The organism is Pinibacter soli (assembly GCF_029961145.1).
Taxonomy (GTDB): domain Bacteria; phylum Bacteroidota; class Bacteroidia; order Chitinophagales; family Chitinophagaceae; genus Pinibacter; species Pinibacter soli.
The window spans coordinates 2,607,231-2,664,901 of sequence record NZ_JASBRG010000007.1 but is presented as its reverse complement, the minus strand read 5'-3'; the positions used below and the strand labels follow the sequence as shown (position 1 = coordinate 2,664,901).

Sequence of the window (57,671 nt, the reverse complement as noted above, 5' to 3'; positions counted from 1 at the left end):
CAAACCTCACTTGTAATTGACCAGCTGATTAAAGAACTCACGACAGAGTACAACATCACCACCGTGATTAACACCCACGACATGAACAGTGTGATGGAAATAGGTGATAATATCATTTACATGTACCAGGGTCATAAGGAGTGGGAAGGAAATAACAAAGAAATAATCTTCAATAAAAACGAGAAACTCAACTCCTTCATTTTTGCCTCTGAGTTCCTTAAGGATGCCAAGGACATGCGTATGCTCGAGGTAAAAGGCAAGATAGACAACGACCGCAACATGGACGAGCTGTTGAATAGTGATGAGGACGTGCTGAACTCCTAAGCAATTAATAATTAATAATTAAGAATTAATACGGCTGCCTGCCTGACAAAAGCGAAGTTGCAAAAGTGGTTAAAAAATTGAGGGTGGTATTCACTATTGAATGCTGCCCTCTTAATTATTAATTATTAATTATTAATTCAAATTCCCGCCTGTTTGCCTTACTTTTGCCCAACTTAAAAAAAAGCGTATGAGCGTTTTAGTCAACAAAAGTTCTAAAATTTTGGTTCAGGGCTTTACAGGAACAGAAGGAACGTTCCATGCCACCCAAATGATCGAATACGGTACCAATGTAGTAGGTGGCGTTACGCCAAACAAAGGCGGTACCTCTCACCTTGACCGTCCGGTTTTTAACACAGTAGCAGACGCCGTAAAAGCAACCGGCGCTAATGTTTCCATCATATTTGTACCGCCGGCATTCGCTGCAGACGCTATCATGGAAGCAGCAGAAGCTGGTATTGAACTGGTAGTTTGTATCACAGAAGGTATTCCGGTTCAGGACATGGTAAAGGCTAAAAACTATTTGCAAGGCAAAAAAACAAGATTGATCGGGCCAAACTGTCCCGGTGTAATCACTGCCGGTGAGTGTAAAGTTGGTATCATGCCGGGCTTTGTATTCAAAACTGGTAAAATCGGTATCGTATCTAAATCAGGTACCTTAACATATGAAGCCGCTGACCAGGTTGCAAAAGCTGGTTTGGGCATTTCTACAGCTATTGGTATTGGTGGTGACCCAATCATCGGTACTCCAACTAAAGAAGCGGTAGAATTATTGATGAACGATCCTGAAACAGAAGGTATCGTTATGATTGGTGAAATTGGTGGTAGCATGGAAGCTGAAGCAGCAAAATGGATCAAAGAAAACGGTACTAAGCCAGTTGTAGGTTTCATTGCCGGTCAAACAGCGCCTCCGGGCCGCCGTATGGGCCACGCAGGTGCGATCATTGGCGGTGCAGATGATACAGCTGCTGCAAAAATGAAGATCATGGCTGACTGCGGTATACACGTAGTACAAAGCCCTGCTGACATTGGTAAAAAAATGGCAGAAGTAATCAAAAAGTAAGAAGCAGACTTTAGATAAAAAAAAGAGAGCGCAAAATTTGCGCTCTCTTTTTTTTTATTAGTGGAAAATTGAAAGTTGAAAGTTGAAAATGCTTTCTGTGAAGCTGCCAGTATTTTAGATTGAGAAATAGAATTTTCAACCTTCTGCCTTTTAGCCCCAGAGGGGGCGACATGTTCGTAGAAAAGACATCGTCCACATTTCAATACCAGCTCCGTAGGAGCGATATGTCAAATTACGTGTCGCTCCTACGGAGCTGGTATTAGAACCGTGCATTGTCAGATTTCTCTACGAACGTTTTGCTCCTACGGAGCCGGAACTTTCCGGGTTTTGCATGCACCATTTTCTGCTGCCTTTAAAATCGAATAGCATATACGTTGCATTTGTTTTTGTCTGATGTACCTGAGCGTCAGTCATCCAATTATTTGCAAAAAAGCCCGGACAAACTGTCTGGGCTTTTACGATTACAAGTTGTAATCATAGGGAGTTTTTTTATTTATGGTGACCATGTCCGTGATGATGGTGGTGTTTTCCCGGCTGTTTGTGGCTCTTACCTTCATTTTTATGGAAAGGCCTGTCACTTGATTTTGTTGCTGCTGAATTATGCGCAGGATAGTTTGCGGCATATTTTTTAGAATTGTTCTGAGCTTGTGTAGTGGCAACTGTAAGAAGCAATCCTGCTGCTATCAGTAAGGGGAATTTGGTATTCATAATTTGATCATTTTATATATAAGACGGTTAATGGGAAATTATGTTTAAAATACAACCGTTAGCGGATTGTTAAAGCAACAAAATGGTCCCGCAGCATGTCAAGGCATTTGTGTAATCCTATTATTAATTGCATCTTCATTACAACATTGATAACTTGAATAAATTTTCCAAGCGAATGACTAATAAAATCCTTCTATGGCCGGCGGTGTTGCTACTTGTTTTTTTATACCCTATGATCACGAAAGCACAAACGCCAAAAACCAACTATGACGTGTTATGGAAAAAAGTGGATTCACTTTACTCGAAAAAAGGCTTAACAAGGTCTGCCCTCGATGAGGTAAATAAAATATATGCGCTGGCAAAAAAAGAAAACCTGCAGCCGCAGGTCATAAAAGCGCTGACATACAAATCGGCGCTGGAACAAAACCTCAACGAAGATGGCAATATTAAGAGCATGCAATTTTGGGAAAAAGAAATTGCACAAACAAATGTTCCGGCAACAAAGGCTTTACTAAACAGCATGGCCGCAGACAAATACAATCGCTACTTTCAAAACAACCGGTGGAAATTTTACAACAGGACAAAAACTGTAGATTTTAAGAAAGACGATCCTTCCACCTGGACACTTGAAGACCTGCAGAAAAAAACATCTGATTTATACCTCGCTTCCATAAAAGAGGAAAAGCTATTACAGCAAACAAAACTGGACGTATATGATCCGATACTGGTAAAAGGCAATGTTCGTTATCTGCGTCCCACATTGTATGATCTGCTTGCCAACCGTGCGCTGGAGTTTTTCAAAACAGATGAACGCTATGTTACAAAACCGGCCTACAATTTCGAAATAACACAAGCGGCAGCCTTTGATCCTGCAGCAGATTTTATTCATCGAAAATTTGAAACAAAAGATACGGCTTCGCTTCATTACAAAGCGCTACTCATTTATCAGAAATTAATTGCCTTTCACATTGATGATCAGAAACCAGATGCTTTAATTGATGTGGATTTGCAAAGAATTCAGTTTGTAAAGCAATATTCAATCGCAGAAAAAACCGACCAGTTTTACTACAATTCGAGCAATCATGTGGCGCATCAATACGAGAGCTATCCTGCTGCGGCACAAGCCTGGTATTTGGTGGCACAGTGGCACGCGAATAAAGCTGCCGGATATGCGCCAACAGGTGATACAACAAATAGATACGAATACATAAAGACGAAAGAAATTTGTGAAAAAATTGCACAACAACAAGAATCAAGCGAAGGAAAAGCGAATTGTGCCAATTTATTGCAGCAAATTCAGCATCCTCAATTTAATCTTAACACAGAAAAAGTAAACATACCGGGGCAATCATTTAGAACATTGGTTACTTATAAAAATATTACACAACTAACCTTCCGGATAGTGCAGCTGAGCGAAAATTTGAAGGCCCAGTTAAAACAACGCTATGATGATAGTTACTGGCGGCAGGTAACAGTCGCCAAAGCATTCAGGACCTGGTCACAAAATTTGCCTGACACAAAAGATTATCAATCACACAAAGTAGAAATAAAAGTAGATGCCTTACCGGTTGGGGATTATTTGATCGTCGCCAGTGCGGACGGGAAATTTTCACTGGATAAAAATCCACTGGCTGTACAATATTTCCATGTATCCAATATAAGTTATGTAAACAACGATAACGAATATTTTGTACTCCATCGTGAAACAGGAAAGCCACTTCAGAATGCGCAGGTACAGGTTTGGGAGAATTATTACGACTATAATTCAAGAGGCTATGTGAACAAGAAAGGCGAATTATTGAATACTGATAGCAAAGGTTATTTTAAACTGAAAGACGATACATCAAAGGTCAATAAAAGCAGGCGTTTTGAGATAAATTACAAAGAAGATCATTTGTTTCTGGATGAGGCAACTTATTCTTTTAACCGTTATGAAAACGAAAAAGATGAAGATAGTGCAGTTTATGAAAGAGATCAGGCAAAGGTTTTCTTATTTACCGACAGATCAATATATCGCCCGGGGCAAACTGTTTACTTCAAAGGAATAGCAATCACCAAGGATTTTAAAACCCGTAAGCCAAAGATAGTTTCCGGAGTACAATCGAAATTAGCGCTGTACAATGCAAATGGTGAGCAGATTGATTCGTTGGTGCTCACTACTAACGAGTTTGGTTCATACTCAGGAAAGTTTGTGTTGCCGTCAAGTGGATTGAACGGGATCTTTAGATTGGAAAGCGATGACATTGAAGGAAACGTCTCATTTTCTGTAGAAGAATATAAACGGCCTAAGTTTTCCGTAGAGTATAATAAGCTTACGAATGCCTATCGCGTAAATGATAGCGTTACTGTAAAAGGAAATGCAAAAGCATATGCGGGCAATAACATTGACGGCGCCAAGGTAAAATACCATGTAACCCGTGCTGCAAGATTTATTTATCCGTGGTTGTATTCCTTCAAAGGGGGCTATCCTGTAAGTAGCGGTCCGATGGAAATAGCCAATGGTGAGGTAATTACAAGCAATGACGGAAGTTTCATTATCCGCTTCAAAGCAATACCGGATGAACATGTTAGTAAATCGTTGGAGCCGGTATTTGATTACGCAGTAGTTGCCGATGTGACGGACATAAACGGAGAGACAAGAAGCGGTGAAATAATTGTATCTGCCGGATACAAGGCAATACAATTGCAAATTGATCTTGCGCAAAACGAAACGTTGGCAATTGATAGCTTGAAAAAGATATCCGTAACTGCAAAGAACTTTAATAACAGGGAGACAAGTGCGCAAGTGCAGTTGAAGCTGTATAAATTACAACAGCCCGATAGGTTGATCAGGGAAAGATACTGGAGTGAGCCTGATCAGTTTGTAATGACATACAATGAGTATGTTAAACTATTTCCTAATGATGAATACAGCAACGAAGGTAACAAGGATACATGGAGTAAGGGCACGGCCATTGCTCAGGTAAATGACAGTGCGAATCATGATATATCTATAGGACAAAATGCACTGACGGCTGGTTGGTATATGATTGAAGCGGTAGCCAAAGATAAATACGGCGATTCCGTAAAAGATGTAAAGTATGTTTTGCTGCATGACAATAAAAGCAAGCAGCTGCCGGCGAAAACTTATCTCACGACATCAACCGATAAAACAATAGTAGAACCCGGGGAGGAAGCGATAGTTACAATTGGTACTGCGGCCAATGATGTTACATTGATACAACAAACAAATAAAACTGCAATAAAGGAAAAGGGGGCTTTTCAATACAATGTCCTTACACTTAATAATGAAAAAAAATACATAGTTGTAAGCCCAACAGAAGAAGATAGAGGCGGCATTGGCATGATCTATTTTATGGTAAAAAATAACCGTTTTTATACCAGTAATAATAGCATACTCGTGCCATGGAGAAACAAGGAATTGAGCATAACATATGAAACCTGGCGCGATAAACTGCAACCTGGCAGTGAAGAAAAATGGAGCATTAAAATAACAGGTAATAAAAAGGAAAAAGTAGCAGCAGAAGTGTTGGCCGGCATGTACGATGCATCGCTGGATCAGTTTAAGCCTCACGCTTGGGAAAAGCCGGGAGTGTGGCCGTTTAATAGTTTGTACGCCAATTGGAATAGCAGAGTCAACTTTCTTTCCATTCAATCACAGGAAAAATATTTGTACAGCGATGGAAATTTTTCTTTCGAAAAAAATTATGACGTGTTAATTACACCGTATTATATAAACGTTGAATCAAAGCTGGCGCCACCGGGTGTTATGCTACAAGGAAGGGTTGCAGGGGTTGATGTAAAAGCTAATAATGAAGTGGTTGTAATAGGATATGGTACGCAGAAAAAGAAAGATGTGACCGGAGCAGCTTTGTCTTATGTCGCAGTAAATGAAGTAGCCATCCAGGATACTACGGCTCCAAATCAGCAAGAACAAATGGCTAGTGTACAACTCCGCAAAAACTTCAACGAAACAGCCTTCTTCTTCCCCGACTTGAAAACAGACGCTGAAGGTAACATCCGCTTTAGTTTCACCATGCCGGAAGCATTAACCAAATGGAAATTCCAGGCATTGGCACATACAAAGGATCTTTCGTTCGGCTACTCAACTGTAGATGTGGTAACACAAAAAGAGTTGATGATCCAGCCAAACGCACCAAGATTTTTACGTGAGGGAGATAAAATAGAGCTCAGTGCAAAAGTGGTGAACATGAGCGATAAAGAAATGACGGGAACAGTACAGCTAGAATTGCTGAATGCATCCACGATGCAGCCTGTAGATGGTTGGTTCCAAAACATTCAGCCACTGCAATACTTTACGGTAAGTGCCGGGCAAAGCGCTCCCATGAAGTTTAGCGTAAGCATTCCTTATGGTTACAACAATGCAGTAGTGTATCGTTTCAAAGCCATTTCCGGAAATTTAAGAGATGGAGAAGAAATGGCATTGCCGGTTGTGGCAAACAGCATGTTGGTTACAGAAAGCATGCCGTTGAATTTGCGCAATACCAACTCCAAATCATTCACGTTCGAAAAACTATTGCAATCAGGAAAAAGCGAAACATTGCAACAACATGCTTTGACGGTTGAATACACATCCAATCCGGCGTGGTATGCAGTGCAGTCTCTGCCTTACTTAACTGATTTTCCATACGAGTGTGCAGAGCAAACATTCAACCGTTACTATGCAAATGCATTGGCAGGAATGATTGCAAATAAAGCGCCCAAGCTGAAAGCAATTGTAGAAAAATGGAACGCGACAGATTCATCTGCTTTGCTGAGCAATCTGCAGAAAAATGAAGAACTGAAATCTGTATTGCTGGAAGAAACGCCATGGGTATTGGAAGCTAAGAACGAAGCGCAGCAAAAGAAAAACATCGCATTGTTGTTTGACATGGTTCGCATGAACGCAGGCTTGCAAACAACCTACGAAAAGCTGAAACAATTGCAAAGTGAAAACGGAGGATTCGTTTGGTTCAAAGGCGGACCTGATGACAGATACATCACGCAATACATCGCCAGCAGCATCGGCCATTTGAAAAAGCTGGGAGCGTTGCAACAAACAAAACAAGATTGGAACGGGATTTCAAAAAATGCAGTTGCCTATCTTGACAAAAGAATAGCCGACGATTACAATGAGCTTGTAAAAAGGAAAGTTGATTTGAAGAAAAACAACCTCAGCTATATCGCGATACAATATTTGTACATGCGCAGCTTCTACAATGATATCGCCATTCCCGGCTCTGCCATGAACGCGATTAGCTATTACAGAAAACAGGCACAGCAATATTGGTTACAGCAAGGTGTCTATGCAAAAGGGATGATTGCTCTTGCGCTGAACCGAACAGGTGACAAAGCGAACGCCGCGGCAATCATTAAATCTTTACAACAAAATGCGATTGTAAATGAAGAACAGGGCATGTATTGGAAAGATGTTAGATCCGGTTATTTCTGGTACGAGGCTCCGGTTGAAACGCAATCGTTAATGATCGAAGCATTTGCTGAAATTTCAGGCGATACTAAAACAGTAAACGATCTTAAAACATGGTTGCTGAAAAACAAACAAACCAATAACTGGAAAACAACAAAAGCAACAGCCGACGCATGTTACGCGTTGTTGCTACAAGGCGGCGACTGGTTAAGTGAAACACCTGCGGTTAAAATCAAATTGGGCGACAAAACCATCAGCAGTACAGATAGTAAATCTGAAGCTGGAACAGGATATTTCAAAACCACTATCGATGGCGCGTTTGTAAAACCAGAAATGGGAAATATTACGGTGAGTGTTTCTGGTAATGCCAATAATACATCATCGTGGGGAAGCGTGTACTGGCAATATTTTGAGAGACTGGAAAATATTACATCATCTGCGACGCCGCTTAAGCTGACGAAGAAATTGTTTGTTGAAAAGAATAGCGATCGCGGACCTGTACTACAACCTGTAAATGAAAACGATGTGTTGAAAGTGGGAGATAAAATCAAAGTGCGCATCGAGCTTCGTGCTGATCGTGACATGGAATATGTGCATATGAAAGATATGCGTGCAAGCTGCATGGAACCTGTAAATGTGATCAGCACGTACAAATGGCAGGACGGTTTGGGCTATTACGAAAGCACCAAGGATGCAAGCGCCAACTTTTTCTTCTCTTACATAAGAAAAGGCACGTACGTTTTCGAATACCCACTGTTTGTAACGCACGAAGGGAATTTCAGCAACGGTGTTACAACCATTCAATGCATGTATGCACCTGAGTTTACGAGCCACAGTGATGGTGTGCGTGTAAACGTGGAGTGACATTTCACGCAAAGAAGCAAAGAAGAAAAACAAGGACGCAAAGGGTTATAGGGAGTCCGGCACTTTAAATAAGTGTCGGACTTTTTTTTTGTTTACGATTAGTCAAGAGGACTTTGCGTCCTTTGCGTTTCCTCCGCGCCTTTGCGTGAAACCTGCGCACTTGTGCGAAACATTATCGAAATCATAAAAGCATCCTCGCCTTTCATCTTATCTTCGCCACATGCAAATAGATTTTATCATTGTTGGCCAAGGCATTTGCGGAACATTTTTGAGTTGGGAAATGCAAAAGGCGAATTTGTCATTTGTTGTAATTGATGAAGACAAACCTTTTACTGCGACAAAAGTTGCTTCCGGCGTAATAAATCCCGTTACCGGGAGACGCATTGTAAAAACATGGATGATCGAAGATCTGATGCCGTTTGCATGGAATGCGTATACTTCTATCGGCAGCGATTTAAATATCGATTGCATTGATCAAAAGAATATTATCGATTTTTTTCCAACGCCACAAATGAAGCTGGCCTTTGAAGGAAGGTTCGAAAAAGATCAGCAGTTCCTTTCCCTTCCAAAAGACGAAAACGATTGGCGCGATAAAATAAACTACGAATTTGGGTACGGCATTATCGACCCCTGCTATTGGATAGATCTGCAATTGCTTTTGCAGGCACAGCGAAAAAATCTCATCAGCAAAAATCAACTGATCACTGACCACTTCGACATTACTCAATTACAGGTTGAAGACAATAAAATTATCTACAAGGAGATAACGGCCTCTGGTATTATCTTTTGCGATGGGGCAAACGGGTTCAGCAATCCCTATTTTAAAAACCTGCCTTACGGTGCAAATAAAGGAGAGGCATTGTTGGTTGAAATAAAAGATATGCCGTCTGCAAATATTCTCAAAAGAGGCTACAGCCTTGTGCCGTGGAAAGAGAATATCTTTTGGCTCGGTTCAACTTATCTGTGGGAATTTGAAAATGCAGATCCTTCTCCCGGCTTTTATCAGTTTGCCAAAAACTGGCTCACACAAACAGTGAAACTACCTTTTGAAGTGCTGGACCACATGGCTGCCATACGTCCGGCAACTTTGGAACGCAGGCCATTTGTAGGATTTCATCCGCAGCACAAAAACATCGGTATACTAAACGGCATGGGTACGAAAGGCTGTTCGTTGTCACCTTTTTTTGCGAAGCAGTTAGTAGAAAATATTATTGAAGCAAAACCTGTAATGCCGGAAGCATCGGTAGAGAGATTTGCGAAAGTGCTTGCGAGATAGCGAGACGTAAATGGTGAATCGACGGTCGTGAATTTGGTCTCCCCTTGTTTAGGGTAACCTTTTAAATGCAGGCAAAATTTAGCTGCAGTAAAAAGACTTCATTGCAACTTTCACGATTCCTCATTCCCACTATCTTTGCTCTCCTTACGCAAACCAACTACTCTCCATGAGCAATGAACCCATGTATTCCATTCCTGAAAAATTCAGGAAAATAGAAAACCTTCACATCGTTTTTTGGCTGATTAAAGACATGAGCTGGGCAATGCTTTGGAAGCCGCTCGGCATCTTCATGATACTTCCTACTGTTTCGGTAGCCTTATTAATAACCTGGCAAACAAGACATTTAAAAGCAGAGCTTTATCACAACCTTGCGGTTACTTTTTGGATATTCGCCAACTGCTATTGGATGGCCACAGAATTTTTGAACAGAGATGAGCTGCGTTATTACACGATCATTCCATTTGGCATTGGACTGGTGTTCATTGCCATTTATTATCTGTTCATTTTGCCTAAGGAAAAAAAGGCCGCGAAGCTCGAAGCATAGACAGAACGCAGATTTTTATGATCGTGATGATTATTAAGATATAGATAAAAAAGAACAACGAAAATGATTGCAACAAACACACACAAAATGTGAGTTGCATGTATAATAGATAAACAGTCTTAAATCTTAATTTCAAAAAACTTAAAGAAAAATCTTAACCAATCTTCACAATCATAAAAATCTGCGTCCCCTTCTCTACGCTAAATACTTGTTATAATACTGGCCCATGATAACGCTGTTGGGATCCTGGTTCAAAACCTTTACCATAGCATTATAGAGATCAGGAAGTTCGTTCAGCATACGCATCGGGCTCTCAAAGAAAGTTTCTACACTCACAGCCCAAAATTCATGATAGTTGGTAGCTGCGTAATCTCCCAGCAAAGTCTTTCTTCCTTTTTGCATTTCCTGGAAAACAGGTCTCGCTACTTTGGAGAAATTCTTGAACTCTTTCTTGAAAATTTTATCTTCTTCTGTACGGGTAATAAAATTTACATAGGCCAACGCGTGCGCCATTTCATGCAAGCCTACATTGCTGTTGTCTTGTGCGTTGTGAAGGCCATGCAGGAAATCATCCCATGATAAATAAATGCCTGTGCTATCCACGTGCCCCATGAAAGGCAATGAATAATAACCATAGTGATAGTCATGCTGTAGCACATAAATATCGTGGAAATAGTTAAGTGAAAATTTTTGCAGGCCAAGTGTGAGTTGTGTTGCCACTGCGCTGATAAGTATAGGCATGTCCTCACGTTTGTCTATGCCAACGTAGTGAAATTTTTTTGACCGTCTGAACAGGTAAGTTCTAAAAAGCATCTTGTGTTGCTCGTCGGAGCTAAGCCTGTTGAAGTAAGGAATGTTTTGCGAAATGATTGTCCGGTAGTAAGCTTCGTGTTGTGCGAAACCTTTTTTTCGATGATAAAATATAAACTTCTCGTAGCGGGATTGTACAGCGCCAAAGAAGAGTATGATTAATAACACCGTACCTAAAATGTACAAGATTTCCATAAGGGTTATGTTTTCTTTTGCGAATGGTGAATGGAAGCAAACGGTTCAACACAGCGAGTGGATTAAAAGCTTTGAACGGTTTTTACGCTAGGAGATGTGTAATAGAAAATTTAGTAACGGGAAGGAAATTGGATTTGATGTTACCAAAATAAAAACTTTTTTTCATTTTTAAAAGCACCCGGCCGGGTTCCTGCAGTAAGAAATTTAAAAATAGTAAAAGTACTATGCGTTGATTAGCAGGAATTAGGAGGAGGAATTAGAAATTAAGAATTAAGAATTAAGAATTAAGAATTCTTCCTGTGATACACCTGAGAATATTATATGCCGTCTTGAATATCAGGTCGGCAATGGGAAATTGAAAACTGCAGCAGATAATTCATTGCCGTTGACTTCAGTCAACGGATAAAATTCTAAACATGACAGGATGAATAAATGGAAGATGAAAAACATAGAGAAAGGTGAAGAGGTTCGCAACCTTGTATCTGACTTGTCCTTTCAGGTCTGCCATGGCAGAATAACGAATGGCGCACCGGGGCAATTCTTAATTGTTTCCAAATACAATTCACCCCTTCATGCGCAACTTCTATGCGGCTGTTTCCTCAGTTAACACTTCTTCCACCTGCTGCACAGCAAAAAACTTACTTTTTTTACACTCGATTTGAGCCTTTGTACTAATAAGTTGATCAAACAATTTGTTCGGTCACACCTTTTGATAACGCGTTTTCATAATCCATGCGAACACATTCCCTTATGCAGAAGTACTTGTAATCTTTTAGAAAAATAAACAACAATAAGAACCTAAAAACCTTTGTTATGACACAGTTCACAAAAAAAGCCGCAATCGTTATGCTGTCTGTAGCGGCAATGACAGGATGTAAAAAAGATGATAGCAAAACGAGTAACAAATCCAAAACAGAATTGCTAACTACTGGCAGTTGGAAACAAACCAGCATTTATTTTAGCCCGGCAGTAGATTGGGATGGAGATGGACACAAAGAAAATGAAGTGATTAATCTTTATTCACCATGCGACAGAGATGACTTAATGACTTTTAAAACAAATGGAACCGTTGTAAATGATGAAGGCGCTTCGAAATGTGACCCTTCTGATCCGCAAGTGATAGAAACAACTCACTGGAAGTTTGCAGACAATGAAACAAAAATAGTGATTGGCGATCCGGGAGTTGAAGAATCTGCTCAATTGCTTGAACTTACTTCAAGTGTGCTGAAAGTAAAAGTCACTATGGAAGAAGGAGGCGTTACTTATACTGAAACGCTTACGTTTGGACACTGAGAGTGAATTGAAAATTAAAAATCGAAAGTTGAAAATGAGGCGCCTTGGGGCGTAAACAAAATCCCTGTTAAATACAGAAAGGTCGAACACTTAAATAGTTGTCCGATCTTTCTGCGTTTTCAATTTTCAACTCTCAACTACATTTCGTATCTTCTACGGAGTATTTTCCCACTGAATAGCAACCAGCCTGCTTTTTTCTTCGTCGCTGATTTTTTGGTATAGCCCCTCCAATCATCTATGCAAAACCGCTATTGTATTATTTGTATTCATTTTAATAACAATGGAAACCTAAAAACCTGTATTATGAAACAGTTTACAAAGAATGCTGCGCTGCTTATTTTGGCTGCAGCCGTAATTGCCGGATGCCAGAAAGATGACAGCAGTAATAACGGAGGAGCAAGCAAAACCCAACTGCTAACTTCCGGCAATTGGAAATTAACAAGCGACTACTTTGATCCTGCCATTGATTACGACGGAGATGGTCGTGTTGAGAACGAAGTTTTTAATTTTTACAGTGCATGTGATAAAGACGATCTTTTAATATTCAAAACTGATGGTGGTCTTACTCTCGATGAAGGCACTACAAAATGCAGTCCAACCGACCCGCAGGTGATACAAACTACAAACTGGAAATTCTCAAACAATGAATCTGTGATACTTGTAGGTGCAACAGGTTCTGAGCAATCTGCCCAGCTGCTCGTGCTTAATGCAACTACATTGAAAATAAAAGTGCAGTTTACCGAACTGGGTGTTAGCTATGCGGAGACGCTGACTTATACGCACTAAAAAGTTTATTTCTCAGTAAGTTATTGGTTGTCGGGCTTTGGCTGTTACCAATAACTTTCAGGAAAAAATATTTTTTTGTTTACCAGGCGCATTTTTTTACGACTATCAATAACACCACCTTATCCTGTTTAGTTTACCGCTGCAACCATCTCCAACCTCCCATGCAAGCCGCTCTCAATAGCCTTTTGACAGCAACAATACAAACCTAAAACCTCCGTTATGAGACAGTTTTCAAAGAAAGCTGCAATGGTCATTTTAGCAGTAGCAGTTATTGCGGGATGCAGAAAAACAAATGGCAACAATAGTAATGCCACCAAAACACAAATGCTGACGTCCGGTAGTTGGAAAATAACGAGCGATTATGTCGATCCCCCGATAGATACTGATAGAGATGGCCACCCCGATTATGAGCTGATAAATTCAATGGATGCATGTCACAGAGATGACCTTTTCATCTTTAAAGCTGATGGTACCTACATTCATGACGAGGGTGCTTCAAAATGCGACCCCCTGGCACCTCAGATCGAAGAAGAATCAAACTGGATGTTTTCCACCGATGAATCTCTGATACTGATCGGAGACCCTGGCTCTATGTGGCCGGCTCACGTGGTTGAGCTTACTTCAACGGTGTTTAAAATGAAATACGTTGATACAATCGGTAGTGTTATTTATACTGAAGTGTTAACTTTTAAACATTAGCCTGGCAACCAACTATTGAACGCCAAAAAAAATTCCCATCTCCAACCTCCCGTGCAAGGCCGTTTCTGTATTCATGGTTTATTGAATTCTTTTCTAAACAATATCACAAACCTAAAACCTGTATTATGACACAGTTTACAACGAAAGCTGCGTTGGTAATTTTAACCGCAGCTTTAATTGCAGGATGCAACAAGGATGATGGTAAGAACAATGGCGGCGCCGATAAAACACAATTAATAACCGCGGGTAGATGGAAACTTACAAGCGAATATTTTGAAGTTGCAATAGATATCGATGGAGACGGCAAAACGGAAAATGAAGCGATAAATGCGCTTCCGAAATGTTTTACAGACAACCTTTTGATATTTAAAGCGGACAACACCGTGACGAGGGATGAAGGTCCAACAAAATGTTACCCCAACGACCCACAAATTATTGAAGAAACCAAATGGAAGTTTGCGGATAATGAAACCAAGATAATGATTGGTGATCCAGGATACGAAGACGTTGGTCAATTGGCAGAACTCAGTGCGACTGTCTTAAAAATAAAACTCGGCGCTTCGGGCGGGGGCATAACATTGACATTCGGACATTAGCGTTGAGAAGAAATAGGTTGAAAATTGAAAATGATTTATTCAGAAACTTTGATCTTGCACCTGTTTATAAAACGAAACGCCGAACACCAACCATAATGTTCGACCACTTTCAATTTCAATTACTCCAAGTCCGGTCTTCGTTCGGTAGTCCGCGCAACAGCTTGTTCGTAGCGCCATTGTTCAATTTTTTTTGGATCGCCGCTAAGTAATATCGACGGTACTTCCCAGCCGCGGAAGTTAGCGGGACGTGTGTATACAGGAGGAGCCAATAAATTGTCCTGGAAGGAATCAGTAAGTGCAGAAGTTTCGTCGTTTAATACGCCCGGTATAATACGGCCGATGGCGTCAATTACAACAGCAGCAGCAAGTTCTCCACCGCTGAGGACGTAGTCGCCAATGGAAATTTCAAGCGTAACAAAATGCTGACGAATGCGTTCGTCAATACCTTTATAATGTCCGCAGATGACCAAAAGATTTTCGTAAAGAGATAAACGATTGGCAATCTGTTGATCAAAGCGTTTGCCATCCGGTGTCATGTAGATGATTTCATCATACTTTCTTTCGCTTTGTAAATGCTCGATCGCTTTTGCCAAAGGCTCACACATCATTACCATGCCGGCACCACCACCATATTGATAATCATCCACCTGTCCGTACTCATTCACGGCCCATTGCCTTAACTGGTGCACATGCACTTCCAGCAAACCCTTTGTTTGTGCACGTTTCATGATAGAATGAGAAAAAGGACTTTCCAATAATTCCGGCAATACAGAGATAATGTCGATTCGCATAATGCAAAGATAGCGGCGCAGCCGCTAATAATTTGAAAATGTGCTGATTTGAAAATTTGAAAATTGGGGTCGCCTCCAGTTTGATGTTAATCACAATTTCGAAAAACCAAGAGCAGTTGATCATGCTGCACAGAAAGCATTTTCAAATTTTTAAATTTCCACATTTTCAAATTAGCACATTACCATATTTTCAAATTTGCGAAAATTGCTTTCAATTTTCACGCGTTCGCCCTATCTTGTTCACACTTACCAAATCGCAGACCCAATGCTTTTTTTGCAGATACTCTTCTGGATATGTTTATTTATTGTGTTTTACGCTTATGTGGGTTATGGATTTCTAATCGCTTTCCTGGTTGCCATAAAGAAGTTGTTTACCCGCAAAAATCTAACTGAGCAAAACTTTCAGCCAACTGTTTCACTGATTATTGCTGCATACAACGAAGAAGATTTTATTTTACACAAACTACAGAATACCAAAGAACTCGATTATCCGGCAGATAAATTACAAGTCGTTTTTATTACTGATGGTTCAACTGATAAAACACCGCAACTGGTAAAAGCAAACAGCAACTTCGAACTATTACACTCTCCCGAAAGAAAAGGAAAAGCCTTTGCCATGAACAGGGCCGTGCAATACGCAAAAGCTGATATCCTTGTATTTAGCGATGCAAATACGTTGTTGAATAAAGAATGTGTATCAGAACTTGTTAAGCATTTCGCTTCACCTAAAGTAGGCGGCGTGGCAGGCGAGAAAAAAATAATCAAGCAAATCGACGATAAAGCTTCCGCAGCGGGAGAGGGCCTTTACTGGAAATATGAATCAGCGCTTAAACGTTTGGACTCAAGCCTTAGCACCATTGTAGGTGCGGCTGGGGAACTTTTTTCTGTGCGTCGGGAATTGTATGAACCCGTGCAGGAGGGGACGATCATAGAAGATTTTGTATTGTCGCTGCGCATTTGCATGAAAGGTTATTTATTTAAGTATGAACCCAAAGCCTTCGCCATTGAAACAGCTTCTTCATCAATGAAAGAAGAGCAGAAAAGAAAAGTGCGTATTTGTGCAGGAGGTTTTCAGGCCATGCAAATGCTGAAAGATCTGCTGAACATATTTAAGTACAGGCTGCTTTCTTTTCAATACATTTCTCACCGCGTATTGCGCTGGGCAGTTTGTCCGTTGTGTTTGGTCATTATGTTCTTTGCCAACCTGTTGATCGTATTTTTATCTCCATTATTGTTATACAAGGGGATTATGGTTGCGCAGATCGTGTTTTACACACTTGCCTTCATCGGCTGGCAATTTGCGAACAGAAATATTAAGATTAAAAGTTTATACGTTCCTTACTACTTCGTGTTCATGAATGCCGCGGCGTTCATGGGTTTCAACCGTTTCCTTAAAGGCAATCAAACCGTTATCTGGGAGAAAGCGGGAAGACAAAAACTGGCGTGAGAAAGCACGCAGATGACACTGATTTAACTGATTTGCATAGATTTTTTTAACCGCAGAGTGCTAAGGTTGAGCAAAGAAAGCGAAGGTTTGTTAAGCAGGATTTAGTTTGCTTATGTTCAATCAGGAAAGAAAAGTCAAAGGGATGTCTTCGTTGTATTTGCGTTTTTGCGTATTACCATTTATTATTCTGCCGACTTCTTTGCGTATTCTTTGCGGTAAAATTCATGCTACAGCAGTGAGTTAATTCAATGGACGAAATTCAAAATCTGCGTAAATCAGCGTGATCTGCGTGCTCACTCCTGTATTCCAAGAATAGCCTTCGCCAACTCAATCATCCTTGGCTCCCCCGTGTATTTTCCTTTTTCATCAGATAGTTTTACCGTCGGTTCCCACTCCATGTTTTCGGGTTTGGCTTCAATTAGTTTCATTACAATATTCATTGGTTTAACACCAACATCGTTCGTAAGATTGGTACCGATGCCAAAGGAAACGCCAATTTTGTTTTTGCAGTACTCCGCAATCACGGCGACTTTTTCGTAATTCAATGAATCGGAGAAAATGATCGTTTTGTAAAGCGGGTTGATTCCAAGGCCTTTGTAATGAGCAATCGTTTTTTCGGCAAACTCGATAGGATCGCCGCTATCGTGGCGCACGCCATCAAAAAGTTTGGAGAATTTTTTATCAAACTGTGCAAAGAAAACATCCGTTGTATAAGTGTCGCTAAGCGCAATGCCCAAGTCGCCGCGATAAACGTCCACCCAATGCTCCAGACTCATTGTATTCGCCATTTTAAAGCCATACCGGGCTGCATGAAACATAAACCATTCATGTGCATGGGTTCCGATAGGCCTGGTGTTGTGAAGCATTGCAAAGTGTACATTGCTCGTGCCCACAAAGCTTTTTCCTCCAAACCGGCTGAGAGATTCAATTACCTTTTGCTGCACGTGGTAAGAGTATCTGCGGCGGGTGCCAAAGTCTGCCACAGTAACACCCAGATCATTGTATTTTTCAAACTTATCTTTATTAATGGCAACAATCTCATCATCTGAAACAGGAGGCTGGTCGATCAGGCGATAGTACCATTCGCTAATTAAAAAAAGCAATGGCACTTCCCAAAGAATGGTGCGGTACCAATACCCGCTCACGCTAACACTTAAATCCGCGCCGGATTGTTCTATAGTTACCTCAGAAGGATCGTAACGATAACCCTGCAAAAAGTCAAGATAAGTAGGATCAAGATATGGACAGTTTTTTCGCAGGAATTCCTTCTCTTCATTCGACAAACGCAAGCCCGACATTGAGTCCACAGTGCGGCGCAGATTTTCAGCAAATCCTTCTGGAAACGCATGCCCGCCTCGATTTATAAATTGATAACGGGCCTGCGCACCCGGGAAAAGTTTTACCACCGCATACTGCATGGTAAACTTGTAAAAATCATTGTCGAGTATAGATAACAGTGAGACACTATTGTTCGTAATCATAATTTAATAAGGTTAAGATAGCCAGGGTGCGGTGACATTCACAATAAAACAGGGCTAAGGTAATTGGGTAAACTTTGAAAACCGGAGCTTAAAAATAATAAATGGAACAAAGGAATTGCGCAATGACTATATTCAATTTGCACATTGAAAATCGCAATTCATCAGGCAAAAACATATTATATAATATTTTATTATTATATAACAATGGGTTAGGAGGGGTGTGTTTGCAATTCCATAATATAAAAATTAACCGTTATGCATTTGGTTTATTGATTTTTGTTGCTATTTTTATCAAACAATTCAGTTGATCAATATCAACTTTTCTAACTGATCGTATATTCAACCCTCCGAAAATCAGGTGTTACAATATTGCGATTGTCTTCCCAAATATCCTGCGATAAATGCCTGATTAATTCAATCATTCATTCTAAGTAAGTAAGTTCTTCCAAAACCTATTCTCGTTTTTTATTCATCAATCCAAATACCCTGATGTGAGCCTATACGAACTCCATTGCTGCCTCATGAAAAATTGAGTTTTTTCAAACTTAATTATTCAACAATGAAAAGAACAATTTTAGCGGTTGATGGAAGCAAAGCGATCAGGTTCCTCCTACAAAATGTGTTTGAAAGAAAATACAAAGTTGTAACCGCATCCGACGCTGCTTCTGCTATGTACTGGTTATCCAGAAATGAACTACCTGATGCGATCATTGCTGATCCACAATTACCTGATACAGAAAATTGGGAATTGCTGGAGCATTTAAAAAGTAGTGGTCTTTATAGCGAGATACCTTTAATTGTATTATCCTCTTTGAATAAAGCCGTAATTGCTGCCAAATGTGATGAGCTGGGCGTGGCACAACATTTTTCACAACCATTCAATCCAGTTGATCTGGTGAATTGTGTAGACAAAATGTTTACCGGGATTATTAAGTCGACGACTAAGCTCAAAGCAGTTTAAGTTCAACACAGAAACATCATTAAATTATTAAACTCTTACCTGTATGGAACTTGCAATTTTACCAAGCATTTCAGCACCGGCATTAGAAACAACATTTATTAAACCTGCAACCGTAGAACCAGCAGCTTCAATAAGTTTAGATTCATTGCCTCCCAAAGAGTTTTTTTACCTCGGTAAAAAAACTGCAAAGATCGACAGGATGATTACTCTGTTCGAAGGTGGTTACGCAGCAGAGACTGTTGACAATGCAATTTCCATTCTTACAAGGATCATTACAAAAGGTGGAAACCTGCCAGGAGTCTTTATTGCAGACGGTTCAAACAACCTTGCAGCAATAAACAAACTTGCCAACTTTGTTGGTGGTCATGAGATTCTTGCAAATGTGCCTTTGGTTCTCGAATCTTCCGACATCGACGAAGAGCAAATGACGCAATACAAAAACTGCAGGTTCATTGATGACATCATCTCAATTGATGATGTTGCGGAAAAATTTACACAACGTGTTGTTTTTCTGAGAAAAATCAAAAACAAAAAACACCACGCTACTTTTCAAAAAAGCATTCAAACAAAAACTCCTAAAAAAGTTGATTACAATTATATTTTGAAAAGGAGTTTGGATATTTCAGTAGCAGCAACATCACTTGTATTATTAAGTCCGATTTTTTTGTTGATCTCAATTGCGATCAAACTTGAATCTCGCGGACCTGTGTTCTACATATCTAAAAGAGCAGGCAGGGGTTACAGGATCTTCAACTTTTACAAATTCCGCACAATGGAATTGAACGCGGATAAGAAAGTTAATGAACTTAAAGGGCTCAATCAATATAATGTGTCAGACACCGGCGGCCCTGTATTTTTCAAAGTAAGCAACGATCCGCGTATTTCTAAATTCGGATCATTTCTGAGAAACTCAAGCCTTGATGAATTGCCACAACTTATAAATGTGTTGATTGGCGATATGTCACTTGTGGGAAACAGGCCTTTGCCATTGTATGAAGCTGCAACGCTTACAACAGATGAGTGGGCTCCGCGTTTTCTTGCTCCTGCCGGCATGACTGGTTTGTGGCAAATTAAGAAAAGGGGACATGGAGATATGTCTGCTGAAGAGCGGATTAGTCTTGACATTTGCTATGCAGATAAACATAGTTTCATGTACGATTTGTGGATCATGGCAAACACACCGACAGCGGTGTTCCAAAAGTCGAACGTTTGATGATCGATAGTCGTAAATGGTGAATGGTCAATCGTGAATGTTAGAACCTTCGGGTGTTTTATTCACGATTGACCATTCACCATTCACGATATACTAAAACTATAACAGCTTACAATTTCACTTGTGCAAAAAGAACCTCTTGTTTCCATAATAACGCTAAACTATAACACGTTAGCGGTAACCTGTGAGTTCCTGGAATCCACACGCCACCTGACTTATAGTAACTACGAAATTCTGGTGTGCGACATGGGCTCTAAGGAAGATCCCACAGAAGTTATAATCTCAAAGAATTATCCCAACACAAGAGTTTTGGCAAACAAACAAAACCTCGGTTTTGCCGGCGGTAACAACTGGGGCATGTCCTATGCCAAAGGCGATTTTATTTTCATTGTAAATAATGATACTGAGTTGCCGCCCAATCTTCTTGAACTATTATTGGAGCCATTTCGCAAAGACGCAACGATTGGTTTTGTGTGTCCTAAAATAAAATTTTATTTCGCTCCTAATGTTATACAGTATGCGGGATTCAATCCAATGAATCCGTATACGGGCCGCACTACAGAAGTGGGCAACAAAGAAGAAGATCGCGGACAATACGACGTTTCCGGTTATACCAATGGCGCCCACGGTTGTGCAATGATGGTAAAAAGGGAAGTAGCGGAAAAAGTAGGTAAGTTCCCCGAAAAGTTCTTCCTTTATTACGAAGAATGGGACTGGTCGGCCCGGATACTGAAGGCCGGCTACAAAATATGGTACAATGCGGAAGCGGTAGTATATCACAAAGAATCGATGAGTGTGGGAAAACAAAATCCGATGAAGGTTTACTATCACACACGCAACCGTATTTTGTATATGAGGCGCAATGCTAATAAATTTCAGCTTTTGTCCTTCTATATGTTTTTTATGTTTTTAACCGTGCCGAAATCATTGCTCGGGTATATTAAAAACAGGCAGTTCGAACATTTGAAATTCTTTTTAAAAGGCATAGCCTGGAATTTTTATTCTTCCAGCTATTCACCTATTTGAGTGGAGTTTTAAATAATAAGTTTTAAGTTATAAGTACGACTCAAAACTTACTACTTACAACTTATAACTTACAACTAACAACCAAATGCTACAAACAATACTTAATATAATCTTCGCAGTATTCTTCCTCTACCTCACCGCAAGTACCTTGTACTTGCTCATGTTGTCAATTGCGGCAAGGTTCCGCAAAAAAGTGAATTATGGCGTAGTGGAAGAAAAGAAAAAGATCGCAGTGTTTATACCATCTTACAAAGAAGATGGAATTATTGTGGATACAGCATTACAAGCCAGCAGACATTTTTATCCGTCAGATAAGTTTACCGTTATTGTTATTGCAGATAAATTACAACCGGAAACTGTTGCCAAACTAAAAGCCATTCCCGTTGAAGTTGTAGAAGTTGCATTTGATGTGAGCATGAAATCAAAATCGCTGAATACTGCGCTCAATAAATTTGCGAACAAAGGTTTCGATATAGGAATGATATTGGATGCAGACAATGTGATGGGAACTGATTGCCTTGAGAAAGTAAATGCTGCATTTCACAAAGGCTATGAAGTGGTGCAGTGCCATCGTACTGCAAAGAATCAGCAAACGCCGGTTGCGTTGCTGGATGCGATCAGCGAAGAGATCAACAATCATATTTTCCGCCAGGGTCAAAGAGCGATGGGGCTTCCGTCTTCATTGATCGGATCGGGAATTGCTTTTGATTATTCCCTGCTTCACTACATTTTTAATTTACCTGAAATACAAAATAATCCCGGGGAAGACAGAGAGATTGATGTGCAGCTGGTGATTAAAAAAATGGATGTTGAATATATTGAAGATGCTTACGTATATGATGAAAAAGTTGCCAGTGCTGCAGTTTTCGAAAGGCAACGTGTTAGATGGCTCGAGGCACAGGTAACACATATCAAAGGTTTTTTGCAGCCAAAACTTACTTCACAAAGAAGTAGCCGGATTTTTCTGCATAAATTTTTTCAGTGCTTTTTGTTGCCGCGATTGCTGTACATAGCGTTGTTCGGCTGCATGCTGACGTTATTACTGGTGCAATATCTTTTTTCAGCATCTTTCATTTATCCATCTGCGGAAATTTGGATTGTACTTACAGTTTTGTATTTTGCTACACTATTGCTATCAGTACCAGGTCGTTTTTACACAATGACCACCTTTAAAGCTATATTACACATTCCTTTATTGGCTGTATCAATGATTAAAGCGATGTTGAAAATCAAAACCAACAGACGCTATTTCATACATACTCCAAAGACCTTTTCCTCAAAGTAAGTTTAAGTAATGAGTCATGAGTTTTGAGTTTTAAGTCATAAGTGGGGACTTTATGAAACTAACACTTAGAACTTAAAACCTACAACTTATAACTTGTCCAAAATTTCAGGCTCGCCGAGTCTTTTGGCATTATTTTTAGTGCTAGATAAGATTTTTGCCTTCCAATGAGAGAATTGTAGAATAAACCTGTTCCTCTGTTTCATACCGTAGTACCTCCGAAAACAAAACTGACAAACTCCAATTGCCTTTGGTGTTCCAATTTTATTATGCTTAAAACTCCTTAACATGAGGTCGATTCTGCTCATCGTCTTGATGACTGCCTATTCTTTTTTTGCAGGTGCGCAAACGCTTACGTCACATAACATAACGTCGGCGGGGCACCCAAATATTGGATTTTATGACTTTAAACCGGCGGACTACACAACCAATCCGGCGCAAAAATTTCCGCTTATTATTCCACTGCACGGGCTGGGAGAAAAGGGAGATGGTACCACGCAGTTGAATCTTGTATTTACATCAGGCATTGGTTACCAGGTAAAAAATGGTGCCAGCATGCGTTTTAATTATCCCAACGGAGTAAAGGGCTCTTTCCTGGTATTGCTTCCGCAGCTGAGTTCCTCATATGGCGACTGGCAACCTTTCTATATAGATGAAATGATAAAGTGGGCAAAGGCAAATCTTAACGTTGATACCAATAAGGTTTATATAACCGGCTACAGTCTTGGCGGCGGCGGTACATGGGTGTATCCCGCTTCTTCAGTGCTGGCCGCATCGCAGGTCACGGCAGTGATCCCGGTGTCCGGTACAGGGTTGTCGCAAGGTAATGCATGTAATATCGCGCAGGGAGGAACCGCTGTGTGGGCGATACACACCACCGATGATAACCAGGTGTCTGTCTACAGCACGATGGGAGTGGTGAATGCAGTTTTAGGCTGCGGACCCAAAAATCCTGTGTTTGGCTGGTATCCCGTGGGTAACCACCAGATATACGACGGAAAGATCTATCCCGATACTGCAAACAGATATTCATACCCCACGATCTATCAGTACATGCTGGGCATGAATAAAAAGAACACGCCGCAAACTAATTTGTCACCGGTCGCAAATGTGGGCGCCACGGATACGACAGTGGTTGTGAACTCCAGCATGATGTTTTACCAAAAGAGAATAACTGCTGAGCTTTCAACCGATCCCAATGATGTGATCTTTCATTACAACTGGCAGATTACTTCAAATAATTTATCCAAAGTATGGCCCTTTGGTGGTTACCAGCAGGTGGACACTTCCACAGCATGGCCGGCACACGACCTCGACTATAAAAACTGGAGCTGGCCGTGGCAGGATCTTGAGTTTCATGCGTTGGGCGATTATACCTTCAAACTAACGGTTACGGATACATACGGAGCCACGAGCACGCAAACAAAGACAATTCATATTACCAACAACGGACAAAATACTGCGCCGGTCGTAAATCTTGGACCTGATCTGACACTGGCTTCCGGAGTGACCACCGCATCTTTCACGGGAACCCAGGTCTTCGACTGGGAGGCTCAGGCGATGACTTACAAAGTAACACAGGAAGCCGGTCCGGTTAACGCAACGCTGAGTGCCAACAACTGGTACCAGTTTAATGTGAGCGGTCTGACTGCTCCGGGAACTTACACTTTCAAAGTGGCTGCAACAGATGCGGGTGGGGCAACAGGTGTTGACTATGTAAATGTGGTAGTGCCGGGCGGAGCAAACAATCCGCCGGTGGCGAAAATTTCTGCGCCAAGCAGTGTCATATTACCCGTTGCCAGTGTAACACTTGATGGCAGCGGATCTACAGACAGCGACGGATCTATCAGCGCCTATCTGTGGTCACAAACCGCAGGACCAAATACTGCTAACATTGTTACGCCTTCTGCAAAAACAACTGTGATTAATGGTTTGGTTGCAGGCACCTATACTTTCCAGTTGAAGGTCACAGATAACCTTGGTGCAGCAGGTTTTACATCAGCGACCGTAACAGTTAGCGCCGGAGCAAATGTGCCACCAACGGCCAAAATAACTGGTCCAACTTCCATTACTTTACCAACAAATTCGGTAACATTTGATGGCAGTACTTCTACAGATAGCGATGGAAGTATCGCGACATATAACTGGTATGAAGGTTACGGTCCAAACTCTGCAACTATTGCGACGCCAACAGCCAAGTCAACTACTGTCAGCGGCTTGGTCGCAGGTACATACCAGTTCATATTGGCGGTTACAGACAATCAATCGGCGAGAGACACCGAATTTGTTATCCTAACTGTTAACCCCGCTGTTTCAAACAACAAGCCTCCTGTTGCAAATGCAGGAAATGATTTCACAACATCAAATAGTTACGCATATTTAAGTGCAGGTGGGTCTTACGATCCTGACGGCAGCATTGCCGGTTATAACTGGACGCAAGTCAGCGGACCAAATACAGCAACAATTTTGTCTGGCAATTCTATGTTCCCAACAGTGCAGGGATTGGTTTCCGGTTCGTATGTTTTCAGAGTAACTGTAACAGATAATCAAGGTGCAACTGCATCTGATGATGTACAGTTAACGGTGGGTGGAAACAAGCCGCCGGTTGCCAATGCGGGTGCTGACTTCACGGTAAATGCAGCGACCACTGCGAGCCTGAGTGCAAGCGGATCATCCGATCCTGATGGTACCATTGCGTCTTACAGCTGGACACAAGTAAGCGGTCCAAATACGGCAACTATAGCTTCTGCTAATACTGTTTCACCAACAGCACAAGGTTTGATAGTAGGTGTGTACGTTTTCAGAGTGACAGTAACTGATAATCTTGGCGCAAGTGCAACAGACGATGTTCAAGTGACCGTTGCGAATAATTCAAACAACAAAGCACCGATAGCCAACGCAGGCAACGATTTCTCAACAACAAGTTCTTACGCATATTTGAGCGCAGGCGGATCTTACGATCCCGATGGCAGCATCGCCGGCTACAACTGGATACAGGTGAGTGGACCAAATACCGCCCAGATATTGTCCGGCAATACCATGTTCCCGACCGTACAGGGATTGGTTAATGGTAATTATGTGTTCAGGGTAACTGTAACGGATAATATGGGCGCAACCGCATCTGACGATGTACAACTAACAGTAGGTAGCGGTACCAACAAACCTCCTGTAGCTAATGCGGGTGCTGACTTTACCGTGAACGCTACGACTACCGCTAGCCTGAGTGCAAGTGGTTCATCTGACCCTGACGGTAGCATTGCGTCTTACAGCTGGACGCAGGTGAGCGGACCAAACACCGCAACCATCGCTTCAGCGAATACAGTATCGCCAACAGCTCAGGGTTTAATTGTAGGTGTGTATGTGTTCAGAGTAACTGTAACAGATAACTTGGGCGCAACAGCTACAGACGATGTCCAGGTGACTGTTACCAATAATTCGAATAACAAACCTCCGGTTGCCAATGCAGGTAATGATTTCAGCACTTCAAATAATTACGCTTATTTAAGTGCCGGCGCGTCATACGATCCTGATGGAAGCATCGCCGCATTCCAGTGGGCGCAAGTGAGCGGACCAAATGCCGCTACCATTTTGTCTGGCAATACTATGTTCCCAACTGTTCAGGGCCTGGTTTCAGGTACTTATGTGTTCCGCGTAACAGTAACGGACAATTTAGGAGCAATTGATACAGATCATGTTTCAATGACTGTTACAAACCTTGTTGCCGGTGCAATGATCACGCAATCTGTTGTAACAGCCAGAGACTCAGTAGCTGTGCAAATAAGCATTTATCCGAATCCTGCTACAACGCAGATTACTGTGTCAAGTACAAACAACTTTGCAGGTAACTATAAAGTTATCGTGTACGATGCGGTAGGTAAAATAGAAGCTCAATACAGCTTTGTAAAACCTGCAGCAGGCTTGGTAAAACAACAATTGGATATTTCAAGATTGGCTGTTGGCTTGCATTACGTAGAAACAATTTACGAAGGCAATCAGCATTCAACAATTCAGAAATTTATGAAACAATAGAAGATAATGGTTGTTAGTTATTAGTTGATAGTTTAGAAGGAAAGATTGTTTAATTTGCCTAACAACTAACAACTCAACTTAATTCCGATACGCTTAGAATGGAACAACATTTTAAGCGTATTTGTTTTTTTGGTAACCTTATCAACGACCTTAAAATCTGTTTATGAAGTCAGCTCTATTTACTTTAGTACTTATCGTAACCTTTAGTGTTGCCCATTCGCAACTCGTTTCTCATTATATCCCCAAGACGGCGGATCCTAAGGACGTTACGCCAGGAATAGGGTTTTATTCCTATACGCCGCCGGACTACAACACGAATCCTTCTACTAAATTTCCCCTCATTATTGCATTGGGCGGTAACGGAGAAAAAGGAAATGGTACAACTCAACTCGGTAATGTGTTGATATCCGGTATTGGTTACCAGATTAATACCAATCATGCCACCATGCAATTCAGCTATCCCAATGGAGTGCATGGATCCTTTGTAGTATTACTTCCACAGCTTGATCTTGGGTATCTGGACTGGGTGCCGAATTATGTGGGCAAAATGGTGGCATGGGCTAAAGGCAATTTAAACATCGATCCCAACAGAATTTTTGTGACAGGTTATAGCCTCGGCGGAGGCGGAGCAATTATATACGCTTCTCAAAATGTGGATTCGGCAAGAAACCTGGCCGGAATAATTCCAATATCTGGATCGGGCATACCTCCTTACATGGAGCCGTTGGATACCTGCAATATCGGCGCGGGAAGAACCGCAGTATGGGCCATTCACACAAGCGATGATGACCAGATACCCACTTCCGTTACCCGTAATATTGTAAATGGAATCAACACCTGTAGTCCTTTGCCATTGGATCCTGTAGTTGGTTACTACCCAATAGGGAACCACCAGATATACGACCAGAAGATTTATCCGGATACGGCAAATAAATATTTGTATCCGAATGTTTACCAATGGATGCTTGGTGTAAACAGGCAGAACACGTACCAAAATAATCTGCCGCCCGTGGCAAATGTTGGATCAACAGACACAACGGTGGTGGTTAATTCCGGTATGAGATTTTTCCCAAAGACCATTACCGGGGTGCTCTCAACTGATCCGAATGACCTGGTGACGAGTTATAAGTGGCAGATAATTTCAGATAATAGAGATAACGTTTGGCCGCTCAACGGGTATCAGAAAGTAGATACATTTACAACACAGCGAATGGATCTCGATTACAGGAACTGGACATGGCCGTGGCAGGATCTGGAATTTCATGCACTGGGAACTTATGTATTCAGATTAACAGTTACTGATATGTTCGGGGCTACTTCTTTCGTAGATAAAAACATCCACATAACTGATAATGGCGTAAATGTTGCGCCATATATATCCCTTCCGGCCAACATCAACATACCTGCAAACGCACCAGGGAACACTGTCATTAATGTCGCTGCAACGGTGTTTGATTGGGAAGGCCTTGATCATTATTCATTCACACAGATTTCCGGACCGGCAACCGCAACTATTGCCCAAAATAACTGGTATCAATCGGATCTAACGGGATTTACTGCGCCGGGTTCATATGTCTTTGAGGTTACGGCGTTCGACGCGGGAGGGCTTTCAAGCAAAGCCAGCATAACGATTACCAAAATACAACCGTTGCCTGTTACTTATTTGTATTTCAATGGTACAAACAGCGACGGGAAAAATATCCTTAAATGGGCAACCAGCAAAGAGCTTAACAACGATCATTTTGATGTGTTAAAGAGCGATGACGGAATTGATTTCTCGCCTGTTGTCACCATTCCCGCATCTACGGCAGCTACAGAAACAAGGCAATATTCATTTACCGATATCAATCCATTTCCCGGTAATAACTACTACAGGCTTGCCCAGTACGATATAGATGGAACGAAGAAACTGTCTGATATCATAAACATCAGGAATGCAGGGAATACAGCGATAGCCACATATCCAAATCCAATAAAGGATCAATTGTATTTCACTGTAAAAAGCAGCGATATTAAAGGTATTGTAAAAGCACGTGTATTGGATGCCTCCGGAAAAGTGGTGAAGCAAATGAGCTTTGACAAAACAGGCAGCATTTCCAATCAATCCATTCAACTGCCCGGTTTGCAACCAGGTATTTATGTACTGGAGTTGAGCCAGGATAATGGCTGGCAATCGGTTCACAGATTTGTGAAATAACCATTGATATAAGTAAGATTAAACGCCTGCAACATTAAATGCTGCAGGCGTTTTGCTTTAAAAAAACAATTGTTTTTGGAAACTATTTTCCCACTTTATAAACAATATCCCGCAACACGATGTTCTTATCTCTTCACCCCATGGATAGACTTGAAAAGTAATCTGCAAAAATACCGGTTGTTTTCAACCGGCGCCTTTTCAGTCTTGCAGTTCTTAACGATACTTTATTTATCTGACCCCATAAATACCATTGGCTTTGGCAAAGCATCTGCTGGTAGCAAACTAATTTTTTCATAAAAAATTAAATGGACTGTTATGAAAAGAGTGCTATTACTTTTAACCTTGTTCTCGTCCTTTTTATCCTTCGGGCAGTTAACCCAACAGCATTTAACTGCCGCAAATGGAACCGCCATCGGCTTTTATAGGTTCCTTCCTGCAGGCTATGACCCCGCAAAAAAGTATCCGCTCATTGTGTTCCTGCACGGTGCAGGAGAAGTGGGAAATGGCACCAGTGATTTGGGCAAAGTATTGAATCAGGGCATTCCGCGACTGCTCAGAGCGGGAGCAACCATGACCTTTACAGTAAACGGTGTAACGAGCAGCTTTATAGTGCTGGCTCCCCAACTGGCTTCCAATTATGGTAACTGGCAGGATTTCTATACAGACGAAATGATGAAGTATGCCAAGAATAATTTAAGTGTTGACGTTAACCGGATATATCTTACCGGTCTTAGCCTCGGTGGCGGAGGAACCTGGCGATGGTCCAGTAGTGATACTACCCATGCGGCACAATTGGCTGGTATCGGACCTATCTGCGGAACTGGTGAAACTCAACAGTATTTTTGCTGGGTAGCATACGACAGAGTGGCCTGCTGGGCATTTCACAATATGGACGATGGTACGGTGTCCGTAGGTAATACACAATACGCTCAAATGACGCTTGATAACTGCGACCCTAATCATAACGAGCCGCGTCAGTTCACTTATTATCCAAATGGCGGCCATAATGCGTGGGACAAAGGGTATGACACCGGCCATGGCATTCAGAACCCTAACCTTTATGAATGGTTCCTGATGCACCCGAAACAAGGAGCCGAACCACAGCTTCCTGTTGCTGAGGCTGGACCGGATGTTATTCTGAATTATCCTAGAAATTCAACCGTGCTCGATGGCCGCGCATCTTATGATCCTAATGGTGGAACAATTGTTTCATACAGGTGGAGCGCACAGGAAAAGGCACTAAGAGGAGCCATTGAGAATCCTAACAGTGCAGTAACAGTGTACAGCAATCTTACACCGGGACTACACGTTGCAACCTTAGAAGTTACCAACGACAAGGGGCTAAAAGGTTACGATGTTGTAAATATTAGTGTTAAAGGAGACCCTGCACTGGATTCTCCTCCGGTTGCGGTTGCAGAAGCTGATACAACCATTAATGCGCCAAGCGATAGCATTCACCTTAACGGCCAAAAATCATACGATCCTGATAATTTTGTAATTAGTAATTTCCTTTGGCAAAAAGCTTCAGGATCTACCGGCGATGACATCAAAACTCCGGAACTGTATAAGACAACCGTTACGGGCCTCAAACCAGGAACCTATTATTACACTTTGAAGGTAACCGACGTTGCCGGCAAAACAGATATGGACTCAGTACAAGTTATTGTAAATCCACCTCCATCAAATAACAAACCGCCGATTGCAAACGCTGGTAACGACTTTACCACCTCGGATAATTTTGCGTACCTGAGTGCAGGCGCATCATACGACCCTGATGGTAAGATCACCACCTTTTTGTGGTCACAGGTGTCAGGACCAAATACAGCTACTATTCTTGCAGGCAACTCAATGTTCCCGACTGTGCAGAACCTTGTATCAGGAACATATAAGTTCCGCGTGCTGGTAACAGATAATTACGGCGCAACAGATGATGATACAGTCGCTTTGCAAATGCTCGGTGCAAATAGGCCTCCTGTTGCAAATGCAGGTTTAGATCAGACAGTAATAATACCTGCCAACACAGCCGACCTCGACGGTAGCGCCTCCAGCGATCCTGATGGCTCCATTACTATCTATGCATGGACAAAGGTAAGTGGACCTTCAGGCGGTAATATAAGTTCACCGGACAAGGCTAAAACAAAGGTGACCAATCTTGTTGAAGGCACTTACGTATTCCAGTTGATGGTTACCGATAACCAGGGCGCTACAAATACGGCTCAAACGAAAGTAGTAGTGGGTTCTGGAAACAACAAACCGCCTGTTGCAAATGCGGGCAATGACTTTAGTACCAACGATAATTTTGTTTACCTGAGCGCAGGCGCTTCCTACGATCCTGACGGAACAATAGCCGGCTTCCAGTGGTCACAGGTGAGCGGGCCTAACACACCAACTGTTCTTTCCGGCAATACCATGTTCCCAACAGTGCAAGGTCTTGTAGCAGGAACATATGTGTACAAAGTTGTGGTAACAGACGATATGGGCGCAACGGCAAACGACCAGGTTTCATTTACAGTAAACGCCAATAGGGACCCTGTAGCCGTTATTCCGTCTCAAATTATAATTACAATTCCGAATGGCAGATTTGACCTTAACGCCTCACAATCATTCGATCCTGACGGTTCTATCGTATCATTCCATTGGACCGCTACAAAACCAGAACTTGTGAGTTTATCGGCATTTGACAGGGATAAGATCACATTAATAGGCGTGAAAACCGGAGAACTGGATTTGACACTGGTTGTAACTGATAACAGAGGCGGTACAGGCAGTGCAACTGTACACGTGATACTTACAACAGATCAGCTGCCTGTGGCTAAAGCAGGATTTGATTTTGTTACTTCCAACACGTGGGCATACCTGAGTGGCGCAGGTTCTTACGATCTTGATGGTCATATCGTTTCATTCAATTGGATGCAAGCGATCGGACCAAATGTTGCAACTATCAGCGGCGGCAATACTATGTTCCCAACTGTTTCCAACCTTGTACCGGGTATTTACAGATTCAATTTGGTCGTTACAGATGATGCAGGATTCTCATCCAGCGACTATGTTACAGTTACAGCAATACCATCTGTTACTGAAACAGTTATTCCTAATGCGCTGATAGCGGGAACACTTAGAAATGATATCTCTGCAAACGCGGAATCTGCATTGTTGTATCCGAATCCTGTTCAGGGAGCGGCGAAGCTCTCATTGAACAATAGGCTTACCGGTAAAGTGCAAATAGCAATATTTGACGCCACCGGAAAAGTGCAAATGACAGCGAACTCCGACAAACGCACCTCAGACTTCCAGCAACAACTGGATGTTTCCAAACTGCCTCGTGGAGTTTACTACATGCAGATAATGGTGGATGGCAAATCAGCCGGCGCCGTTAAGAAGTTCATTAAACTATAATTGAAGAATTTAATCACTGATAAAGAAAGGGCCGCAAGGCCCTTTTTGCATTTTATCCCCTGCATGTCGCTGACCCTGTTGCTTTTGCGCATATTCGTGGGAGATATATGCTAACGATCGTTAGTTGATGGGCCGAAAAAATTTTACACAACGATCTACCGCTGGAAGCACAGAGATCGCACGTTCTTTACCGTTATGTATTGAAATTTTGCTTAGTTATATATTACAAATATATTTTATTAGATTTTCACAAATTGGTTAGACCCGAATCATATTAATTATAATCTAAATTGGTTCTTGTGCTTTGGTGGTTAGGTGAAGAGAACTAATTTCGCATTCCGAAAAAGATAAATTTCTATTTTTTACCTAATAAGTAAAAAATGATTTTTTTTTGGTATAACGTGAAACCTTTGCCAATCGCAATACTTGTCAGATGGACACCCATTGATGTGCAATTTATTTTTTCGGAGGCCTGAATCAGCTTAATATTAAAAAAATAATTTGACTAACAGGCTCATTTGCAATGGTCTGAAAAGATGCGATGAAGAAAACTGAAATGGGATGGATTTTGGGGTGTAATTAGATATTTTAAAATCTCGTTATACGTTTCGAAAAGCGGAGTCAGAATCTTATGCAGGTATGCACTGCTGGTTGGGGAAGAATCGCATCAACATTGAGATGCGGCTAAATTTCAAATAACATAAAAAACTTATACCGTTATTCTCATTTCATCCATTTTGGTATAGATATTGCTCTTAGAAAACTCCGTGAAACGGAACAATGAATGTTCGACATCATAAGGAAAGAATTTGAGGTTAAGGTACACCGTTAGATATTCAATTGTTGAAACGCATTTTGAAAAGTGGTAAATGCGAGACTCACTCACGTACTGGATTTCTGTTACCCCTACCGAAAGCTTATTCAATTCTTATTTTATGTGAAAGCAGGACGGATGCTACTATTCATCCATGTAAAGTTTTGTATGTACAAAATTGCATGTGGAGTGAAACAGGAGAGGTATGCCCTGTAGTTTAGAAAGTAAATGAAAAATCTGAAAAAAATCTGATTGCAAATGAGATCCTTTTTACTCGGTTTGTTAGTACTGATTAGTGCTTCCTCCTTCGCACAACAAGTTGCGAGATCAATGACGTCCTCCGCTGGTTTATTTGTTGGGTTCTATGACTTTAGGCCACCGGGCTACAATGCATCGAACACTGCCAAAAAATATCCTCTTATTATTTTTCTTCACGGTATTGGTGAACGCGGTAATGGTACAACCGATCTTCCCAATGTATGTGCAAATGGTATACCACGCGATATCTACTGGGGTTCTACAATGACTTTTACAGTTAACGGAACTACAGAAAGTTTTCTCGTGTTGTCTCCACAACTGGATACAAAATATGGAGGCTGGGTTAACGGCTATGTAGATGCGATGCTGGAATATGCAAAGGCAAATCTTAACTACGATCCTGACCGTGTGTATCTTACCGGTTTAAGCGCCGGCGGTGGCGGTACTTGGGATTATGTATCCAGCAAGGCAGGTAATGCAGGCATCTTCGCTGCAATCGCGCCTGTGTGCGGTTCCAGCTATACTGCTTCGGGTATGTGCTACATCGCGCAGGCTCATTTACCTGTATGGGCCTTCCACGCAGTGGATGATGGTACAGTGTCTGTAACCATGACGCAAAATGCAGTCGCACTTATTAATAGTTGTACACCCGCTCCAAATCCTGCACCTATTGTAACTTACTATCCTGCGGGTCTTGGCGGACACGGCATCTGGTATATGAGCTACGATGAAACGCACACATATGCCAATCCAAATCTTTACGAATGGTTCTTATCAAAAAGAAGAAGTACAAATGGTAATGGTGTAAACCAGGCGCCTGTGGTGCAATTGCCAAATGACATTTCTCTTGTACTACCAACAAACTCTACAACCCTCGACGCAAGTAAGTCTTACGATTTCGATGGTACGGTATCTTCATACAGATGGACTCAGGTTTCTGGTCCCGGCACTGCTACAATTTCATCGCCTTCCTCTGCAACCACATCAGTTAGCAATCTCGTAGAAGGAACATATGTGTTCCAGGTAACAATCACAGACGATAAAGGCGCAACCTCAACAGGTCAGTTAAGAGTATTGGAGCAATCAACATACGGTGCAGACATTGCGCCGGTATGTAAAGCCGGAGATGACTTTACGTCTACAAACAGTACTGTATATCTTAGTGGTGCCGGTTCTTATGATCCTGATGGCAGCATTGCATCTTATCAGTGGTCACAAATTGCTGGACCTGTAACAGCAACTATTAAAGATGGAACGACTGCGTTTCCAACTATTAGTAACTTGATTACAGGAAACTACAAATTCAGATTGGTTGTAACAGACAATTTTGGCAAGCCTTCTGATGATACAGTTGCATTCAGCATTTCAACAAATGCTATTGTAAACTTACAGCCCACTGCAAGCATTAGCGGAACAACCAACATTACTTTGCCAACAAACTCTACAACGCTTGATGGTAGTGGCTCTTACGACCCCGATGGCTCTATTGGCAGCTATCAGTGGTCACAGGTTTCTGGTCCTAACACGGCAACAATTAGCGCAGCTGCGGCAAAATCAACTGCAGTAAGCGGACTCGTGGCAGGTACTTACAGCTTCCAGCTGAAAGTAACAGATAACCTTGGCTCAACAGGAACAACTACAGTATCAGTCGTCGTAAACGCAGCCGTTGGAAACAACAAACCGCCAATAGCAAATGCCGGTGCGGATTTCACAACACAATATAAAGACTACGCATACCTGAGCGGTGGTGCATCATACGACCCTGATGGAAGTATTGCAACATGGGCATGGACGCAAGTAAGCGGACCTAATACAGCTGGGATTCTTGGTGGAAATACAATGTTCCCAACGATCAACAACATGGTAGCCGGTACTTATACATTCAGATTAACAGTAACAGATAATCTTGGTGCAAGCGCTTCCGCTAATGTGAATGTATCGCTTGGTTCAAACGGTAAACCTCCAGTTGCCAATGCAGGTAATGATTTCAGCACAACTAACAACTATGCATACCTAAGCGGCGGTGCATCGTACGATCCCGATGGAAGCATCACGGGATGGGCATGGTCACAGGTTGGCGGACCAAACAACGCAACCATACTTGCCGCAAACGGAATGTTCCCAACAGTACAAAACCTGATTTCAGGATCGTATACCTTCCGCGTAACAGTAACGGATAACAGTGGCCTTTCTGCTTCAGACGATGTAGTGTTAACTGTAGGAGCAAAAGTTGCGGGCGTAGCAGGTGGTGTTAGTACAATGGCATTGAGCACTGATGTGAACGCAGGAAGCACGAAAGTGAATGATCTTGCAAAAGAGCCAAGCATTTATCCAAACCCTGCAACAAACCAGATCACCGTTACATTCACAAACGATTTTGTTGGCAACTACAAATTCGTAGTGTATGATGTAAAAGGAAAAATCGTAACTCAATATAACTATTCTAAGCAGGCTGGTCAGGTAAAACAACAACTTGATATTTCCCAACTGCCTGCAGGAATGTATTATTTGGAAACTATTTATGAAGGAAATCAAAAGGCAGTTAGCAAGAAGTTTGTGAAACTGTAGTACTAATTTGAAAATTTGAAGATTTGAAGATTTGAGAATTGTTTCTGTGTGGCTCTCAAAGTAGAATTCAATTACTTCTAATATTTGAGAGTTGTCAATATCCTAACAAAGACCCACGTACAGCATTTTCAAATTTTCAAATTTTCAAATTCTCACATTAATCGTGAAGACCCAATGAACCGTAATTGAAATTAAACCTGGTATTTTTTTCAAAAATCATTGAGTTATGAAAAATATTCTACTCGCTGCGGGATTTTTAGTCTTAACACTGTTCGCTAATGCGCAACAGGTGGCCCGCAGTTTAACTGCAACCAACGGTACGAAAATTGGTTTTTTGGAATATAAACCCGCGGATTATTCTAAAAAAACAAAATATCCTCTCATCATCTTCCTGCACGGAATTGGTGAAAGAGGCAACGGCACTACAGATCTTAATAACGTTACGGCAAATGCGATTCCACGCCTTATCGCCGGCGGTAACACAATGACATTCACCAACCCTAATACAGGGCAGCAGGAAACATTTCTTGTATTATCTCCTCAACTCGACAAGCAGTACGGAAGCTGGGAAAACTTCTATACAGACGAGATGATAAAATATGCCAAATCCAATCTTAGTATAGATAATAACCGCATCTTCCTATGCGGTATCAGTCTTGGTGGCGGTGGTGTTTGGAAATACGCTACTAACTCATTACAAAATGCCAATCAGTTTGCGGGCATCATCCCATGTTGCGGAACCGGTGAAGGAACAGACTTCTGTAATCTTAACCAGGCAAAAACCGCAGTGTGGGCATTCCACGCTATGGATGACGGTACTGTAGGCGTGGGCAATACACAATACGCTCAAATTAAAATAGCTTCATGCAGTCCCAAGCTGGCAGCTAAATTTACATACTATCCCTACGGCGGACATGGTATTTGGGATTGGGCCTTCGATCCCGGCCATAGCATTCAAAATCCTAACGTGTATGAATGGATGCTTACTTTATCCCGCAATGGTGATAATAACGATAACCAGGGCCAGGACAACAACGCCCAGAGCAAACCTTCAATTCCTAATGTAGCACCTGCTGCAAATGCAGGCGGCGATCAGGCAATTACATTACCTGTAAGCAGTGTGACATTAAACGGGACAGGGTCAACTGACAGCGACGGCTCCATTACTAAATATTCATGGACAAAAGTAAGCGGACCTGCTTCAGGCACAATTGCTTCTCCATCTGACGCGACAACAAAAGTTACAGACTTGACCGTAGGTACATATGTGTTCCAATTAACTGTAACTGATGACGACGGCGCAACTTCTTCAGACAATGTTACCATTTCCGTAAATGCTGCTGTAGTAGTTAATCAACCGCCAACAGCAAATGCCGGAACCGCACAAACTATTACATTGCCTGTAAACAGTATAACACTCAATGGCAATGGTTCAAAAGATAACGATGGCACCATTACAACATATGCATGGAGTAAGATAAGCGGACCAGCCGCTACCATTAGTTCTCCATCTGCCATGTCTACACAGATTACAGGTTTGGTTCAGGGTTCCTATGTTTTCCAGCTAACGGTAACAGACAACTCCGGTGCGACTGCTTCAAGCACTGTAGCAATTACCGTAAACCCGGCGCCTAATCAACCACCAACAGCAAATGCCGGAGCCGCACAAACCATTACATTGCCTGCTAACAGTATTACACTTGATGGCAGCGGTTCAAAAGATAATGACGGCACCATTACAACATATGCATGGAGTAAAGTAAGCGGACCTGCCGCTACCATTAGTTCTCCATCCGCAGTGTCTACACAGGTTACGGGCCTGGTTGCCGGATCATACGTTTTCAACCTAACGGTAACTGACAACTCCGGAGCAACTGCTTCGAGCACCGTAGCTGTTACTGTAAATCCGGCTCCGAACCAACCTCCAACAGCAAATGCAGGCAATCCACAGGTTATAACATTGCCAACAAACGCGGTAACCCTTGATGGTAGTGGTTCAAAAGATAATGACGGTACTATTACAACATATGCGTGGAGTAAAGTAAGCGGACCTGCATCAGGTTCAATTGCTTCTCCATCTGCGGTGTCTACACAGGTTACGGGCCTGGTTGCCGGATCATACGTTTTCAACCTAACGGTAACTGACAACTCCGGAGCAACTGCTTCAAGCACTGTAGCGGTTACAGTAAACGCGGCGGCAGTAGTTGCAACTAACAAACCTCCGATTGCACACGCAGGAGATGATTTCGCTACCGCAAATGACTATGCTTATTTGAGTGGCGCCGGCTCCTACGATCTTGATGGAAGCATTGTAACATGGGCATGGCAGCAGCTAAGCGGGCCGAACACAGCAACTTTGCTGTCCGGAAATACGATGTTCCCAACGATTCAAAAATTGGCGGGCGGCACATATACGTTCAGATTAACTGTTACGGATAATCTTGGTGCAACAGCATTTGACGAAGTAAATGTCAAGGTTGTTCCAAACGGTAAACCGCCGGTTGCAAAGGCTGGCAATGATTTTAGCACAACTAACAGCTACGCATACCTGAGTGGTGCTGCATCATACGATCCTGATGGAACCATTACAGCATGGGCATGGTCACAGGTGGGCGGACCTAACAGTGCATCAATACTGGCAGGTAACGGAATGTTCCCAACAATACAAAACCTGGTTGCCGGAACTTACACCTTCCGCCTGAAAGTAACGGACAATGATGGTTTGGCTTCAACCGACGATGTAGTATTAACCGTGAAAACACAGACTGCGCCGTCTATTGTAGCGGGAATGAGCACACAGGCTTTGATCTCTGATGTAAATGCAGGAAGCACTAAGGTCAATGATTTGGCGAAAGAACCAAGCATTTATCCAAACCCTGCAACCAGCCAGATCACTGTTACGTTCAACAATGAATTTGTTGGAAACTACAAGTTCGTTGTGCTTGATGTTAATGGAAAAATTGTGACTCAATATAGTTATTCTAAGCAAGCAGGTCAGGTACAGCAACAAGTGGATATTTCGAAACTGCCAGCAGGAATGTATTATCTGGAAACAATTTATGAAGGAACCCAAAAACCAGTTGTCAAAAAGTTTGTAAAACTGTAAGTAATGTGATAATTTGAAGATGTGAAAATTTGAAAATTGTTTCTGTGTGGCTTTTCGATTTAAGCTTAATCTCTTCGAAATTTTGGAGATTGGTAAAACATCCGAAAGGACTGCATTTAGAACATTTTCAAATTTTCAAGTCTTCAAATTTTCAAATTACACAAGCCTTATCCAATCTAAAAAGATCGACCCAGATTTCTCTTATTGCATGATGCTTTGTAAAAGAGATCGATGTCATAGTGTACTATGCATATACGATTTCGTTTGGAATGCTGTTGGGTCATATGATCCTGGAGGTTCTAAACACAGAGTGAAGCTTACCGCATGCGGTTGCTTGCACGCATTTCAGCAAACGTGAAGAGTGATTCGAGACTATTGTTCCACTTCCCCCAGGAAGTGCTTCTAAACGTTTGTGCCATGCGGTTAGTAAAGCAATACAGCTTTCGAATTTTTTTTATGATTATCCGGAAGACAGCATCCTTATTGGCTTTGATGATAACTTGAATGGATTAGTAGCGTTCGTGTGGTTGGTGCAAAAAATATTCGAATCGGATATTTTTAAGAGATTGAAATTATGTGGTATGGAAATTGGTGCGTAAACGATCAACCAAAAACTATGAAACTAACACGTACTTACTTTCGAGGTGAAATGTTTTGAAGACGTTATTGCAAATTCACAAAAGAGTTATGACAAGGAACTGAATTGTGTTAAGGATTTGAGATGTGTTGAAAGGTGTTTTGATTTCGTTAGAAAAGTAGTAGTAAACAGTATTGTATAAAATGGGTTTTTTTCAGTGAATCCTTGAATTAATTTTTTTATGAAAAATCTCTTAATTATTGTGGGCATGGTATGCCTCTCCCTATTCGCTAAGTCGCAAGAAATTGCACGTAGCTTAGTTGCCACTAATGGCAAAACAGTTGGGTTTTATGAATATAAACCCACGAGTTATACTACCTCGAAAAAATACCCTCTCATTATTTTCCTGCACGGAATTGGGGAACGTGGTAATGGTACAACCGACCTGTACAAGGTTAATGCAAACTGCATACCGCGCTATATTGCCGGCGGCAGCACCATGACTTTCACGAACCCTAACACGGGTGTAGCCGAAACATTCCTCGTGCTTTGCCCCCAATTAGACGTACAATACGGCAGTTGGGAAACATTTTATGTAGATGAAATGTTGAAATATGCCAAGTCAAATCTTAGTGTCGATCAAAATCGCATATTCCTCTGCGGTATAAGCCTCGGTGGTGGTGGTGTTTGGAAATATGCAACTAACTCATTAGCAAACGCTCAGCAGTTCGCCGGTATCATTCCATGCTGCGGAACAGGCGAGGGAACTTATTACTGCAACATTGCAGATGCAAAAACTGCAGTATGGGCTTTCCACGCAATGGACGATGGCACAGTAGGGGTGGGAAATACACAATATGCGCAAATCAAATTGGGGCAGTGTAACCCCACTGTACAGCCGAAGTTTACATACTATTCTTCTGGCGGACATGGCATCTGGGACATGGCGTTTGACCAGGGTCACGGATACCAGAATCCTAACGTATATGAGTGGATGCTTACATTGTCACGTGCTAATTTGGGTGGCACAACTCCTGTTGTTCCTGCAAACGTACTTCCGGTGGCGAATGCCGGTGCTAACCAGGCGATCACATTGCCTGTAAGCACTGTAACTTTAAATGGAACAGGTTCTACAGACAGCGACGGTTCAATTGCATCTTATTCATGGACAAAAGTTAGCGGACCATCTGCGGGAGTTATTACCTCTCCGTCTTCTTCTACAACAACTGTTACTGGTTTGATCGCAGGTACTTATGTTTACCAGTTAACAGTAACAGACAACTCTGGCGGAACTTCTTCGGCTAATGTAACAATCTCTGTTAACGCAGCTGCCATTGTGAATGTGGCTCCAACTGCTGTTGCGGGTGCAAATCAAACAATTACTTTGCCGACAAGTTCAGTAACATTGGATGGTAGCGCTTCTAAGGATCCTGACGGTTCTATTTCAAGATACGCATGGGCACAGGTAAGTGGTCCTTCTACATCAACTATCACTTCTCCAACTACTGCATCAACGCAGGTTACAAGTCTTGTTGCCGGAACTTATGTGTATCAGTTAACTGTATACGATAATAATGCAGCAACGGCTACCTCTAATGTAAGTATTACTGTAAATGCTGCAGCGCCTGGTAATAAGGCTCCTGTTGCAAACGCAGGAAATAATTTCTCTACGACCAACAATTATGCATACCTGAGCGGTGGTGCGTCTTACGATCCTGACGGCAGCATTGCAGCATGGGCATGGTCACAGGTAAGTGGTCCGAACACGGCGACATTGTTGTCTGGCAACACCATGTTCCCAACAGTAAAAGACCTGATTGGCGGTACATATGTTTTCCAATTAACAGTAACAGATAACCAGGGCGCTTCCGCATCTGCAACGGTTTCTCTTTCTGTAGGTGGAAACAAACAGCCCGTAGCGAGCGCAGGTGGTAACTTTAATGTGCAACTTCCTCAGGGAACTGTAACATTGGATGGCAGCTTGTCTTACGATCCTGATGGCACCATCTCGTCCTACTCATGGACAAAAGTGAGCGGACCAACCGGCGGAACTATAGTTACACCAACAGGTAAAACATCTCAATTGACAGGATTGATCGCCGGTACTTATATATACCAGGTACAAGTGACTGACAACGGTGGCCTTACAGCAACATCTCAGGTTACTGTAACAGTATTTGCTGCAAATAGTAATAATAAGGCGCCTTATTGCAACGCAGGTAACGGCTTCACGTCTGCAAACAACTATGTATATCTGAGTGGAGGCGCATCTTACGATCCTGATGGAAAGATCACATCATGGGCATGGAACGAGGTTTCCGGACCAAACACTGCAAGCGTACTTGGTGCAAATACAATGTTCCCGACAGTTCAGGGATTGATCGCAGGAACTTATGTATTCAACCTCGTGGTTACAGATGATTTGGGTGCTACAGCTTCCGCACAGGTTTCATTTACGATTACTTCGTCACTGGCAGGAACAGCTATCGCTTCTAATGCAAGTGTGGTATCTGCAGATACAAAAGCCGTTACTGCAACTTCAGCGCTTAGCCTGAGCCCTAATCCTGCACAGAGCTACGTGAACCTGGTGGTGAACAATGAAACTACCGGTAAAATGAAAGTAGTGATTTTCGACGCAACAGGAAAAGCTGCGAAAACAATTGAATATACTAAAGGACAATTCGATTTCCGTCAGCAAATTGATGTTACGGGCCTTTCACAAGGTGTGTATTACGTGCAAATAGTGCTGGATGGCAAATCACTGCCTACGCAGAAATTCGTTAAACTGTAAGTTAAGCAACTCCGTTTTTGGGCTGGCAGGTTTTAATACTTGTCAGCCCTTTTTTTGTAATTAAGAATAAGAATTCAATGTCGTTTAGTTAAGCAACTTTTCAATTACTTGGTTGCTATGTGTAGGAAAGAAAGACTGCTTGTCATCCCGACGAAGGAGGGATCTGCGTGATTGTTTACGCATAGTATTCGTTAGTGATAGGCCCAGATCCCTCGTTCCTCGGGATGACAAGCGAGATGCTTTTGTTTTTTCAAACCCTTAACTAAACGACTTTGAATTAGGAATTAAGAATTGTTCCCTTGCAACGGTCAATCTATTTAGTTGCATTGCCTTTATGTCCAAACAGAGCGGTGCAAGAATTAGCAGGCATGTCCCACAGAAAGAATTCTTAATTCCTAATTCTTAATTTGTTTTTCACTTATCTACAACCCATTTTCACGTTAAACTACTATCTGTATACGTATTTTCCGAACACCTAACGTGCTGTGATAAACGAAAATCTGCGCTAAATTTTTGAATCAAATATTCTGATTTCTAATCATTTGTATTTTTTCTATGGAAAAATACTTGCCCTGGCAGCATTTCTACAAAAGATTTTATACATGTTTTACGTTTTAAAAGCAGCTTGGGCAATGCTTATACCCAGATTATTTAATCCAATGTACGAGTATGAAAACAATTCTTCTCAGTGTGGGACTGCTGCTGGTAACGCTTGGCGTGTCTGCGCAGCAGGTGGCAAAGTCTCTTACCTATAACGGACTGTTTGTGGGTTTTTACGAATACAAGCCCACTTCTTACGGTTGGAGTTCTGCAAAAAAATATCCGTTAATGATTTTTCTTCACGGTTTCGGAGAAAGAGGAAATGGCACCACGGACTTGTACAAGGTAGCATTCAACGGTCCTCCATATAATATTGCTGCTGGTTCGAAGATGGCATTCACTGTCAATGGCGTAAAAGATACGTTCCTTGTTTTATCCCCTCAATTGAGCCTTACCTATACCGGATGGATCAATAGCTATGTGGACGCAATGTATAACTATGCAATGGCCAATCTGCAGGTAGATCCCAACAGAGTGTACCTGACGGGATTGAGCGCCGGCGGTGGCGGTGTATGGGATTACGTAACCAGCGACCCAACCAATGCGCCAAAGCTGGCAGCTATCGTAGTAAGCTGCGGTGTGGCGCCAGGCAACATGAATGGTATTTGCTACATGAACCAGGCGAATCTGCCTGTGTGGGCATTTCACGCCATGGATGATGGAACAGTGCCTGTAGGCTATACCCAAAGTATTATTGATAAGATGAACAATGGATGTACGCCTTCTCCTGATCCTTTGCCGCTGGCAAAATATTATCCATCCGGAGGACACGGCATCTGGGGATGGGTATACGATGAAACTCATGCTTATCAAAATCCAAACGTTTACGAATGGATGCTGATGCACACAAGAGCGTCTGCTCCAGTGGACGTGGCCCCAGTTTCAAAAGCCGGTAACGATACGATTATCGTGCTTCCTGCAAACACCGCATCCCTGAACGGGGGAGCTTCGTACGATGCTGATGGTTCCATTGCAGAATACAAATGGACAAAAGTTTCCGGTCCTGATAACTTTACTATTACATCACCATCCAGCAGTGCAACAACTGTTACAGGAATGGTTACCGGAACATATACATTTGTTTTGCGCACGTTGGATTATTACGGAAAGGCCGGTTATGATACGATGACTGTAGAGATCAAACCCGGCATTGGCGCAAACATACCTCCCGTATCTAATGCAGGAAATGATTTTAGTACCACGAACAACTATGCTTACCTGAGCGGGGGCGGCTCATACGACCCTGACGGTTATATTATCGCATACGATTGGAAGCAGTTAACGGGTCCTGCGATTACACTCGTTAATGCACAAAGTTCTTTCCCTACGGCGCAAAGCGTGGTTGGCGGCGTATTTAAATTCCAGCTTACTGTATATGATAACATGGGCGCAGCAACTTCCAATTTTGTAACGATGACCAATCCTACAGGATTGCTGCCAGTAGAGTTTTTGTACGTGAAAGCCACTAAAATCAGCGGAAAAAATACAGTACAGTGGGCGACTGATAAAGAGCTTAATACAGACCGTTTCGATGTGCAAAGAAGTGAAGAGGGAACAGTATTTACGACCATCGGAAATGTAACGGCTGCCGGCAGTTCTTCCGCTACGAAAGAATATACCTTCACAGATAATCAGTACTCAAAAGCAAAATATCTATACAGGCTGCAACAGGTAGATAAAGACGGGCAGGTAAAGTTTTCAAAAATCGTATCTGTGGCAGATGTTGATAACAAAGGCGGCGCAACAATTTATCCTAATCCGGTAAAAGAAAACCTGAATATCGCCATTAACAATACTGAAAAAGGAAATGGAGTGATCAATGTGTATGGAGTTGATGGTAAACTGATACAGCGCCAATCGTTCTATAAATCACAAACAGATTATTATACAAGCATCAATGCGCAAAGCCTCAAAGCCGGTATCTACTTAGTAGAAGTGAGTGTGGGAGACAAGTATAAAACGGTGGAGAGAATGGTGAAAACGAATTAATAATTAAGAATTAATAGGTGTAGCATTCCGCATGTAATCGACCTTAATGAATGTCCAACAGAGAGGAAACAACAAGCAAGCAAATGACGCCCTATTAATTGTTAATTATTAATTATTAATTACCTGAATGGTTTATAAAATGTCTTTGTGCCCAGTGCCAGCATTGGTTTATCGCCACTAGTGTCACCGTAACAATAAATTTCGTCGTACTCTTTTAAGTTGTAGCGTTGATTGATCAACGCTACTTTTTCTTCTCCGTAACAATTTCTTCCGTTTATTCTTCCGGTCATTTTATTGTTATGCACTTCCAGCGCAGTGCTGATCATTTTGAGGTTGTACTCAGTTGCCCATTTGCGAAACCAGTTAGACGCAGAAGCAGAAACGATAACCACTTCCGTGCCTTGTTCCAAATGTTTTTTTATCTCATGAATTGCTTTCGGGCGGATCATTTCAGGAAGTTTTGCCGTTGCAAAATCGTCGCATTTTTTTTGAAAGGAAATTTCATCGCTGCCGCCAAAAAAGAACTTCAATACTTTTTCCTTCGCAGTTTGGTTAGAAATAACCTTTGCCTTGAAAGCCACTAAATAAGGGGCATTCAGCAAAAAGCCAAAATAAAACCGTAAGCTGCCCTTATGGAACTTTATATTTTCCAGCAAGGTATCTTTCGTTGTGATCGTTCCGTCGAAGTCGAAAAAAGCGATACGTTTCATTTGTGAGAGATTTTAGAGAGGACGCTTAGGTTGTTAAGTCAAAAGTCAAAAGTAAAAATTCAAAACAGGGTCTCTCCGCTTTTGAATTTTTACTTTTGACTTTTGAATTTTCATCAGATGTTCATTTTCTTAAACATCGGCTCCGGTACATTTTTGATGATCAACATGATGTACTTCCACATCCATTTTGTGTAAATAGTATTTTTCTTTTTCTCAACCGCGTTAAACACCGCTTTTGCAACTTCCTCTGGCTGTGCGGTAAGAGGTTTGGGTAAAGGAAGTTCCTCTGTCATTTTTGTATACACGAAACCTGGCTTTACAGAAACGACATGCACGTTGTCCTTAAACAATTTATTTCTCAGACCCGCAAGATATGCGCTGAATGCTGCTTTTGCACTGCCATAGATCAATTTGCTCTGTCTGCCACGTTCGCCCGCAACAGAGCTGATACCAACGATCGTTCCTTTCTTCTGTGCGCTGTAATATTTCGCAGCAATATTTAAAATGGAAACAGCACCTGTGTAGTTCGTGTCGATCATGCGATGTGTAAGTTTCCAATCGTTCCATGCATCTTCTTCTTCGTACATCACACCGAACACGCATATGGTAACATCGGGCTTAACAGGCAGGCTGTCGAAAAAGCTTTGATGACTATCGTAATTCAGTGCATCAAATGCATGAACGGTACAATCAACATTGTACCTGATCTTTAAATCAGATTGAATCGGTGAAAGATGTTCAGTATTTCTCGCAGCGAGTTGCAACGCGTATCCATGGGCACCAAATTCTTTCGCAATAGCAACGGAAATGTCAGACGTAGCACCTAATAAAAGTACAGTTGGCATGTGGTTATATAAGAGTTTTCAATTGTGTTGGAAAAATTAAAAAGGCAAAAGTCAAAACTGGGCCTCCGCAATTTTTGAATTTTGAATTTTTACTTTTGACTTGTCTTCGTCTTTGGTTAATAATAATCTGTCGGACTGATGTGAGCGGAATTTAAAGTCCGGGTTGAACTTTTTAATGATCGCTTTGAATCTATCCAGGTGCGGATAACCCGCTTTAAGAACTTCGGGTTTCATTCTTGCATCTTTAGACATGTACAAGCGGCCACCATATTTCAATACAATTTGATCAAGTTCATCAAGGAATTCAAAAAGCCCCTTGCGCACAGGAATATCTAGTGCGAGAGTATAACCTTCAGTTGGGAAAGAAATCAGGCTCTCTTGTTTGCCGAATACTTTCAGCACAGCGAGAAAAGAGCCGATGCCTTTATCGCTGATACGATTTAAAATATCGATCAAACCTTGTTTCGCTTCCAGTGGCAAAACGAATTGATATTGTATAAAACCTGGTTTACCATAACCACGGTTCCAGTGTAGAATAGCATCGAGCGGATAGAAAAATGGCTCGTAAGAAACAACATTGTTGATCTCTTTCTTAAAATTCTTTCCATAATAAAGGAAGTTGAAAGCCTTAACGGTAAAGGTATTCAGCACCCATGAAGGAAGATTGAAAGGAAATGTGATCTGTTTCTTTTTAGGTAATTGCAGCGGATCGCTTTTTTGTTTGTCGTTAAGATCTTCAATCTTTGCATGTTCACCAAGGATGAGAATGCTTCTTCCAAAGTTCTTTCTTTTTTTCAAACAGTCGATCCAGGCAACAGAATAAGTGTAGTGCGCATAAGTATCGAAGAGTTGCAAAATCTCTTCGAGATTCTCCGCTTTAACTTGTTTCTGTTTTATAAATGAAGTTTCAATTTTTTTCAGATCAAAGATCACTTTTTCGATCACGCCGGTAAGGCCCATGCCACCGCAGGTTGCTTCGAACAGATCATTATTATTTGTAGGAGAGCAGGTGATAGTTTCACCGTTTGCCAGCAAAACATCCATCTCAATAACGTGATGAGAAAATGCGCCATCTACGTGATGATTTTTTCCATGTACATCACTTGCAATCGCACCGCCAATGGTTATATATTTAGTACCCGGAGTAACAGGAAGGAACCAGCCTTTCGGCACTATAATGTCAAGCACCTGATCCAGTGTAATGCCACTCTGGACCTCGAGCAGACCTTTCTCTGTATCGAACGATAAAACCTTGTCATACTTAAGTGTGGAAATAGTGTTGTCTGCCAAAGAAGCATCGCCATAGCAACGGCCGTTACCGCGTGCTATGTAGCTTTTCGGCTGAGCTACCAGTTTATCGAGTTCGTCTGTGTATGAAAATAATTTTTCATCACTCTCAATTACCGGATAGTTTCCCCAGTTGGCGATTTGCTTTTTCATAAAAAAGTTTTATTCTGTGGTGACTCGTACAACGGCAATATTTCAACAGTTGGGTAGAGATTGTTATGTATGCGCAACTGTTGGAGCCTTTGCTAGTACGATTTTAAAAAGGTTAATTCCTTAAGGTAAACAATCATGTAAAAACTGGCTATCCACAGTAATAAAGTGATTTGAATGAAGCGGTCTTTGTACAGGATTTCGGTTGGAGATCCGGCTTGGTTTTGAACCAATGTTAATTGCAAATATCGCATCAAGCCGGCAATTACAAAAATAGAAGTATAGTAAAGCTGATAAGTGCCCAATTTTTCTATAGTGAACGGTGATACACAATACATTATGTACGTAACAATGATGATGGCGCTAAACAATCCCAGCATGGTGTTCAGAAAATCGAGGTTATAACCTTTAATTGATTTGCGCATGTCTGTACCGGTTTCAATCTTCAAAAGAATGTCATCACGACGTTTGGCGATAGCCATGAACAACGAAAGCAGGAACACCATGAGATTCAACCACAATGATAGGTTGATGTGGGCAATAAGTCCACCGCCTTTTACACGAAGCACAAACCCAACTGCTATGATCATGATGTCGAGTATGGAAATATTTTTTGCACCAAATGAATAGGCAAGATTCATGACGAAATAAAAAGCCAGAACAAATGTGAAGTGCAACGTTCTATCTGCTAAGTAAGATAAGATGAAGCCTAAAATTGGAAGTAACACAAAAATAACAATGGCCGCCTGCTTGCTTACAGCCCCACTTGCCAAAGGTCTTTTGCTTTTTTTGGGGTGCTTGCGGTCATCCTCAATATCACGATAATCATTGATAATGTATATTGAACTCGCGACAAAGCTAAAAGCGAAGAAGCCAATAATAAGTGCAAGAATATTTTCTTTTGTGAGATGCTCAAAACCTGAAAAGATCAGGGGTATAAAAAGAAATAAGTTCTTGGCCCAGTCCTTAGGTCGTAACAATTTTATGTAACTGCCCATCAGTACGAATTTGGTTGGTTGTGTTTTAAAACTCCGGAAAATGCTTTTTCGCAAGCAGAAGGATATTGAACCTGCAAGGTCCCGGCGGATTGATTATAAAATTCAATGCCAAGATACTATATAAAGGTAGTTTGTGCAATACTTTGTAAAGAGATAACCATGTAGTAATTTTCGCCATCATTGACCAACAACCTTATTATGAAGCGAATATTAGCCTGGGCAGAAATTTTCCTGATTATAATCATAGCTTTTATACCCGTCTTTGGAACATTTCCGTATCGTTTGAATATTTTTCTTTCCTATGAAGGCGCTTATCGTTTATACCTTGGCGAAATGCCCTTCAGAGATTTTGGCATTCCTACAGGATGTATGTTTTGGGTTATTCCTGCTATGTTTTTTAAAATCTTTGGACCTCAATTAATCACTCTCGTGAAAGCGCAGGTACTAATCAATATCATGTCTGGACTGGCTTTCAGGTCAATATTAAAAAGTCTTTCTGTAAAGGAAGGAATACGTTTTGTATGTGTGAGCCTTTATGTTTTTTCTTTTTCGTTTCTCAATTACTGGCCATGGTATAACCACACAGTGATCGTGTATGAATTTGTGGGCATCGCTTTTATCTTGAAATTTATTTTTGGTGAAGGGCGCAAATGGCGCTACACTTATATGATAGCAGGTGTGCTGTTTACTCTCTGTTCTTTTTTTACCAAACAGGATGGCGGTGCGTTGGGTTATCTGATTTGTACTGCACTTGTTTGCTATAGTTCTTACAATGAAAAAGATTGGAGACAACCAATGTATTTCCTCGCAATCACAATAATCATCGGATGTTTGTTTGTTGTGCCATTTCTTAAATATGGTTTTGGCTATTGGTTCAATCATGGTCAGCCGCCACATTCATCACGCTTTTCAGCAATGGATATTGCTGATGAATTTTTTAGCGCTTCGCAATGGATAAAATTTTACATCGGTGTTATTATTGTTTTGTTGTTCGTTCAATACAAGAAGAAAGGTGCGAATGCTTTTTGGTCAAACAAGCCGTTGATCGTTTTTTCACTGCTTGCTTTAGGTATCCTCGTAGAAGCTGCTATATTTCAGGTGACAAGTTATGTGCCGCAAGACAATAATATTTTCTTTCACAGTTTTGCCATCGCATTTATACTGGTGCTTCTTGCAGAATATTTGCCGGTAAATTTCGAATCAACTTCTACTGTTGTTATTTGCACATTGGCTGTAATGCTTTGGTGGAGCCAGGTTTACTGGAGATATGTTTATAAATACGCGGAAATAATTTTGGGTCATAAGAAAACGGACCCCACGGTTGTAAACAAAAATACTTACCTCATTTTACCTGCCGATACAACCGACGTTCCATTGTTCCTGTGGCGCGGCATTGAACTTCCATCGTTTAAAGGAATGCTCTTGCCCGGCCCAACGGTTGACGGCGTTCATCGCATCATGCAAATGCCGGAAATTAAAAAGCCCGATGCAAAGGTGCTTAACATGAGCGAGCTTACATCTCTTGCAAACGATCTTCATTTTTCATTGGAAACCGGAAGCGAATATCCGTTGTGGTTCCACAAAGGCGTGGGTATGTTTGAAAAAGAAACGCAAATGTTTTGCGACCGCATCAAAAACAATTACTACGACATCGTGATGTTTGAATACATTCCTTACCTCAACAATTTCTATCCCTTCGAAGTACGCAGCACCTTGATGCAATACTACAAACGTGTAGATTCGTTTACTGCTCCCCGTAAGCCGAGTGGGCAAGCGTGGGTGGAAGTTTATGTGAGGAAATAGGAATTAGAGAAGCTTTGGTGTTGGCAGCACCCACACACTGTTGGCGCGGATATGTATCTTAGCTTGTGCGGCATGGCGTATCTGTGCCGGCAGTCATTAAAACCAAAGGGTTTAAGATTGACTTTTTTCTAAATTGCTCGTATCTATCTTTTGCGTTAACGCTTTTCTAAATCGCCTCGTAAACGAAGCAAAAACTCCGCCACCTTCAATCAATCTTCTATCACTCGTCCAGGCGAGAGCTTTGTTAGATGTAACTTTTTGTAGTTTGCCAAACTTTGTGCGCAGTTTATAGCCAAGATACCCGTCTTCATTTGTTCCCGGCGGATGTTCGAAACCGTTTACAGCAATCGCTTGTTCTTTGCGGTAGCAGGAGCTACAACCGTACACAAACATCGCTTCTTCTTTTGTTTTTGCCAGCCACCATTTGTATGGATCGCTGGAAGTTTCGTATAAGAAGTATAACAATCTTGGTGCTCCGCTTTCAGGAAAGAAAGCGAATTTGCCATAAGCCATAGAAATATTTTCATCCTTCAAAGGACTAGTCATTAGCTCCACCCAGTACGGCGTGTAAATTGTATCTGCATCTGCATTAATGATGAGTTTTCCTTTCGCTGCATGAAGGCCTGCCGTGCGTGCATTTTGCACACCTTGTTTCGTTTCCGTTATCACATTGGCGCCGCCACGTTCAGCGAGTTCTTTTGTTTTATCAAAAGAATTATTGTTGACGATTAATATCTCAACCGAAAGATTCGTTTGTGTTTTAGAAAGAGAAGCCAGTGTGCGCAAAATTTTTTCTTCTTCATTATAGGCAGGAATCACAACACTCACATCAATCTGATCTCCTTTTATAAGGCTCTGAATACCTTTTCTTATTTCATCAATATGTTCTAAAAAATAATTTTTATCGTGGTAATGAGTTGTAACGTATGATGGTGTAGTAATTGGTCGCATAAAGATGTAATGGTTCAACAAGATAGATTATTTGCGAGAAACGCTGAAATGCGGAATGTGAGAATTTGAAGATTTGAAGATTTGAAGATTTGAAAATGCTTTCTGTGCGGCATGCGTGGATGTTGTATGAAAATTAATTCTGGGTTAATTGCTAATTGTCGTGGCCCACATTTCTCACGAAATCGCACCTCTCATTTTCAAATTTTCAAATTTTCAAATCAGCACATTCTGTATTCCCATCTTCAAATTTTCAAATTAGGGGTTACATTTGTCGATAAACAGTTTTTATCGCAACCACTCCGTCCATATTAGCTAGTCCGATCGAGTACCTGAAAGGTGTCGGCCCTTTGCGGGCAGACATTTTGAAAAAGGAGCTTAATATTTTCACTTTTAAAGATCTGCTTGAGCATTTTCCCTTCAGGCATGTTGATAAAACGCAGGTGCAACTCATACGGGAAATTACCCCTCAAACAGATCAGGTGCAGGTTGCAGGTAGATTGATGAGTTTGCACGTGCTTGGTGAAAACAGGGCAAAAAGACTGGTAGGGGAACTTAGAGACAGCTCTGGTACAATGGAACTTGTTTGGTTTCAGGGAATTAACTGGGTACAAAAATCCCTCGAGGTAGGGAAGGAATATCTCGTTTATGGCAAGGCTAGTTTTTTTAGCGGTTATCCACAAATAACGCACCCGGAAATAGAAGCCTTCAGCCCCGAAAAATCTGAGGGAAAAGGGTTTCTTGAACCCGTTTACCCTACAACAGAAAAATTAAAACAAAAGCAGCTTGGCGGCAGGCAAATCGGCAAGCTGACCTGGGGCCTTTTAACAGCTTTACAGCCCGCTGATATACCGGAAAATCTGCCTGATAAACTTTTGCAATCACTTAACTTAATTCCCAGGTACAAAGCATACAACGATATTCATTTTCCAGCGAACTTTACTGCCTATCAAAATGCGCTTAACAGGCTCAAGTTTGAAGAGCTTTTTATGGCTCAGTTAAGATTGAATCTTATCAAATCTGAACGTCACCGTTTTTCGCATGGCGTGGTTTTTAAACAAGTAGGCGAATTATTCAATTCATTTTATAAAACCTGTTTGCCTTTTGAACTTACCGGGGCGCAAAAAAGAGTGTTGAGGGAAATAAGACAGGACGCGGCGCATGGCAGACAAATGAACAGGCTTTTGCAGGGAGACGTGGGTAGCGGAAAAACCATTGTTGCATTGCTGAGTATGTTGCTGGCGGTGGATAATGGATTTCAGAGTTGCATGATGGCTCCGACAGAAATTTTAGCCAATCAACATTTTGTGGGGATCAGCGAGTTGGTAAAGGACCTGCCGGTAACGGTTAGGTTGCTCACTGGTTCTACAAAAGCGAAAGAAAGGCGAGAGATTTTGGCTGCATTGGAAAGCGGAGAACTTAACCTGATCATAGGTACCCACGCCTTGTTGGAGGACCCGGTAAAATTTAAAAATATTGGTCTTGCAATAATTGATGAACAGCATCGTTTTGGAGTAGAGCAGCGGTCGAAATTATGGCGAAAAGCGAACATACCACCTCATGTACTTGTTATGACTGCAACACCCATTCCACGTACCCTCGCCATGACTGCTTATGGAGATCTTGATTACAGTGTAATAGATGAATTGCCGCCCGGCAGGCAACCTGTGACCACGGTTCATCGTTTTGAACAAGCAAGGGGTTCTGTGATGGACTTTATAAAACAGGAAATTGCCAAAGGCAGGCAGGCGTACATAATCTTTCCTTTGATTGAAGAATCAGAAAAAATAAACTATGAGAACCTTATGCGGGGGTATGAAAATGTGAAAGCATTTTTCCCCGAACCAAAGTATTGGATCAGTATGGTGCATGGACGACAGCCAGCTGAGCAAAAGGATACCAACATGCAACGTTTCATTACACGCGACACTCAAATCATGGTATCAACCACTGTGATCGAAGTGGGCGTGAATGTTCCAAATGCAAGCGTGATGGTGATTGAGAGTTCAGAGAAATTTGGGTTGTCACAATTGCATCAGTTGAGAGGAAGAGTAGGAAGGGGAAGTGATAAAAGTTATTGTATCTTACTAACGGGTAATAAACTTTCAAGCGAGGCGAAAGAACGATTGAAAATAATGACCGCAACAAACGACGGGTTTAAGATTGCCGAAAAGGATATGGAGCTGCGGGGACCCGGGGATATTGAAGGTACAAGGCAAAGCGGGATGCTGAATTTTAAACTGGCGAGTTTGTTACAAGATAAACAGTGGCTGGATGCTGCCAAGCAAATGGCGCAACAAATACTGGAGGAAGATCCGGACCTTTCAGAGAAAGCGAATGAAAGATTAAAACGCTTTTTGCAATCGCAAAAGGGAAAAACGGCTTGGAGCAAAATTTCGTAAATTAGAAATAAAGCTAGACAACTTGATGAAAACTACAACTATCATATTATGCCTCCTGGTAAGCAGCTTACAATTATTGGCGCAATCGGGCGGTAATTTTAATAGCCTTGAGTTTGTTGAAAATAAAGGACAGTGGGATAAGCAAGTTCAGTTTCAGGTAGATTTTGGTTCAGGCGCTTTTTTCCTCCGGAAAAATGGCATCGCCGTATTGCAGCGCAATACACAGGACATGGAAAATATTGGTCACGTAAGATATAATCCCGCAGATACTTTGCACTCCCGCCCAATTCGCACAGATGGATCAGGTTCCACTCAAATGGAAGACAATACACAACACATCTTGCACTCTCACATGTATTTCATGGATTTTGTGGGAGCCAATGAAAATGCAGAGATCGTTGGTGAAAAACCACAGGACACCTACTACAACTATTACATAGGAAATGATAAGTCAAAATGGGCAGGCGGCTGTAAAGTTTATCAGTCCGTTCTGTACAAGAATATTTATCCGAATATTGATGTACGTTACTTCACCAACGATGGTTTGGCGAAATACGAATTTATTGTAAACCCGGGTGGCGATCCTTCCAAAATTGTGATGCAGTTTCGCGGAGCGGATAAATTAAGCGTCAATAAGAACAACGAGCTTGTTATTAAAACATCGGTAGGTGATGTAACAGAACTGGCTCCTTACACCTACCAGTTTCAAAATGGTACAAGAGTAAAGATCGATTGTAAGTATGTGATTAATGGCAACAATGTAACGTTCAAGCTGAAAAGCTTTCAGAGCAGTGAAACGTTGATCATTGATCCTGCATTGATATTTGCCAGCTTTACCGGAAGTCGCGCAGACAACTGGGGTTATACGGCAACTTACGGAGGCGATGGTTCTTTTTATGCAGGTGGTATCGTATTTGCCAACGGCTTTGTTACCACAGCCGGTGCCTTCCAAAGCACCTACTCAGGAAAAGGACAGGAAATGTTTAACATGGGTATCATGCGGTTCAATCCTTCAGGAACGCAACGTATGTTTGGTACTTACATCGGAGGAAGCGGAAAAGAACAACCGCACAGTATGTTTGCCGATGGCAATGGTAATTTGGTGATTGCGGGAAGAACCACTTCCACAGATTATCCATCCACTATTCGCCAGGTAAATGGTAGCGCCAATAATTGGGACATCGTGATCACAAAAATTAGTTTCGATGGAAAACAATTACTGGGTTCACTGGTAATTGGCGGTTCCGGAAATGACGGACAAAACATTGGAGACAGCCACAGCAGCATTACGCGCAACCAAAGCCTTATTAACTTTTATGGCGACGATGCCCGTAGTGAAGTGATCCTTGACAGAACCGGAAATATTTATCTGGCATCTTGTACTCAGTCCGGAGATTTTCCAACAACGTCTAACGCGATGCAAAAAAATTCCGGCGGCAAACAGGATGGTGTTATCATAAAAGTTGATGCGGCTTTTTCGCAACTTTTATACAGCTCATATATCGGTGGAAATGGTGACGATGCGGCTTTTGTATTGGCCCTCGATCAAAAATCGCAGGACGTGTATGTGGCCGGTGGTACGAATAGCACCAACCTGCCTACAACAGCAGGCGTTGTACAACCCACTTATGCCGGTGGCGAAAGCGATGGCTTTGTTGCTGCATTTTCCAATGATGAAGCGACTTTAAAAATGATGACCTACCTCGGTACATCGAAAACCGATGTAGTATACGGTATTCAATTTGACCGCGATAATTTTCCTTACGTAATGGGAATTAGTACCGGTGACTGGACGGCGATAAATGCGGCGTGGTCACAGAGCGGATGTCAGTTTGTAGGTAAACTAAAAGAAGATTTGTCTGACTGGGTTTTCAGAACAAAATTCGGAACTTCTTTAAGTGCACCGAATATGTCGCCTGTGGCGTTCCTGGTAGATCGTTGCGAAAATATGTATATCTCCGGCTGGGGAAAAGCATACGGAAGCTTTAACATGCAAGGCGTTCGCGGCATGAGCGTAACGCCTGATGCTATAAAAAGCGATGCCCCTGATAATGCAGACTTTTATTTCATTGTAATCAAAAGAAACGCAGCTTCACAACTATACGGAACATTCTTTGGTCAAAACAGTGGCGGTCCTGAACACGTTGACGGAGGCACCAGCCGCTTCGACCAGAATGGTGTGATCTACCAGGCGATGTGCGCAAACTGTTTGTCTTCTGCAACAGCACCGAGACCGCAGTTTCCAATAACAGCCGGAGCGGTTTGTTGCTCAAATAAATGGAGCGGTGCAAATGGAACAGGAAGCGGTGCAGAATGTAATTTGGCTGCGGTAAAAATTGTTTTCAACTATGCCGGTGTAGGTAGCGGTGTAAAATCATTTGTGGCCGGTAAAGTAAGAAGTAAAGGCTGCGCACCTGCAGACTTTGAATTTAAAGACACCGTATTAAATGCCGTTAGTTATATATGGGATTTTGGTGATGGCAGTCCGCAATTGGCTACCACCAATTTTGATGTAACGCACACATACGCAAATGTCGGCACATACAAAGTCATGTTGATCGGTATAGATTCCAGCAGTTGTAACATACGCGACACCGCGTACACCGTTGTACGTGTGGGAGATGACAGAGTGAACTTCGCTTTCGATTTTCAAAAATTACAACCTTGTGAAGCGCTCGATTATCGATTTACAAACAACTCGTCTGTAATCAGTGGTGCGCCGTTTACAAATACTTCTTTTGTTTGGGATTTTGGTGACGGAACAAGAATCGCAAGTGGCACGGCTCCTCAAACGCACTCTTATGCTGCACCAGGAACATATAAGGTTACACTAATACTCGCCGATACGGGATATTGTAATTCGCCGGATTCATTGTCAGAGTCTTTGCGTGTATCACCTCTCGTTAAAGCACAGTTTGAAACACCGGGAGAAGGTTGTGCGCCATATACCGCAGTCTTCCACAATACATCTTTGGGTGGTGATACATTTGATTGGGATTTTGGTGATGGATCGCCTATCTCGCATGATATAAATCCTTCACACACTTATCCGCCGGGACCAAACGTGTACACTGTGAAGTTGACGGCATACGACGATAATACTTGTAATAAGGTACACGATACAACATTCACCATAACCGTGCACACTAGCCCTACAGCGGCATATACGTATGCGCCTTTAACGCCTGCGGAAAATAGACCGACAACATTCACCAACAATTCATCTACCGATGCCATTCAGTTTGCATGGAGATTTGGTGATGGGGATTCCTTAATAACAAGCAGCCGCAATGACATCGATCACCAGTATAATATTTCAGGCACTTTTGAAGCATGTCTGGATGCAGTAAATGCTTTTGGTTGCCATGACACAGCTTGCAACTTTATCAAGGCGATAGTTGTTCCTAAGCTGGATGTGC

General features: G+C 41.8%; 33 protein-coding genes (2 of these 33 cut by a window edge). 24 read left to right on the top strand and 9 right to left on the bottom strand.

From position 1 onward, the window contains the following. A protein-coding gene (locus QJ048_RS21145) for an ABC transporter ATP-binding protein (protein ID WP_282336424.1) crosses the window boundary here: on the top strand, positions 1–324 show its 3' end. Its footprint begins 510 nt before the window's first position; only the last 324 of its 834 coding nucleotides appear in the window; its start codon lies off the left edge, out of view; it ends in the stop codon at positions 322–324. Positions 325–511: 187 nt separating this feature from the next. Next, the gene (sucD, locus tag QJ048_RS21140) at positions 512–1,384 is read left to right on the top strand and encodes a succinate--CoA ligase subunit alpha (protein WP_282336423.1); all 873 of its coding nucleotides are present in this window, start codon (positions 512–514) and stop codon (positions 1,382–1,384) included. Positions 1,385–1,873: 489 nt separating this feature from the next. On the opposite strand, the gene QJ048_RS21135 is transcribed toward sucD, so the two are convergent. Beyond that, positions 1,874–2,092: a hypothetical protein gene (locus QJ048_RS21135; protein ID WP_282336422.1), complete on the bottom strand. Its 219-nt coding sequence runs from the start codon at positions 2,090–2,092 to the stop codon at positions 1,874–1,876. A 175-nt stretch (positions 2,093–2,267) separates the two neighbouring features. Between QJ048_RS21135 and QJ048_RS21130 the strand changes: the two genes are divergently transcribed. From QJ048_RS21130 to QJ048_RS21120, 3 genes are all read left to right on the top strand, one after another. Further along, on the top strand, positions 2,268–8,384 hold the full coding sequence (locus QJ048_RS21130; protein ID WP_282336421.1) for an alpha-2-macroglobulin family protein: 6,117 nt from the start codon (positions 2,268–2,270) through the stop codon (positions 8,382–8,384). A gap of 220 nt (positions 8,385–8,604) precedes the next feature. Continuing rightward, positions 8,605–9,660 (top strand): NAD(P)/FAD-dependent oxidoreductase, encoded by a 1,056-nt coding sequence (locus QJ048_RS21125; protein WP_282336420.1) that lies wholly within the window; start codon positions 8,605–8,607, stop codon positions 9,658–9,660. Positions 9,661–9,826: 166 nt separating this feature from the next. Continuing rightward, positions 9,827–10,204: a hypothetical protein gene (locus QJ048_RS21120; RefSeq protein WP_282336419.1), complete on the top strand. Its 378-nt coding sequence runs from the start codon at positions 9,827–9,829 to the stop codon at positions 10,202–10,204. Between the two features lie 195 nt (positions 10,205–10,399). On the opposite strand, the gene QJ048_RS21115 is transcribed toward QJ048_RS21120, so the two are convergent. Then, positions 10,400–11,209 (bottom strand): zinc-dependent peptidase, encoded by an 810-nt coding sequence (locus QJ048_RS21115; RefSeq protein WP_282336418.1) that lies wholly within the window; start codon positions 11,207–11,209, stop codon positions 10,400–10,402. Between the two features lie 813 nt (positions 11,210–12,022). On the opposite strand from QJ048_RS21115, the gene QJ048_RS21110 reads away from it, so the two are divergent. From QJ048_RS21110 to QJ048_RS21095, 4 genes are all read left to right on the top strand, one after another. Further along, on the top strand, positions 12,023–12,502 hold the full coding sequence (locus QJ048_RS21110) for a hypothetical protein (protein WP_282336417.1): 480 nt from the start codon (positions 12,023–12,025) through the stop codon (positions 12,500–12,502). A gap of 303 nt (positions 12,503–12,805) precedes the next feature. Next, the gene (locus tag QJ048_RS21105) at positions 12,806–13,288 is read left to right on the top strand and encodes a lipocalin family protein (protein ID WP_282336416.1); all 483 of its coding nucleotides are present in this window, start codon (positions 12,806–12,808) and stop codon (positions 13,286–13,288) included. A gap of 219 nt (positions 13,289–13,507) precedes the next feature. Next, the gene (locus tag QJ048_RS21100) at positions 13,508–13,987 is read left to right on the top strand and encodes a hypothetical protein (RefSeq protein WP_282336415.1); all 480 of its coding nucleotides are present in this window, start codon (positions 13,508–13,510) and stop codon (positions 13,985–13,987) included. A gap of 125 nt (positions 13,988–14,112) precedes the next feature. Then, a complete protein-coding gene (locus QJ048_RS21095; RefSeq protein ID WP_282336414.1) occupies positions 14,113–14,583 on the top strand; it encodes a hypothetical protein in 471 nt (156 codons plus the stop codon). A 119-nt stretch (positions 14,584–14,702) separates the two neighbouring features. Here the strand turns inward: QJ048_RS21095 and trmD are convergent, their stop codons facing one another. Continuing rightward, positions 14,703–15,374 carry a tRNA (guanosine(37)-N1)-methyltransferase TrmD gene (trmD, locus tag QJ048_RS21090; protein WP_282336413.1) on the bottom strand — a complete coding sequence of 224 codons (672 nt, stop codon included), beginning with the start codon at positions 15,372–15,374 and terminating at the stop codon, positions 14,703–14,705. Positions 15,375–15,639: 265 nt separating this feature from the next. On the opposite strand from trmD, the gene QJ048_RS21085 reads away from it, so the two are divergent. Continuing rightward, complete coding sequence (locus QJ048_RS21085; RefSeq protein ID WP_282336412.1) at positions 15,640–16,821, top strand: glycosyltransferase family 2 protein; 1,182 nt, start codon at positions 15,640–15,642, stop codon at positions 16,819–16,821. 293 nt (positions 16,822–17,114) lie between these two features. Here the strand turns inward: QJ048_RS21085 and pncB are convergent, their stop codons facing one another. Then, positions 17,115–18,302, bottom strand: a complete 1,188-nt coding sequence (pncB, locus tag QJ048_RS21080) for a nicotinate phosphoribosyltransferase (RefSeq protein ID WP_282336411.1) — start codon at positions 18,300–18,302, stop codon at positions 17,115–17,117. A 559-nt stretch (positions 18,303–18,861) separates the two neighbouring features. Here pncB and QJ048_RS21075 point away from each other — a divergent pair. The 11 genes from QJ048_RS21075 (at position 18,862) to QJ048_RS21025 (ending at position 45,109) form a co-directional block, all read left to right on the top strand. Further along, the gene (locus QJ048_RS21075; RefSeq protein ID WP_282336410.1) at positions 18,862–19,263 is read left to right on the top strand and encodes a response regulator; all 402 of its coding nucleotides are present in this window, start codon (positions 18,862–18,864) and stop codon (positions 19,261–19,263) included. Between the two features lie 43 nt (positions 19,264–19,306). Next, a complete protein-coding gene (locus tag QJ048_RS21070) occupies positions 19,307–20,476 on the top strand; it encodes a sugar transferase (RefSeq protein WP_282336409.1) in 1,170 nt (389 codons plus the stop codon). Between the two features lie 123 nt (positions 20,477–20,599). After that, on the top strand, positions 20,600–21,502 hold the full coding sequence (locus tag QJ048_RS21065) for a glycosyltransferase family 2 protein (protein ID WP_282336407.1): 903 nt from the start codon (positions 20,600–20,602) through the stop codon (positions 21,500–21,502). 85 nt (positions 21,503–21,587) lie between these two features. Further along, positions 21,588–22,787, top strand: a complete 1,200-nt coding sequence (locus tag QJ048_RS21060; RefSeq protein ID WP_282336406.1) for a glycosyltransferase family 2 protein — start codon at positions 21,588–21,590, stop codon at positions 22,785–22,787. A 285-nt stretch (positions 22,788–23,072) separates the two neighbouring features. Next, the gene (locus QJ048_RS21055) at positions 23,073–26,813 is read left to right on the top strand and encodes a PKD domain-containing protein (protein ID WP_282336405.1); all 3,741 of its coding nucleotides are present in this window, start codon (positions 23,073–23,075) and stop codon (positions 26,811–26,813) included. Between the two features lie 163 nt (positions 26,814–26,976). Continuing rightward, the gene (locus tag QJ048_RS21050) at positions 26,977–29,010 is read left to right on the top strand and encodes a PKD domain-containing protein (protein WP_282336404.1); all 2,034 of its coding nucleotides are present in this window, start codon (positions 26,977–26,979) and stop codon (positions 29,008–29,010) included. A gap of 315 nt (positions 29,011–29,325) precedes the next feature. Beyond that, positions 29,326–32,406: a PKD domain-containing protein gene (locus QJ048_RS21045; protein WP_282336403.1), complete on the top strand. Its 3,081-nt coding sequence runs from the start codon at positions 29,326–29,328 to the stop codon at positions 32,404–32,406. A gap of 1,072 nt (positions 32,407–33,478) precedes the next feature. Further along, on the top strand, positions 33,479–36,046 hold the full coding sequence (locus QJ048_RS21040; protein WP_282336402.1) for a PKD domain-containing protein: 2,568 nt from the start codon (positions 33,479–33,481) through the stop codon (positions 36,044–36,046). 226 nt (positions 36,047–36,272) lie between these two features. Next, positions 36,273–39,152, top strand: a complete 2,880-nt coding sequence (locus QJ048_RS21035) for a PKD domain-containing protein (protein WP_282336401.1) — start codon at positions 36,273–36,275, stop codon at positions 39,150–39,152. A gap of 818 nt (positions 39,153–39,970) precedes the next feature. After that, positions 39,971–42,520: a PKD domain-containing protein gene (locus QJ048_RS21030; protein WP_282336400.1), complete on the top strand. Its 2,550-nt coding sequence runs from the start codon at positions 39,971–39,973 to the stop codon at positions 42,518–42,520. Positions 42,521–43,189: 669 nt separating this feature from the next. After that, the gene (locus tag QJ048_RS21025; protein WP_282336399.1) at positions 43,190–45,109 is read left to right on the top strand and encodes a PKD domain-containing protein; all 1,920 of its coding nucleotides are present in this window, start codon (positions 43,190–43,192) and stop codon (positions 45,107–45,109) included. A 119-nt stretch (positions 45,110–45,228) separates the two neighbouring features. On the opposite strand, the gene QJ048_RS21020 is transcribed toward QJ048_RS21025, so the two are convergent. The 4 genes from QJ048_RS21020 to QJ048_RS21005 form a co-directional block, all read right to left on the bottom strand. After that, positions 45,229–45,819, bottom strand: a complete 591-nt coding sequence (locus QJ048_RS21020) for an HAD-IB family hydrolase (protein WP_282336398.1) — start codon at positions 45,817–45,819, stop codon at positions 45,229–45,231. Between the two features lie 113 nt (positions 45,820–45,932). After that, positions 45,933–46,664, bottom strand: coding sequence for an SDR family oxidoreductase (locus QJ048_RS21015; protein ID WP_282336397.1), 732 nt, complete (start codon positions 46,662–46,664; stop codon positions 45,933–45,935). 51 nt (positions 46,665–46,715) lie between these two features. Beyond that, positions 46,716–48,104, bottom strand: a complete 1,389-nt coding sequence (locus QJ048_RS21010; RefSeq protein ID WP_282336396.1) for an FAD-binding oxidoreductase — start codon at positions 48,102–48,104, stop codon at positions 46,716–46,718. A gap of 92 nt (positions 48,105–48,196) precedes the next feature. Next, positions 48,197–49,153, bottom strand: a complete 957-nt coding sequence (locus tag QJ048_RS21005; RefSeq protein WP_282336395.1) for a decaprenyl-phosphate phosphoribosyltransferase — start codon at positions 49,151–49,153, stop codon at positions 48,197–48,199. Between the two features lie 144 nt (positions 49,154–49,297). Between QJ048_RS21005 and QJ048_RS21000 the strand changes: the two genes are divergently transcribed. Then, positions 49,298–50,902, top strand: coding sequence for a hypothetical protein (locus QJ048_RS21000; RefSeq protein WP_282336394.1), 1,605 nt, complete (start codon positions 49,298–49,300; stop codon positions 50,900–50,902). A gap of 111 nt (positions 50,903–51,013) precedes the next feature. On the opposite strand, the gene QJ048_RS20995 is transcribed toward QJ048_RS21000, so the two are convergent. Then, complete coding sequence (locus QJ048_RS20995) at positions 51,014–51,853, bottom strand: glycosyltransferase family 2 protein (protein ID WP_282336393.1); 840 nt, start codon at positions 51,851–51,853, stop codon at positions 51,014–51,016. A 287-nt stretch (positions 51,854–52,140) separates the two neighbouring features. Between QJ048_RS20995 and recG the strand changes: the two genes are divergently transcribed. Further along, positions 52,141–54,252: an ATP-dependent DNA helicase RecG gene (recG, locus tag QJ048_RS20990; protein WP_282336708.1), complete on the top strand. Its 2,112-nt coding sequence runs from the start codon at positions 52,141–52,143 to the stop codon at positions 54,250–54,252. 25 nt (positions 54,253–54,277) lie between these two features. Further along, positions 54,278–57,671: the 5' portion of a DUF7948 domain-containing protein gene (locus QJ048_RS20985; protein WP_282336392.1), read on the top strand. It continues 257 nt past the right edge of the window; 3,394 of the gene's 3,651 nt are visible here — the first part of the coding sequence; it begins with the start codon at positions 54,278–54,280; its stop codon lies beyond the right edge, outside the window.

Excerpts from the sequence above, each read along its gene's own strand:
- sucD (WP_282336423.1), top strand. The coding sequence starts at position 512 with ATGAGCGTTTTAGTCAACAAAAGTTCTAAAATTTTGGTTCAGGGCTTT.
- QJ048_RS21135 (WP_282336422.1), bottom strand. The coding sequence starts at position 2,092 with ATGAATACCAAATTCCCCTTACTGATAGCAGCAGGATTGCTTCTTACA.
- QJ048_RS21130 (WP_282336421.1), top strand. The coding sequence starts at position 2,268 with ATGACTAATAAAATCCTTCTATGGCCGGCGGTGTTGCTACTTGTTTTT.
- QJ048_RS21125 (WP_282336420.1), top strand. The coding sequence starts at position 8,605 with ATGCAAATAGATTTTATCATTGTTGGCCAAGGCATTTGCGGAACATTT.
- QJ048_RS21120 (WP_282336419.1), top strand. The coding sequence starts at position 9,827 with ATGAGCAATGAACCCATGTATTCCATTCCTGAAAAATTCAGGAAAATA.
- QJ048_RS21115 (WP_282336418.1), bottom strand. The coding sequence starts at position 11,209 with ATGGAAATCTTGTACATTTTAGGTACGGTGTTATTAATCATACTCTTC.
- QJ048_RS21110 (WP_282336417.1), top strand. The coding sequence starts at position 12,023 with ATGACACAGTTCACAAAAAAAGCCGCAATCGTTATGCTGTCTGTAGCG.
- QJ048_RS21105 (WP_282336416.1), top strand. The coding sequence starts at position 12,806 with ATGAAACAGTTTACAAAGAATGCTGCGCTGCTTATTTTGGCTGCAGCC.
- QJ048_RS21100 (WP_282336415.1), top strand. The coding sequence starts at position 13,508 with ATGAGACAGTTTTCAAAGAAAGCTGCAATGGTCATTTTAGCAGTAGCA.
- QJ048_RS21095 (WP_282336414.1), top strand. The coding sequence starts at position 14,113 with ATGACACAGTTTACAACGAAAGCTGCGTTGGTAATTTTAACCGCAGCT.
- trmD (WP_282336413.1), bottom strand. The coding sequence starts at position 15,374 with ATGCGAATCGACATTATCTCTGTATTGCCGGAATTATTGGAAAGTCCT.
- QJ048_RS21085 (WP_282336412.1), top strand. The coding sequence starts at position 15,640 with ATGCTTTTTTTGCAGATACTCTTCTGGATATGTTTATTTATTGTGTTT.
- pncB (WP_282336411.1), bottom strand. The coding sequence starts at position 18,302 with ATGATTACGAACAATAGTGTCTCACTGTTATCTATACTCGACAATGAT.
- QJ048_RS21075 (WP_282336410.1), top strand. The coding sequence starts at position 18,862 with ATGAAAAGAACAATTTTAGCGGTTGATGGAAGCAAAGCGATCAGGTTC.
- QJ048_RS21070 (WP_282336409.1), top strand. The coding sequence starts at position 19,307 with ATGGAACTTGCAATTTTACCAAGCATTTCAGCACCGGCATTAGAAACA.
- QJ048_RS21060 (WP_282336406.1), top strand. The coding sequence starts at position 21,588 with ATGCTACAAACAATACTTAATATAATCTTCGCAGTATTCTTCCTCTAC.
- QJ048_RS21055 (WP_282336405.1), top strand. The coding sequence starts at position 23,073 with ATGAGGTCGATTCTGCTCATCGTCTTGATGACTGCCTATTCTTTTTTT.
- QJ048_RS21050 (WP_282336404.1), top strand. The coding sequence starts at position 26,977 with ATGAAGTCAGCTCTATTTACTTTAGTACTTATCGTAACCTTTAGTGTT.
- QJ048_RS21045 (WP_282336403.1), top strand. The coding sequence starts at position 29,326 with ATGAAAAGAGTGCTATTACTTTTAACCTTGTTCTCGTCCTTTTTATCC.
- QJ048_RS21040 (WP_282336402.1), top strand. The coding sequence starts at position 33,479 with ATGAGATCCTTTTTACTCGGTTTGTTAGTACTGATTAGTGCTTCCTCC.
- QJ048_RS21035 (WP_282336401.1), top strand. The coding sequence starts at position 36,273 with ATGAAAAATATTCTACTCGCTGCGGGATTTTTAGTCTTAACACTGTTC.
- QJ048_RS21030 (WP_282336400.1), top strand. The coding sequence starts at position 39,971 with ATGAAAAATCTCTTAATTATTGTGGGCATGGTATGCCTCTCCCTATTC.
- QJ048_RS21025 (WP_282336399.1), top strand. The coding sequence starts at position 43,190 with ATGAAAACAATTCTTCTCAGTGTGGGACTGCTGCTGGTAACGCTTGGC.
- QJ048_RS21020 (WP_282336398.1), bottom strand. The coding sequence starts at position 45,819 with ATGAAACGTATCGCTTTTTTCGACTTCGACGGAACGATCACAACGAAA.
- QJ048_RS21015 (WP_282336397.1), bottom strand. The coding sequence starts at position 46,664 with ATGCCAACTGTACTTTTATTAGGTGCTACGTCTGACATTTCCGTTGCT.
- QJ048_RS21010 (WP_282336396.1), bottom strand. The coding sequence starts at position 48,104 with ATGAAAAAGCAAATCGCCAACTGGGGAAACTATCCGGTAATTGAGAGT.
- QJ048_RS21000 (WP_282336394.1), top strand. The coding sequence starts at position 49,298 with ATGAAGCGAATATTAGCCTGGGCAGAAATTTTCCTGATTATAATCATA.
- QJ048_RS20995 (WP_282336393.1), bottom strand. The coding sequence starts at position 51,853 with ATGCGACCAATTACTACACCATCATACGTTACAACTCATTACCACGAT.